Here is a 40,806-nt window from a genome sequence, read left to right on the forward strand (position 1 = left end):
TGGTGGTGCCGCGTCGTGGCGGGCCTGGCGGGAGCCGCGAGGAACGAGCGGCGGATGGTAGACGCGGCACCACCACCCACCCCGACCACCCAACGCGACCACACGCCGTCGGGCCCAAGAACCACGGCTCTACCTCGCGCGACCGGGGTTCTACCTCGCGCAACCAGGGCGCTACCTCGCGCGACCGGGGTTCTACCTCGGCGCGGTGGCGGCGTCGATCGCGGCGCGGAGACCGTCGGCGGTGACGCGGCCGCGGTAGCGGACGCCGTTGACGAACAGCGTCGGGGTGCCCTGGACGCCCGCGGCGAGGGCGTCGGCGTAGTCGCGCTGCACGGGCGCGGCGTGCTGCTGCGCGGCGTCCCCCACGACGGACGCGCCGTCGAGGCCGAGCTCCTCGGCGCGGTCGGCCAGGCCTGCCTCGCCGAACTGGTCCTGGTGCTCGAACAGCGCGGCCTGCATCTCCCAGAACCGCCCCTGCGCGGCGGCGGCCTCGACCGCGAGCGCCGCGGAGAGCGCGTGCGGGTGGATCTCGAAGAGCGGGAAGTGCCGGAACACGAGGCGCACCTGGCCGGCCGACGCCTCGACGACCTGCCGCAGCACGGGCGCGGCGGCGGCGCAGTACGGGCACTCGAGGTCGCCGAACTCGACGATCGTCGCGGGCGCGTCCGGGTTGCCGAGCACGTGCGCGTCGGCGGGGACGAGCTGCTCGGCCGGGATCGGTGGTGCGGTCTGCTCGGTCACGCCGCCCAGCATGGCACGGGGTCGGCGCGTCGCACCCGGCGAGCGGACGACGTCGTCCCCCGCGCCCGTGCAGACGTCGCGGGTGTCCGCGTGCGGGCCGTCGTCGACCGTGCGCGACCGGCCGTTCCCTCACGCGAGGACCAGCGGCCGGTCCTCCCGGGTGCCGCCGGGGATCGGCTCGACCAGGCGGTCCAGGCCCGGCCCGGCGCTCTCGCGCCACCACGTGACGTTCCGGGCGTGCCGCGCGTAGTCGGACTCGGGGTCGGCGGTGAGGTGCGCCGCCGTCTGGGCGAGGTACACGGCGTCGACGGTGTCGGGCGGGGTGGGCACGCCGGCGAGGACGCGCCGGTCGCCGCGGAAGCGTGGCCGCGGGTGCATGCGCTTGAGGAGGTTGAGCGCGCCGAAGAGCAGGCCGGGGCGGAACCGGCACACGAACTCGTCCTCGTGGTGGAGCTGGGCGAACAGCCGGTCCTCGTCGAACGACAGCCCGCGGGCGATGGCCTCGCCGACCATCCACAGCAGGGCGGTGTCGGAGAGCGCGCGTGCGCGCGCCCCGCCGCCGACGTCGCTGTGCCCGCCGGGGAACCAGACCTGCTTGACCCGAGCCGCCATGGAGACCGGGACGTCCCAGAGGCATGGCTCGAACGTGATGCGGCGGTCGTCGATCGCGAGGGCCTGGCGGGCGCACTCGACGTCGGTCGACAGGCGCAGGTCGTGGAACCGGCTGCGTCGGCGCGACAGGCCGGGGACCCCGAGCGCGCCGACGGTGTCGAAGACCCCGAGGAACGCCACGGGGACGTGGTCGTGGCAGTGCTCGACGCGGAACGCGGCGGCCTGCTCCGCCCGCTGGGCGGCGTCACGCAGGCGGTAGATCCGCTCGGCGTCGCACAGGTGGTCGCGCGCGAGGGAGTCCTGGGTGAGCAGCCCGACGGTCGCGACCATGCCGACGACGCTCCGGGCCGTGTACGCGCCGCGGCTGAACCCGAACACGTAGATCTCGTCACCGGGCTCGTAGTTGAGCGCGAGGTGGCGGTACCCGGCGACGACGTTGCGCGTCAGCCCGTACCCGAACGCCCCGCCGAGCAGCCGGTCGACGAGGTAGCCCTGCGCCCCGACGCCCTCGACGGAGAACACCATCTGCTGGACGCCGTCCGGCCCGATGCCGGTGCGGACCGAGCGCGCGATCTTCTCGATGTTCGACACGCTCGCGTTCACCGGTGAGTTCCACGTGCCGTCGCAGCACAGCACCAGCCGCTTCATGTCCCTCTCCCCACCTCGCCCCGGCACCGTCGCCGGGGACACCATCTGGGGAGGGCCCGGCGGGGTTCGTGATACTTCGGTGAGCGTCTCCGCGCTCACCCGCCGAACGGTCCGGAGGGCAGCCGCCGGTGGCGTAGGTTCTGGCGGTGTGACCGTCACGAACGCCCCCTCCTCCACCGGACCCTCGGGCTACCCGACCGGGCGGGAACGGCGGCACGCCCGGGGTACGCGCCGGCACCGCGGCGCGTGGATCGCGGTCGTCGTGACGCTGGCGCTCCTCCTCGGGGCTGCCGGGGGTGGGCTGGTCTGGTACCGGGGGTCGACGTACGACGAGCTGGACGGGCGGACGGCCGTGGCGCAGGAGCTGCTGGCGACGTCCGACGGGAAGGTCGCCGACCCCGCCGTCCGGGACGACCTCTCGGCCGAGGTCGACGACGCGCGCGCCCTGCTGGGTGCGTCGTTCCTCGATCGCATGACGACCGGCACGACGGGCGCGACCGAGTCGCTGGAGCAGGCGTCGCAGGCCGTGCACGCCTCGATGCTGGACCACGCGCGTGCCCAGGTCGAGGCGGCTCGGACGAGCCTCGCGCCCGTCCAGGAGCAGGGCGAGAAGATCTACGCCGCCACGGAGGGCCTGGGCGCCGACGAGGCGGTGCGCACCCGGCTCCGGGAGGCGCTCGACGCGGCCACGATGACGTCGGAGAGCGCCGGGAGCGGAGCGTCCGCCGACGACCTCGTCGCGCTGGAGCAGGCCGTCCTCGACCTGGAGGCGGGCCTGGCGACCGTCGCCACGTCGACGGAGGAGATGTCGACCGCGCAGGACGCCGTCTCCTGCCCCGCGCCGGACCAGGTGTGGGACCCGGACGGTGGGCGGGTGCCCGACTCCGCGCTCGCCCCGATCCCGTGGTCGCCGTCGGACCGCGTGCGTGCCGACGTGCTCGACGGGCTCGTCGCCCTCGACGCGGCCTACGTCGAGCGGTTCGGTGTGCACCTGACGATCAACTCCTCCTACCGCACGTACGAGGAGCAGGCGGGCCTCTACGACCCGTCGTCGCCGATCGCCGCACCGCCCGGCTGCTCGAACCACGGCCTGGGCTTCGCCGTCGACCTGGGCGGCGGGGTCCAGGCGTTCGGCACCCCGCAGTACGAGTGGCTCAAGCAGAACGCCGAGACCTACGGCTGGACGCACCCCGACTTCGCCGAGCCCGACGGGCGCGTGCCCGAGCCGTGGCACTGGGAGTCGGTGCTGGCCCGCGCGGACTCCTGAGCGGTCGCCGGTCCGGACGCTCGCGTCGGACGTCGTCCCGCGGGAGGCGGGTCGACCTCACCCCGCGCCCGGGTCGACGTCCACCCGGGTGACGTGCCCCGGCGTCGGGCCGTCGCGCAACCACGCCACGAGCCGGTCGACCGCGCTCCGGGGCCCGGTGGCGACCACCTCGACGGTGCCGTCAGGACGGTTCGTCGCGACCCCGTCGAGCCCCAGCGCGACGAGCCGCTCGCGCGTCGCCCAGCGGAAGCCGACGCCCTGCACCCGTCCGTGCACGACGGCCCGCAGGACGACCGGCGCGTCGGGAGCGTCCGTCACAGGTGCACGTGCGCCGGGATGCCCGTGGACGACTCGATGTCCGACTCGGCGTCGTCGAGCAGCCGGTCCGCGAGCCGCCGCAGCGCGCGCCCGACGGCGATCTCGTCGCCGATGAGCGGGACGTCCAGGTCGTGCGGGTCGCGGCGCGCGCGCCCGACGGTCCGCAGGTGCTCCGGCGTCTCCGCGACGAGCACCGCCTCCGCCGTCGTGCGGCCCTCCGACTCGACCACGCTGACCTGCACGCGCCACACCTTCGTCGTGTCGGTCCCGCCGCCGTTCTCCGCCCCGGGCACGTGCTCGACGTAGCTGTCCGACCCCGGGTAGACGAGCGTGCGCTCGCCCGTGTCCGCCCATTCCACGAGGTACGGGGGCGACCCGTCCTCGTGCCGCAGCTCGACCACCACCCCGTCGCGCACCGCTCCGCCGACGACCCCCGAGGCGGTGACGATCCTGTCCCCGACCGATGCCCTCATGGCTCCTCCTCGTGCCGCACCGCTCTTCCATCATGCGACCGCGTCGGGCCCGCTGCACGCCCGAGCCCGACCCGGCTATGCGTCGAGCTGGGTCCGCAGCGCGTCGGGGTCGTGCGCCGGGAGCCGGCACACGAAGTCGGCGCACAGGTAGGCGCCCGGGCCGCGGCCGTCGAGCAGGCCGACGCCGTCGACCGCGAGCGCCGCGGCGTCCCCGGGTGTCGCGCCGAGCAGCAGCCCGTTCGGGTGGTACCAGTCGCGCGCGGCCTCCCGGAACGCCTCGCGCAGGTCCGGGTCGGCCACGAGCACGAGCTGGTGGGGCGGCTCGGCGAGCCCGACGGCGACGCGGAGCACCCCGGCCGCGCCGAGCGGGTGCTCGCTCGCCGTCGGGGACGCGGCGACGTGCGCGCGTGCGGCGTCCCGGTAGCGTGGCTCGCCCGTCGCGAGGTGGGCCAGCAGCGCCGCCCGCGCGGCCGCCGTCGTGCCGAACGGGACGGCGCCCTCCGACGCGTCCGCGGCGGCACCCGCCTCGAGCCCGAGCTCCGTGAGCACGGGGTCGGTGCCCTGCGGGGGTCGCAGCTCGCCGTCCGCGCCGACGGTCGCGTCGACGAGGCGCAGGCCTTCGCGCACGTAGCGGGCCTCTCCCGTCAGGCCACCGAGCACGAGCAGCGCGGTCGCGAAGGAGCCGTGATCCTCGAGCGTCGCGACGGCGTTCGAGGCGACGCCGCCCTCCGACGCGCGCACGAGCGTCCCGTCGGCCCGCACGTGCGTGGTCAGCAGCCGGTCGGCGGCCGCACGCGCGGCGTCCGTGAGGTCGGGGAGGCCGAGGTGGTGCCCGGCCCGTGCGAGCGCCTCGATCGCGAGGCCGTTCCAGCCGGTGAGCACCTTGGTGTCGAGCCGGGGCGGCTCGTGGTGCGCGCGCTCGGCGGGCGGGAGCAGGTAGTAGCCGCCCTCGACGCGCTCGCCGCCGACGACGGACTCCGAGTCCTGCGCGCTCGCGAACGCACCGTCCGCCAGGCGCAGCACGCGCAGGAGGAAGCGCCCGACGTCGGCCGCGACCCGCGCGGCGCCCTCGCCCGGGTCCGGGGTCCCGGGGGCGGGCGAGGGCGTGCGGAGCGGGCCGTCCACCGGCCCGGTGCGCCGCAGCACGGCGAGCGTCGTCGCGGCCGAGAGGAGCTGGGCGTTGTCGTAGAGCATCCGCTCGTAGTGCGGCTCCGACCAGTCGGGCCGGGTCGCGTACCGGAAGAAGCCGCCGTCGACGTCGCGCAGGGGGCTCACCGCCATGGCGTCGACCGTGCGCCCGGCCAGGACGAGCGCGCGACGCGCGACCTCGGGGTCCACGACCGAGGACGCGGCCAGGTCGAGCAGGAGCTCGAGCGTCGGCGCGACGGGGAACTTCGGCGCGCCGCCGAACCCACCGTGCACGCGGTCCTCCGCCGCCTCCAGCCGGTCGACGACGGTCCGCGCGTGGTCGGCGAGCCGGCCGACCGGGCCGTCGTCGGTCGCGCCGGGGGCGCCCGGCGCCCCGGGGGCGGCGACCGCCGTCGCCGCCGCGGACGGGACGCCCGTCCGCCGACCCGCCGCCGCGTCCCGCAGCGCCGCGCGGATCGTCTCCCCGGTGTCGACCACCTGCTCGCGCCGCTGCTCCCAGGCCTGCGCGACCGCGTCGAGCACGTCCCGGAACGCGGGCCGCCCCGCCACGGGCACGGGCGGCCAGTACGTGCCGGCGTAGAACGGGGCGCCGTCCGGCGTCGTGAACACCGTGAGCGGCCAGCCGAGGTCGGGCGTGAACGCGCTCGCGGCGGCGAGCAGGCTCGCGTCGACGTCGGGGTGCTCCTCGCGGTCGACCTTGACCGCCACGAAGCCGCGCGCGAGCAGCGCGCCGATCTCCGGGTCGGAGAAGCTCTCGCGCGCCATCACGTGGCACCAGTGGCACGTCGCGTACCCGACTGACACCATGACCGGCACGTCGCGGTGCCGCGCCTCGGCGAACGCCTCGGCGCCCCACGGGTACCAGTCGACGGGGTTGTCGGCGTGCTGACGCAGGTACGGGCTCACGGCGTCGGCGAGGCGGTTGACCATGTCGTCCAGCCTGCCAGGTCGGCGCGACGCTCGCGGGGCGGGACGTCGGAGTTGTCTGCTACGTCCAGGAGCGGCGCGCTTGTAACGTTGCGCCCATGCCCGGCCCCGAGCAGTCCGCCCTCGCGGTGGCGACCGACGACGACACCCGCCTGACCACCCAGGCTCCCGCCGACCACGCCGGGCCGACGCCCGCCGCGCCCGACGTCTCCGTCCGACCTGCTGCCGCCCCCGACGCCGAGCCGGGCCCCACGCCGCTCCCCAGGCGGCCCGTCCGCCAGGTGCCGGCGAGCGGCGACCGCAAAGGCCCGTTCACCCTCGCCGAGGTGCTCGGGCACGGCGGGTTCGCGCACGTCTACCGCGCGACGGACGCGGACGGCGCGGAGGTCGCGGTGAAGGTGCTGACGGGCCTCCAGGAGGGTTCCCGCGAGCGCTTCACGCAGGAGGCGAGGCTGCTGGAGGCCGTGGACGGGCGCGGCTTCCCCGCGTTCGTGCGCTCGGGCCTCGACGACGACCAGCCGTGGTTCGCGATGGGGCTCGTGCCGGGCACCACGCTGCGCGACCAGGTCCGCGCGTCGGGCCCGCTGGACGGGCGGCAGGCGCTCCGCCTGGCCGCGCAGGTCGCGGAGGCGCTGCTCGTGCTCCAGGAGCAGCACTGCGTGCACCGCGACCTGAAGCCCGCCAACATCATGGTCGACGGCGACCGCGCGGTCCTCATCGACCTCGGCATCGCCAAGCTGTTCGACACCGCGACCTCCACGCAGCCGGTCGGGACGCTCGCGTACATGGCGCCGGAGCTGTTCGCCCGCCGCGTGCACCCCCGCTCGGACGTGTACGCGCTCGGCCTGCTGCTGATCTTCACCACCACGGGCGTCGTGCCGGCGGACCTCAACTTCCTCGGCCGCGACCTCGAGGCCGAGGACCTCGTCCGGGAGGTGCCGGACGACCTCGTCGGCGTGCCGGCGGGGATGGAGCTGGCCCCGTCCCCCGCCGAGCTGCCCGAGATCGACCCCCATCTCCAGGACCTCATCCTGTCGATGACCCGCTACCAGCCGAACCACCGCCCCGCGCTCGAGAGCGTCGTCGCGGTGCTGCGCGCGCGGCTCGCCGGGGAGGCCGCCGACGACACCCTGCTCCTCACGGAGCGGATCGTGGCCGACGGCGCCACCGCGGCCGAGCGGGCGCTCGGCCCCGTCGCCGGGCTGGGTGCCGAGACCGGCGCACCCGTCCGGGGCGTGCGGCCGGTCGATGCCGTCGCGGTCGGCCCGGACCTCGGCGGAGGCCTCGGCGCCGCCGCCGGCCGGGATGCCGCCCGCGCCCGGGAGCCGTGGCACGCCCTCGTGTACGACGCCACGCTCATGAGCGTGCTCTCCGAGGTGCACGGCGACGGGTTCGACGGCGCGGCCTCCGAGGTCATCGCCGACCACGTGGCGAGCATCGGGGCGCACGTCGCCGACGGCAGAACCCCCGCCGAGCTCAAGGACTGGCTGTGGCAGGCGATGCAGTGGCAGGCCGCCACCCCTCCCGCCGGGCACGCGGACACCCTGCGCGGATGGCGGGCGTACCGTCGCCCGCCGCACGTGACGCCGGGCGGGCTCAAGCCCGTGGTCCGCGTCGCCCGACTGCGCACGGACGAGCCCGACGCTCTCCCCGCGCGCGGCGCCGCGGGCGGACGCGCCTGGCCGGTGCCCGTGCGGCGCGTCTCCACGATGGGCAGGCCCGCGGCGACGTCGTCCGCGGCGGAACCGGCGGTCGAGCGTGGTTCCGCGGCCCCCGCGCGGACCCGGGTACTGGACTCTCCCGACCTCGTCGCCACCCAGGTCGGGCGACCGGTCCCGCCGTCGGTCCCGCCGCGACGGAGCCCCGTGCAGCACCTCGGGCCCACGCCGCGCTCGACCCGGCCGCGCGTCACCGGCGCTGCCGTCACGAGCACTCCCGTCCCCCCGCCCGCGAACGCCTCACAGGACACCCCCGCGTCGCCCACGGCCCCGGGACGGGCAGCGGCCCCCGCAGCCGCCGCGCCCTCCCGCTCCGCCGCGTCGTCGTCCGGGGGCCGGTCCCGGGTCGGGGGCGCGCTCCTGCGTGGGCTGCCGCGTCTGCTCGCCGTCCTGGCCGTGCTCCGCACGCTGTGGCTCGTGCCCGACGGCGCGGCCCGGCAGAGCGAGCCGTTCGTCGCTCTGCCGTCGCAGCTCCTGGAGACCCTGCGCGTCTCGGTGGACATGGCCCCGCTCGTCGACGGTCCGGTGCTCGCCCTGGCGGCGCTCGCGGTGGCCGTGGTGCTGCGCGTCGCCGGGCAGCGCACGTGGACGTGGCTGTACGCACTCGTCGCCACCGTGTCGGTCGCGGCCACGGTGGTGCTCGTCCTGCGCGGCTGACCGGCTCCCCGAGGGGGTCGGCGGCGGTCGGGGGCACCACCGCGTGGTGCCGCCCGACCGTGGCCTCAGAGCGGCCCGAGCACGTCCTCGCGACGCGCCCCGAGGTCGAGCGCGGCGAGGACGCCGCCGAGCGCACGCTCCTCGTACCGGAAGTGCGACTCCATGATCGCGCCCACGCCGTCGAGGTGGCGCCCGACGGCGTCCCGCGACGCCTCGGGGTCCGTCGCCCGGTCGAGCGCGTGCTCGAGGTCGGCGACGAGGTACGCGATCATCCCGTGGTCCTGGCGCAGGCGCCGCATGACGTCCGCCAGGTCCGGGTGACGCCGCTCGAGCTCGGGGAAGAGCACCGCGTCCTCGGCGGTGTGGTGCCGGGTCAGGGCGGTGCAGAAGCCCCGGCAGTACACCAGCAGGTCGGTGACCGGATCGCTGGGGTGCGGATCGTCGTCGTGCGCCGCGTCCCGCACCAGCTCCAGCGCGCGTCGCAGCCGGCCGTGCACCGCCTGCATCTCGTCGTACCAGGCCACGAGCCTGGTCTTCTCGCCCTCACTCACCGGTGAGGAACGAGGAAAGGGTCCGTGCTGTCACGGCTCCCCCTTCCGGGTTCGGCGCCTCCATGCCTGACGTGGTCCGCCACCGGCACGCGACGCTGGGCGCGACCCTACCAGCCGGTGCGCGGGGCCTTGCTGCGTCGCGCGCGTCGCTGACGAGAACGACACCACGCGCCGTCGAGCACGACCTGAGGGCCGCGAAGACGCTCAGGACGTCCCTCATGCCGTGTTCGGCGACCCCGGGGGCTTGGTCAGGCGTGGAGACGGCGGAGGAACGCGCGGGTGCGCTCTTGCTGCGGGTCGCCGAGCACCTGCTCGGGGGTGCCGCGCTCGTGGACGCGGCCCTCGTGGAGGAAGCAGACCTCGTCGGCGACGCGGCGCGCGAAGCCCATCTCGTGCGTCGCGACGAGCATCGTGCGGCCCTCCGCACGCAGCTCGGCGAGCAGGTCGAGCACCTCGCCGACGAGCTCCGGGTCGAGCGCGGACGTCACCTCGTCGAGCAGGAGCAGCTCGGGCCCGTTGACGAGGGCGCGCGCGATGGCCGCCCGCTGCTGCTCGCCGCCGGAGAGCTGGTCGGGGTACGCGGTCACCTTGTGGCCGAGCCCGACCCGGCCCAGCATCTCGACGGCCGCCGCCTCCGCCTCCGCACGCGCCCGCCGGTGCACGAGGCGCGGCGCGAGCGTCACGTTGTCGAGCACCGTCAGGTGCGGGAAGAGGTTGTACGCCTGGAAGACCATGCCCATGCGGGCGCGGACCCGGTTGGCGTCGAGCCGCGGGTCGGCGACGTCCTCGCCGTCGAGCAGGATCTGCCCGTCGTCGACCTCGTCGAGGAGGTTGACGACGCGCAGGAGCGTGGACTTGCCCGAGCCGGACGACCCGACGAGCACGACGCACCGGTGCGCGTCGACGTCGAGGTCGATGCCGTCGAGCACGACCCGCCGCCCACCCGGGGCACCCGGAGCGGGGAAGGTCTTGCGGACGCCACGCAGCGAGAGCAGGTGGTCCGCGCCGGTGCCCTGCGGGTTCGCGCCGGAGGGCAGGACGACCCCGCTCATCGGATGTCCCCCGCCCCGCTCACGGTCGCGAGCGACCGGCCCCAGCCGCGGCGCGCCTGGTACGCGTCGACCGCGCGCGTCAGCGGGAACGACACGAGGAAGAACAGGATCCCCGCGACGACGTACGGCGTGAAGTTGTAGCTCCCCGTCGTCGCGATCTGCGCGGCGCGGATCGCGTCGACCGCGCCGAGCACGGAGATGAGACCCGAGTCCTTCTGGAGCGAGACGAGGTTGTTCGCGAGCGGGGCCGTGACGTTCCGCACGGCCTGCGGCAGCACGACGCGGCGGGTCGTCTGGGCGCGTGTGAGCCCGAGCGAGCGCGCAGCGGCGACCTGGGACGGGTGCACCGACTCGATGCCCGCGCGGAACACCTCGGCCAGGTAGGCGGTGTACGTGAGCACGATCGCGAGCGCCCCGAGGAACGCGCCCGACGTCGGCAGCCACTCCAGGCGCAGCGCGGGCAGCCCGAAGCCGACGAGCAGCAGCACGAGCAGGAGCGGCACGCCACGGAACAGGTCGACGTAGGCGGTCGCGAACGCGCGCAGCGGGAAGAGCGCCGGGATGCGGCTCGTGCGCGCGATCGCCAGCCCGAGACCGAGCAGCGTGCCGACGACGCCCGCCACGACCCAGACGCGCAGGTTGAGCCACAGCCCCTCGAGGATCGCGGGCAGCGACTCCCACGCCATCGCGGGGTCGAAGAACGCGGTCCGCGCACGCTCCCAGCCGGGCGCGTTGACGACGACGAGCACGACGGCCGCGACGACGAGGACCGTGCTCACGAGCGCGACGAGGAGCGAGCGGCGACGCTGCGCGCGACGGAACGCGGCGCGGTCGAGCGCGAGCGGCGACGGCGACCACGCGGCCCCCGGGCCGCCGTCGGGCATCCCGCGCCCGGGCGGGCGCGCGTCGTCGGGCACGGTCACGGCCGGGTCACTCGAGGACGGGGATGTCGTCCGACTTGAGCCACGTCGTGCGCAGCTCGGCGAGCGTGCCGTCGGCCTCGAGCTCGTCGACGGCCTGGGTCACGCAGTTTGTCAGCGCGGAGTCCAGGTCGAGCACGAGCCCGTACTGCTCGACGACGCCCTGGTCGGGCAGCGTCCCGATGACGACGGAGTCGGGGAAGTACTCGGTCGACGCGGCGACGCCCTGGTCGACGTCCATGACCATCGCGTCGATCGTGCCGGACTGCAGCGCCTGCATGCCGTCGCCCGCCGCGTTGTACGGCGAGATGTCCGCGTCCTCGCCCCACGCACCCTCGGCGAGCGTGAGGCTCGTCTGCGCGGCCGTGACGCCGATGCGCGCGCCGTCGAGCTCGGCGAGCGTCGTCGCGCCCGCGTAGGGGCCGTCCTCCATGACGATGACGCCCTGGCGCGTCGTGAGGTACGGGCTCGAGAAGTCGACGGCCTGCTTGCGCTCGTCGGTGATCGAGGTCTGGTACGCGGCGACGTCGAACGGCTTCACGGCCGGGCTGATGATCTGCTCGAACGTCACGGTCTCCCAGACGACGTCGTCGGCCGCGTAGCCGAGGCGGTCCGCGACGGCGTAGATCAGCGCCGACTCGAAGCCCTCGCCCGAGTCGTGCTCGCCGACGTACCACGGCGAGTACGCCTCGCCCGCGCCGACGGTCAGCACGCCGTCGACGAGCGTCGGGAGCGCGCCGGGCTCGCACTGCGCGGCGTCGCCCGAGGCGCTGCCGCTCGGGCTCGCGGCGTCGCCACCGTCGGTGCCTCCTGACGAACAGGCCGCGAGCGAGAGCGCGGCGACCGCCGTGACGGCGGTGAGGACGGCGGGACGGGGACGCAGACGGCGCATGGTGACCTTCCGGGTGTCGGGCGCCCGCGGGAGTGGTGAGCGCCGGCCACTGACGATAACGCCGGGCCGTGGGCCGTGGCTTCCCTCGCCCGCACCTCGGCCGGGTGGGGCGCGTCACAGCGGACGTCCGGCTCCCGCACCACGACGCCACCGGGGCGGGCAACCCCGGACACGACGAAGGCCCTCGATCATCGGATCGAGGGCCTTCGCCTTCTGAGTAGCGGGGGCAGGATTTGAACCTGCGACCTCTGGGTTATGAGCCCAGCGAGCTACCGAGCTGCTCCACCCCGCGTCGGTGATCACTACTCTACGTGAGGTTCCGGACCAGGCCAAATCGGGTGGACGAGACGTGGGTCACGCCAGGACCTCGACCCCGAACGCGAACTCGCGCACGGCCCCGGGCTCGAGCCGCACGTCCGCGGCGCAGTCGGCGCGGTTGAAGGCGTCAGTCAGGGTCTCGACGGGCTCGATCGCGACGGCGGCCCGCTCGCGCCGCGCCAGGCCGTCGCCCGTGTAGACGTGGACGAGCCCGCGGTCCTGCCACACGGCGAGACCCTGCCCCGTCGCGGGGTCGCGCACGACCGTCCGCGCGCGGCCGTCGGCGTCGGTGCGCAGGTCGCCGAACGCGTGGTCGAGCCGCACGCCGGCGAGCAGCAGCGGCCCGACGCCGTCGATCGCCCCGAAGGCCTCCGCCCCCACGCGTGGGAGCAGTCCGGCGTCGGTCACGACGGCGTGCCGCGCCGGGACCGTGAGCTCGAGCCGGTCGATCGTGTCGTGGCCCGGGACGCGCAGGTACGGGTGCCAGCCCAGGGCGACCGGCGCGGCGGACGCGCCCACGTTGCGGGCCCGCAACGTGACGCCCAGCGAGCCCGCGTCGAGGACGTACTCGACCTCGAGGGCGAGCGCGAAGGGGTAGCCCGCGTGCGCGTCGGGGGCGACGGACGCGCCGAGCGTGACCGACACCGGTCGCGCCGACGCCTCGTCGGCGGGGCGCGCGGGGTCCTCGTCCCGGTCGACGACCGTCCAGTCGAGCGTGCGGGCGAACCCGTGCATGGTGAGGGGCTCCCACGGCAGGACGGGGGGCACCTGGTGCCGCACGCCGTCGAACACGTACTCCCCGCCGGAGAGGCGGTTGACGAAGGGAGCCATGAGCGCCGACCGCGCGGCGTCGTGCGCGGCGACCTCGGCCTCGTCGGCATACCCGTCCACGAGGTCCTCGACGCGCTCGACCCCGTCCGCCCCGATCCACGGCGCACGCCAGGCGAGCACGGCGGCACCGCGCAGCGCCACGACCAGCTCGGCCCCCGACGGGTGGTGCAGGCGCACCGCGGGGACGGCCGGGGTCGTGCCGCTCGCCACGCTGAAAGCGTTGCTGCAAACCGTTGCAGAAGTCACGAGGAGCGATCCTCCCGCCCGGCGAGCGAAAAGACAACTCTGGCACGACGCCCGACGGGCGGGGACACCCGCTGGTGTCCCCGCCCGTCGGCGGTGTGCGCTCGTCCTACCGCGGCCGTCAGCCGGCCGAGGACTCCGTGTCGAGCGACTGCTCCGCAGCGAGCGCCGCCTCGAGCGCCTGCTGGAGCCGGTCCTGCGCTTCGCCGTAGGCGGCGAAGTCGCCCTCGGCGAGTGCCGCCTGGCCGTCCTCGATCGCCTGCTGCGCCTGGCGCAGCGCCTGGTCGAGCTCGGCGCGGGCACCGCCGTCGACCGTGCCGCCGTCGGCCGGCGGCGCCGGCTCCTCGGTGGCCGGCGGCTCGGTGCCGGGGTCCGTCGTCCCGGGGTCGGTCGTCCCCGGGTCGGTGGTCTCGCCGTCGGCCGGCTGGTCCGGGACCTCGGTCTCGACCCCGCCGTCGGCGTCGCCCGCGTTCGCGCCCGAGTCGCCGCCGAACACCTGGTCGAGCGCCTCGTCGAGCGTGTCGGCGAAGCCGATCTCGTCGCCGAAGGACACGAGCACCTTGCGCAGCAGCGGGAACCGCGTGCCCTCCGTGGACTGCACGTAGACCGGCTGGACGTAGAGCAGCCCGCCGCCCACCGGGAGCGTGAGGAGGTTGCCGTTGATGACCGTCGAGTCACCACGACGCAGCGCGAGGAGGCCGTCCGCGGCGGTCGGGTCGGTGTTGAAGTTGTTCTGCACCTGGCCCGGTCCGGGGACCGTCGCGTTGCGCGGCAGCTCGAGGAGCCGCAGCGTGCCGTAGTCCTCCGACCGCACGCCCGCCTCGTTGCCCGGCTCCGCGTCGACCGCGAGGAACCCGGTGAGGATGTTGCGGTCCGAGCCACCGCCCGGGATGTACGTCGACATGAGCGAGAACGTCGGCGCCTCCTGGCTCGGCATCTGCAGCGTGAGGTAGTACGGCGGCTGCAGCGGCTTGACCTGCCCGCTCGCCGTCGGGTCCTCGGGGCTGCGCCAGAAGTCCTGACCCGAGAAGAACTCGTTCGCGTCGTCCACGTGGTAGCTCGCGAGCAGCGTGCGCTGCACCTTGAACAGGTCCTCGGGGTAGCGCAGGTGGCTCATGAGGTCGCCGGAGATCTCCGAGATCGGCTGGACCGAGCTCGGGAAGACCTGGCTCCACGCCTGGAGGACCGGGTCCTCGGTGTCCCACGCGTACAGATCGACGGAGCCGTCGTACGCGTCCACGGTCGCCTTGACCGAGTTGCGGATGTAGTTCACCTGCTGCGGCGCGAGCGCCTCGACGGAGTTCGCCGCGACGAGCGAGTCGCGCGTCGAGTCCTCGAGCGACTCGGACGTCGAGTACGGGTACGCGTTCGACGTCGTGTAGCCGTCCACGATCCACTTCACGCGACCGTCGACCACCGCCGGGTACACGCGCCCGTCGAGCGTCAGGTACGGCGCGACCTTCGCGACACGGTCGCGCGGGCTGCGGTCGTAGAGGATCTGCGACTCCTCGGTGACGCGGTCGGAGAAGAGGATCTGCTCGGAGCCGAACTTCAGCGCGTACAGCACCTTGTTCATGAACGACCCGACGCTCGGGCCGCCCTCGATCTCCTGCGTCGGGAACGTGTTGTTGACCTGGCCGCCCTCGTCGTCGACGGGGTAGTCGAGCTCCCACGCGTCACGCCCCTCGGGAGCGCCGACGATCGAGTACTGCGGCGCCTCCGGCGAGAAGTAGATGCGCGGCTCGTAGCCGCCCGCGTCGGTGAACGCGCCGGTCGACGGGATCGAGCCCTCGTAGAACGCGGGACGCCCGTCGGGCCCGATCTGGTTGCCGTACGCGGCGACGACGCCGAACCCGTGCGTGTAGACCGTGTGGTCGTTGACCCAGTTGCGCTGGTCGGCGCCCAGGCCGTCCTGGTTGAGCTCGCGCACCGCGATGACGGTGTCGCGGCTCTCGTCCTCGATCGTGTACCGGTCGACCGACAGCGACGGCGAGAACTGGTAGTACTGCTTGTTCTGCTGGAGCTGGCTGAACGACGGGCTGACGATCTCCGGGTCGAGCAGGCGGATCGAGGCCGTCGTGTCGGCGTCCTCGCGCAGCGCGCCGGCCTCCGCCTCCGTCTTCGCGTTGTAGGGCTCGGTCTGGACGTCGTCGATCCCGTAGGCGGCCTTCGTCGCGTCGATGTTGCGCTGGATGTACTCCTCCTCGAAGTCCTGCGCGTTCGGCGTGACCTGGAAGCGCTGGACGACGCTCGGGTAGATGCCGCCGATGGCGATGGCCGAGACGACCATGAGACCCACGCCGATCGCGGGGAGGCGCCAGTTGCCGCGCACCGCCGTGACGACGAAGAGCGCCGCGACGAACAGCGCGACGAGCGTGAGGATCGCCTTGGACGGGATGACGGCGTGCACGTCGGCGTAGGACGCGCCGTCGAACTTCGCGCCGCCCGAGGTGAGGATCGAGTACCGGTCGAGCCAGTAGTTGGCCCCGATGAGGACCAGGAGGAGCGCGGCGGTCACCGAGAGCTGGACGCGCGCGGCCGTCGTGGTGCGCGGGCCCGCGTCGGAGCCGCCGCCGATGCGCAGCCCGCCGTACAGGTAGTGCGTCGCGACCGCGGCGATGCCCGCGATGATGACGACGGCCATGAGGAAGCTCACGACGAACCGCAGCGCCGGCAGCGTGAAGACGTAGAACGACAGGTCGATGCCCCACTGCGGGTCCGTCGTGCCGAACGGCACCGAGTTCAGCGCCAGCAGGACGGTCTGCCACTGCGACGCCGCCGCCGCGCCGGCGAAGAAGCCGACGAGGGCGGGCGCCACGATCATGACGACCTTGCGCAGCGGCTCGATCGCCTCGCGGTACTGGTCGAGCGTCGCCTGCTCGGGCGTCGACGGCGCGTAGATCGGCCGTGACCGGTACGCGAGGGAGAACGACAGGAAGACGAGCCCGCCCATGACGAGGAACCCGCCGACGAACAGGGCGATGCGCGCGCCCCACTGCGTCCACAGGACGTTCGCGAAGTCGAGCTGCCGGAACCACAGCACCTCGGTCCAGAACTGGGCGAGCAGGAGCAGGAGGACCACGAGGGCGCCGACGACGGCGATCGCGATCCCGATCGGGCTCCGGCGCCGGGCGGGCCGCGCCCCGGAGGACGGCCGGCGGGGCGCTGCGGCGAATGACACGGTGGGTATACCTCTTCGGTCGTGGCTCGGGCGTGCACCGGGGTCAACGCCCGGTCCTCCCCCAAGGTTCCCACGGTCTGCGGCCTCGTGGGGGACGTCACGACCGGGTCACCGCCCGTCCACCGCCGGTCGGCGCGCGATGGGAGACCATGGGGGCATGCCCCAGCCTGACGACGCCGCCACCTCCACCCCCGCACCCGGCACCGACCCGGTCGCGCCCGGCGGCCCGACGCCGCAGCACGCGCTCGCGCTCGCCGTCCACGAGATCGAGGCGCACGCCGCGGACGCCGGCTGGGACGCCCCGCCGCGGCTCTTCGCGCTCGTCGCGACGGCCGGGGCGCTCGCCGCCGACCCGACGCTCGCGGACCGCCTGCCGCCCGACGTCGTCGCGGCGGCCACGGCGGACCCGCACCACCTGCTGTCGATCGAGCAGGAGGGCTTCGCCGTGGACGGCGACCTCGAGGACGGGCTCGCGCGCGTCGCCTGGCCCACGACGGTCGACGGCGCCGCGCTCGTGGTCGAGCGGATCGTCCTGCCCCCGGCTGCCGAGGAGGGCGTGCCCGACGACCCCGACGCGGCGCTCGACTACCTCACGTCCCACCCCGACCGGCAGGATGTGCGCCTCGCCGTCGGCGTGCTCCGCGACGGTCCCACCTGGTGCGCCGTCCGGTCGCGCGCGCACGACGCGGCCACCGACGTCGCGGGCGGCCCCGACCTCGTCCCCGGCCTCGTCACCGCGCTGCGCGCGACGCTCGAGGACTGACGCGAGCGGCCGTCGTCAGCGCGCCTCGCACGTCGCGAGCGAGTCGCCCTCGCCCGCGCCGATCGCCTCCATGGCTGCGCGGGCGTCGGCCAGCGTCGAGACCGCGGCGACGTGGAGGCCGTCCGGGACGTTGCCCACGACCTCCGGGCAGTTGGCCTGCGGCGCGAGGAACCACGTGGCCCCGTCGCGCAGGGCGCCGTACAGCTTCTGCTGGATGCCGCCGATCGGGCCGACGTCGCCCTCGACGCTCATGGTGCCCGTCCCCGCGATGACGACACCGTTCGCCTCGTCCTCGGGCGTGAGCTGGTCGACGATGCCGAGCGCGAACATCGTGCCCGCGCTCGGGCCACCGATGTCCTCGATCTGGATCGACACGTCGACCGGGAAGTCGAACGTCGGGTCGATGAACACCCCGAGCAGCGCGGTGTCGCCGCCGTCCGTCGTCGTCACCGTGAGGTCGGTCTCGGCGCCGTCCCGCAGGACGCCGAGCGTCACGTCGGCGCCGGGGTCGACCGCCTCGAGGCCGTCGATGAGGTCCTGGTACGTCGGGACCGGCGCGCCGTCGAGCGCGACGATGACGTCGCCCGGCTGGACGACACCGTCCGACCCGCTGTCCGGGACCGCGGCCTCCACCGTGAGCGTGGCCGGCACCTCGTACCCGAGCTCGGTGAGCGCCGCGACCGTGGCGTTCTCCTGCGAGGAGATCATCTCGGCCTGGCCCTGCTGCTCGGTCTCCTCCTTGGTGCGGCCGGTCGGGAACACCTCCTCGACGGGGCGCACGCTGCGCGAGCGGTCGAACCAGCCCTGCACGACCTGGGCGAGGTTGACGGGGTAGCCCGGGCCGCCCGCGACGGAGACGGTGGTCAGGCGCAGCTCGCCCGTCGAGTCGAAGGTCTCGGCGCCCGTGATGGAGATCAGCGGCGTGCCGCCCTGCTCGCCGAGCGTGTCCTCCGTCGGCCCCGGCGACCGCACCGCGTAGGGCGCGGGCAGGATCGCCAGGCCCGCGACGAGCAGCGTCGTCGCGAGCAGCGAGATGCCGAACGTCAGGGACCGGCGGGTCACGGGCGGCGGGTCGTGCTCGTCCTCGGCGAGGAGGGCGTCGAAGGAGGGGGCGTCGCTCACCGGGACATCATCCCCGAGGATGCTGGGATCTCCCTGCCGACCGCGCCCGCGTTCCCCGACCTGCCGGCGTCGGCCGACGGTCAGGGGCGTCGCGACCGCGCCTGCCGCCACACGGCCGCGGTCCCGAGCACCGCCACGGCCGCTCCCGCGGCACCGAGGGCCGCGGCGTCACGACCGCCGAACCGCAGTCCCGCGACGCCCACCCGGCCGCGCACCTCCGCGAGCAGCACCTCCAGCGCCGCGGCGCCCGACCACGTCGGCGACCACCCGGCGCCGTGCAGGCGCCCGGCCGAGACCGACCACGGGTGCACGACGAACGCCAGGTCGCTCGCCGGGGACGGCAGCACCCCGACCCGGTGCAGCCGCTCGGCCGCGCCGAACGCGGTCGCCGACGGGAGCTGGACCGTGCGCAGCCCGGCCGCCGCGGCCACCGTCTCGGAGTCGAGCGCGTCGGGCAGCGCGTCCCGCAGCGGACCGGCCGTCAGCCCGCCGACGAGGCCGCCGTCGAGCGCGACACGGACCGCCGCGACGACGTCCTCGACGTGCACGAGGTGCCACGTCCGCTCCCCGCCGCGGACCGTGAGCAGGCGCGGGGCCTCGAAGTGCCGCGTGAGGAGCGTGTCGATCCCGGGTCCGACGACGACCACCGGCCGCACGAGCCCGAGCGGCACCCCGTGGAGCGCCTCGCGCAGCGCGTCCTCGAACGCGGCCACGTCCCCCGCGAAGCCGGGTCCGTCGTCGACGGCGACCGGGTCGTCGTCCTCGATCACCGCGCGACCCGGCGTCGCCCCGTGCACGGCGGCACTGGTCACCGCGACGACGTGCTCGATCCCCGCGGCGACCGCGGCCTCGCCCGCGCGCCGGCCGAGGAGCGCGAGCCGCGCGCGCTGCTCGGCGTCGGTCTTCGCGCGCGGCGCCCCGAACTCCCCCGCCGGGGCGACCACGACGAGCCGGCGCGCGCCGTCGGGCCACCCGTCCGCGTCCACGGGCGACGCCTCCGCGGCGCCCAGCCCGCGACGCACGGCGGCCGCGACCTGGCCGACGCCGACGACCACGACGGGGTCGCCCGGCGGCGTGACCGGCTCGCTCGTCGGAGCGTCCCCCGGGTCGGTCGTCGGGGCGTCCCCCGGGTCGGTCGTCGGGGCGTCCCCCGGGTCGCCCAGGGGCGGACCCCCGACGGCGACCGCGTCGCTGCGCCGTGAGCGAACCCGGCCCTCGGACATGGCCCAGCCCCCGTTCTCGGCGGTCGATCGTGGTTACGGTGATCACCGACGCTACCGTGAGGAGTCGCCATGAGCAGCCTTCCCCCCGACCGCACGCCCGGACCGGACGACGACACGCCCTTCGACCCGCGGTTCGAGGAGCTGCTCCGCTCGATGCTCGGACCCGACGCGGACGAGGCGCTGCGCGAGCTCCGTGCCCGCGGCCTCGACCCCCAGGCGCTCGCCGCCGGGGGCGCGGCGGACCCCCAGCTCTTCCAGCACGTCCTCGCGCAGGTCCAACGGCTGCTGTCGACGCCGAGCGACGGCCCGGTGAACACGGACGTCTCGCACGACGTCGCGCGCCAGGTCGCGGTCGCCGAGGGCGATCCCTCCGTCACGACGGCACAGCAGCGGGCCGTGACCGAGGCGCTGTCCGTCGCCGAGCTGTGGCTCGACGCCGTCACCGACCTCCCGCCGTCGGGCGGGCGCGCCCAGGCCTGGAGCCGGTCCGAGTGGGTCGAGCACACGCTCCCCGCGTGGAACGAGCTCGTCGCGCCCGTCGCGGCGTCCGTCGCCGACGCGCTCGCGACCGTCCTGCGTGACCAGCTCCCGGAGGGCCTCGGCGACGACCCGTCGGCGCTGCCCGGGGTCGGGTTCACGCTCCCGGGCCAGGTCCCCGGGATCCCCGCCGGCGCGCTCGGGCTGCCGGGCGACCCCGCGGCGCTCGTGCGGCGCCTCGGCGCGGCCGTCTTCGGCATGCAGGTGGGCCAGGCGGCAGGCACGCTGTCGCGCGAGGTCTTCGGGGCCACCGACGTGGGGCTGCCGCTGCTGGACCAGCCCGGGACGGTCCTCCTGCCCACGAACGTCGAGGCGTTCGCCGAGGGTCTGGACGCCCCCGCCGACGAGGTCCGCCTGTTCCTCGCGCTCCGCGAGGCGGCCCACGCGCGCCTCTTCACGCACGTGGCGTGGCTGCGCGGCCACCTGCGCGGCCTCGTCGACGCGTACGCACGCGGCATCACCATCGACCTGTCGGCGCTCGAGTCGCAGCTCTCCGACGTCGACCTCACCGACACGGACGCCCTCCAGCGCGCCCTGTCCGGCGGCGTCTTCGGGCTCCAGAACACTCCTGAGCAGCAGGCCACGCTCCTGCGGCTCGAGACGACGCTCGCGCTCGTCGAGGGGTGGGTCGACGAGGTGACGGCCACCGCCGCCCTCCCCCACCTGCCCCACGCGGTCCCGCTGCGCGAGATGCTGCGGCGCCGGCGCGCCGCGGGCGGCCCCGCCGAGCACACCTTCGCCACCCTGGTCGGCCTGGAGCTGCGTCCCCGGCGCTCGCGCGACGCGGCGGCGCTGTGGGCGCTCATCGCCGCCCAGTCCGGCGCGAGCGCGCGCGACGGCGTCTGGGACCACCCCGACCTCCTGCCCGACGCGACGGACCTCGACGACCCCGCGGGCTACGAGAGCCGGCGGGCCGTGACCCGCATCGGGGAGGCCGACGTCGACCGCGCGCTCGAGGAGATCTTCCGCGCCGCCGAGGGGACGGGGAGCGCGGAGCCCCCGACCGGGACGACGGACGACGCGACCGACGACGGGCCGACGGACGCGGGCGGCACCGCGCGCTGAGCCCTGGGCGTCCTGCCGCTCAGGGCGCTCCCGACGTCGCGTCGGCCGCGAGCCCGGCGTCCTCCACGGGGGCGCCGGGCTCGTCGCCGTCGGGCTCGAGGTCAGCGTCGCGCGCGAACGAGACGCCCTCCAGGAAGCCGCGCGCCCGGTCCGTCCGCGGGTAGGACTCGAGCAGCTTCCAGAACCCCGGGCCGTGGCCGGCGTGGAGCAGGTGGGCGAGCTCGTGGAGCAGCACGTAGTCGAGCACCCACGGCGGCATCCCCCGCACCCGGGTCGAGATGCGGATCGTCCCGTCGATGAGGGTGCACGACCCCCACCGCCGGTCCTGGTTCCCGGACCAGCGCACGCTCGTCGGGTGCGCGCGGCCGTCGAGGTACTTCTCGGACAGCTCGACCGCGCGACGCTCGAGCTCGTCGTCGGAGGGGCGTCGCCGCCGCTCGGAGTCGGCCAGGCGGTCGAGCATGCGCTGGACCCACTCGCGCTCCTGGGCGCGGGTGAAGCGCGCCGGGATCGCCACGACGGTGCGCTCGCCGTCGCGGTAGGCGCTCACCGTGCTCTTGCGTCGGCGGCTGCGCCGAACCTCCACGATCGTCTCCCGGACCACGCTCAGACCGTAGTGGTTCTGGCCACGAAAAGGCAGGGCCCCACGCCGCGTGCTGGGGAGTTCCGCGCCACCCGGTCGAGCGGACGTCGCAAGGAGCTGTGCTCTCGGTCAAGGAACCGCCCTCGAACCGTCGTCGAGGTCTGCCTGTGGACAACTCGGGTCGGGGGCCGTCGCCCTGTCACGCTGATCGTGGGCGTCCGACCGCGCCGCCCGCCCCGCGACCCCGGAGGACACGTGCAGCGACGACGCGTGCTGCGACCCGAGGCCCCGCTGCTGCGGCGCGCCCCGGGCGAAGTGCAGGTCGGCACCGACCCGCGCTGGTCGGTCCGGCTCACCGGGCTCGAGCCGGGTGAGGAGGAGTGGCTGCGCGCGCTCGCCGCGCCGTCGGCCCGGCGCGGCGAGGGCGTCGAGACCGGGACGCCGTCGCCCGGTCGCCGGGCGGCGCTCGTCCGGCTCCTCGAGGACGCGCACCTGCTCGTCCCCGCCCGCCGACGGCGCCCGGTGACGCCGGCCCCGGGGCACGGCGAGGCGGACGTGGGCGTGCTCTCGGCGCTGCGGCCCGACGGCGCCGGGCACCGCGTGCTCGCGACCCGCGCCCGGGCGACCGTCGCCGTCGTCGGGCTGGGGCGGGTCGGGGCCTCTCTCGCCGTGCACCTCGCGACGGCCGGGGTGGGCACGGTCGTCCTGGAGGACCGTGGCACGGTCCTCGCCACGGATGTCGGGGTGGGCGCGTACCGGCTGCGCGACGTCGGCACGCCCCGCGAGGCCGCGGTCCGTCGGCTCGTCGAGGAGGTGACCCCCGGCGTGGTCGTCACCGCGGGCGCGGACGCGCGCCCGTCGGCCGACGTCGCTGCGGCAGTGGGGCCGGCGAGCCTGCTGCCGGACGTCGTGGTCGTGGTCGAGCACGGCGCGGCGGACCCGGGACGGGTCGGGAGGATCGTGGGAGAGGGAGTGGCGCACCTGTCGGTCGTGGTGCGCGAGGCCGACGTCGTCGTCGGGCCGTTCGTCCGGCCGGGCATCGACCCGTGCCTGACGTGCGTGGACCTGCACCACGCGGACGCCGACCCGTGCTGGCCTCAGCTCGCGCGGCAGCTGCGCGCCCGTGCCGTGCGCGGGGTCGAGGAGTCGTCGCTCGCGGCGTCCGCGGCCGCGGTCGCGCTCGGTCAGGTCCTGGCAGCCCTGGACGGGCTGGTGCCCCGCGCAGCCACGGCCCGCATCGAGATTCCTGCTCCCGGTGCGGTGCCGCGGCTGCGCGAGACGGGTCGCCACCCGCGCTGCGGGTGCGACGAGCTGGCGCGCACGCCCCCGGACGGGGCGCCGCTCACCATGTCAGGCCGCCGTCGAGGCGCCGACTGACGCCCCGGCCTCGACGCGCCCGGCCTCCTGCGCCTGGCGCTCGGCCTCGCGGGCGAGCACCTCGGCCTTGCTCGGACGGCCGCGGCCGCGCTTGCGCGCGACGACGACACCGTCCACGAAGACCTCGCCGCCCCAGACGCCCCAGGGCTCGCGACGCTCGATCGCGCCGGCGAGGCAGCCCTCGACGAGGGGGCACGTGCGGCACAGGGCCTTGGCCTCCTCGACCTCGGCGGACCGCTCGGCGAACCAGAGCTCCGGGTCGTTGGTGCGGCAGGGCAGCAGACCCGCGAGGAGACGGTCGAACTCCGCGGAGTCCTTCTCGCCGAGGGGCGTGGCCAGCGGTTGGTGGGGGACCCAGGGGCCGGATCCGCCCTGGGCAGTGATGTTGTCGAGCAGCGCGGTGAGCCGCACGATGTCCTCCAGTGATGTCCTGTCGTGGGTGTGAACGTCGTCGTCACAGGACCCGAGGACAGCGGTCCCCGTCGTAGGAGAGACGGGAGAGACCGGTGATCCTCATCGGCGGACGTGCTCTGGAGAACACGAAGGCCACGGGTCCGAGACGGACTCCGCGGCCTGGAAGGTTCTGGTCGGTCAGACCAGACGCGTCCTGGAGGCGGAGTCGGGAGCGGGGCGGGTGACGAAGGTGCCGCCGCGGTGCGCGGTTGCACGCGGACGGAGTCCTCCTGGCGTGCCCGTGTAGACGGACGCGTTATCCAGCAGGTTCGCCATGGCGATCTGGTTCTTCATCAGCTTTCCCACCCCCTCTCTCCGTTCGAGGCCCGCCTCCCGGCGCGCCCCTCTCCAACAGGACTCGTCGACCATATGTCGCGCGTCACGGGACGCACAACTTATTTACGGGATTTTCTTCGACGAGTTTCTCCGCCCCTCCTCGGAAGCCGGAAACGGCTCCCCGTCACCGCTCCGCGCGACCCACGATGTCCAGGATCGTCGCGCCGTACCGCTCGATCTTCGCAGGCCCGAGCCCGTCGATGCGGGCCAGCGCGGCCGTGCTGGTGGGCCGCGTCTCCGCGATCGCCGCGAGCGTCGTGTCCACGAGCACCGTGAACGCGGGCTTGTCGGTCTCCTGCGCGACCTGACGCCGCCACTCGCGCAGGCTCTCGAACAGCTCGCGGTCGTACTCCCCCGTCAGCCGCGGCCTCGCCTGCCTGGCGCGCGGACGACGCGTCCGCTGGGCTCCCTGCTCGTCGGGCCACAGCCCGTCGAGGAAGCGGGTCCGGCGGCGTGTCGCACGACCACCCGGGTTGCGCGACCGTGCGAACGACAGCTCGAGGTGCTCGCGAGCGCGCGTGATGCCCACGTAGAGCAGCCGCCGTTCCTCCGCGACCGCCTCGTCCGTCTCGGCGAGGGAGATCGGCATGAGCCCCTCGCTCGTGCCCGCGAGGAACACGGCGTCCCACTCGAGGCCCTTGGCCGCGTGCAGCGACGCGAGCGTCACGCCCTCCACCGTCGGTGCGTGCTGCGCGGCGGCGCGCTCGTCGAGCTCGGCCACGAACGTCGCGACCGTCGGCGCCGGCCCCTCGGCCGCCTGCGCGAGCGCCGCGACGTCGTCGGCGAGCGCGACGAGCGCCTGCGTGGACTCCCACCGCTCGCGCGCCGCCCCACGCGCGGCGGGAGGCTCCGGGGACCACCCGGCGGCGGCGAGGACGTCGCGCACCGTCTCCGGCATCGCGACGTCCGGGTCGGCAGACCGGGCGGCGCCGCGCAGGAGCACGATCGCGTCGCGCACCTCCTTGCGCTGGAAGAAGCGCTCGCCGCCCCGGACGAGGTAGCCGATGCCCGCGTCCGCGAGCGCCGACTCGAACGCCTCCGACTGCGCGTTGGTCCGGTACAGGACCGCGATCTCGCTCGCGCGGGTCCCCGCCGCGAGGAGACGCGAGATCCGCTGGGCGACGCCGATGGCCTCCGCCTCGTCGTCGTCGTACGCGGTGAACGCGACCGGCGGGCCGGCGGGCCGCTGGGCGACGAGCTCGAGCGCCTGGTGGGCACCGCCCGCGCGCCCGGCGCGCGCGAGGAGCTGGTTCGCGAGGTTCACGACCTGCGGCGTCGAGCGGTAGTCGCGCACGAGCCGGATGACCTGGGCGCCCGGGTGCGTGCGCGAGAACGTGAGGAGGTGGTGCGGCGTCGCGCCCGTGAACGAGTAGATCGTCTGCGACGGGTCCCCGACGACGCACAGCTCCTCACGCCCCCCGAGCCACTGGTCGAGGACGAACTGCTGGAGCGGGGAGACGTCCTGGTACTCGTCGACGACGAAGTGGCGGTACTGGCGCCGCACCTCGTCCGCGACCCCGCCCTGCGTCGAGAGCATGTCGCCCAGCATGAGGAGCACGTCCTCGAAGTCGATGACCGACCTCTCGGTCTTCACGTCCTCGTACGCCGTGATGAGGCGGGCGACCGTCTGGTGGTCGTAGCCGGCGGGAGGCTCGCGGTCGATCGCCTCGCACGCCCGGACGTAGTCGTCCGCCGTGACGAGGGAGACCTTGGCCCACTCGACCTCGGACGACAGGTCACGCACCGCGACACGGTCGACGCCGACCCCGAGGCGGCGTGCCGACTCGGCGACCACCGGGGCCTTGTGCTCGAGGATGCGCGGCGGCGCCCCGCCGACCACCTTGGGCCAGAAGTAGCCGAGCTGCCGCAGCGCCGCGGCGTGGAAAGTGCGCGCCTGGACACCCGTCGCGCCGAGCTCGCGCAGGCGGGTGCGCATCTCGCCCGCGGCCCGCGCCGTGAAGGTCACGGCGAGCACGCTCGTGGGGGCGTACACACCGGTGCGGACGCCGTAGGCGATGCGGTGCGTGATCGCGCGCGTCTTGCCCGTCCCCGCACCGGCGAGCACGCACACCGGACCGCGCAGCGCGACCGCGACGTCGCGCTGGTCGGGGTCGAGCGCGTCGAGGATCTCGTCGGCGGTGCGCAGGGACGGCGGACGTGAGACCGGTGGCGTGGACATCACCCGCGATTCTCGCAGGCGCCGGTGACACGCGGGTGCTCGCTGTCCCGGACGCGTCCGGAACAGCAGGCCTCGGCACGGAGGTTGCGCGGGAGGTGGCGCGGGAGGTGCGCGGGAGGTGCGCGGGCCGGGAGCCCCGGCGGGAACAGCGCGCCGGCCGCCGGTGTTACCGTCACGACCGATTGCCCGCGGCACGCGCCGCCCGGACCAGCACCTGGAGAGCCCTCGATGAGCACCGCCCCGACCCTTCCCGACGCCGGCTCGATCGTCATGTACTCGACGAGCTGGTGCGGGTACTGCCGCCGCCTCAAGACGCAGCTCGACTCCGAGGGCATCGGCTACACCGAGGTGAACATCGAGGAGACGCCCGGGACCGCGGAGTTCGTGGAGTCGGTCAACGGCGGCAACCAGACGGTCCCGACCGTCGTCTTCCCCGACGGCTCCGCCGCGACCAACCCGTCGCTCGCCGAGGTCAAGCAGCGCCTCGCCGCCTGATCCCGCCCCGTTCTGGGCATGAGATGGGCCTGGTCCGGACGTCCGAACCGGGCCCATCTCATGCCCACAACGTCTGGGCCGCTCAGGCGTCGGGGAGGCGGTCGCCGAACCAGTCCTCGACGAGCGAGCGGGCGATGGACGCACGGCCCGGGAGCAGCACGTCGCCGACGCGGACCGCGGCGGCGAGCTCGGGGCGCGTGAACCAGCGCGCGTCGGTGAGCTCGACGCCGTCGACGTGCAGCTCGGTCGTCAGCGCCCGCGCGGCGAACCCGAGCATGAGCGACGCCGGGAAGGGCCACGGCTGGCTCCCGCGGTAGGCGACCTCGCCGACGACGACGCCCGCCTCCTCCGCCACCTCGCGCCGGACCGCGCTCTCGAGCGACTCGCCCGGCTCGACGTACCCGGCGAGCGTCGAGAAGCGCCGCTCGGGCCAGTGCGCCGCGTGGCCGAGCAGCAGCCGCTCGTCGTCGCCCTCGCCGTGCACGACCGTCATGATCACCGCCGGGTCCGTGCGCGGGTACAGCTCCACGCCCTGCGCGACGCAGCGCCGCGTCCAGCCCCCGTTCTCGACCGTCGTGCGGCCCCCGCAGCGCGGGCACCGGGTGTGGCTCGCGTGCCACGCCGCGAGGGCGACGGCCTCGGTCGCGAGCCCCGCCAGCGGACCCTCGAGCCCGGTGACCAGCTCGCGCAGCCCCGACCACGACCGCTCGCGCGCGAGCACGGCGAACGGGTCGGAGGCGTCGACGCCCTCGATGTCGACCTCCTCCGCGTCGGCGTCGTCGGGCAGGACGAGCGCCACGTACGCGACACCGTCCCCCTCGCCGAGGAAGAGCCAGCGCGCCTGGTCCTCGTCGGCGGCGGCGCCGACGTCGGCCAGGGCCGCCGGGTCGAGCAGCGCGACACCGTCCGTCGGACCCGGCCCGGCGAGCGCGAGGCGTCCGCGGTGGACGAGGACGACGCGGGTCGTGGCCTCGCCGCGCAGCGTCCGCACGAGGTCGGGCTCGCCGCGGCGATGCGCCGCGCGGTCCAGGACCGCCGCGTCGAGCGGCAGCGGGAGGTCGCGGAGGGTGGTCCTGGGGAGCGTGCCCGACGACGGTCGGGCGGCGGGGGTGGTCACCCTCCGACCGTAGGCCACGCGACCGGCGTGGGTGCCCCGGGCGGCGGGCGGGGAGCGACTACCGTGGTCGGGTGCCTCGCTCACCGCTGACCCTCGCCGCGCTCGCGACCGCCGCCGTGCCGGGTCTCGACGCCCGCAGCGCGCTCGCCGTCGAGGACCCGGGCGACTACGACACCGCCGTCGTGACCGACGCCGACGGCGCCCGGTGGACGGTGCGTGCCCCGCGCAGCCTCCAGGCGGGGGCGGCGCTCGAGGCCGAGGCCGAGCTCCTGACGTCTCTCCAGCTCTACGCCGACACCGGCGTGCTGTCCTTCGCGGTGCCCCGCATCAGCGGCACCGCGCTCCTGCCCGAGGGCGGGCGCGCGGTCGTGCACCCGGCGCTCGACGGCACGACGCTCGACGTCGACGTGCTGCGCCCGGGGCCCGGGCTCGCCGCCGACCTCGGCCGCGTGCTCGCGTCGATCCACGAGCTGCCCCGCACGATCGTCGACGACGCCGGGCTGCCCGGGTACGACGTCGAGGAGTACCGCGCCCGGCGGATGGCGGAGCTCGACGAGGCCGCGGCGACCGGGAAGGTGCCGACGGCCCTCCTGCGCCGCTGGGAGACCGCGCTCGAGGACGTGTCCCTGTGGCGGTTCCAGCCGGTCGTCGTGCACGGTGACCTCGGCCCGGAGCAGGTCCTCGTCGCGCGCGGCCGCATCGTCGCGGTGACGGACTGGGCCAGCGCGCGCGTCGCGGACCCCGCGGACGACCTCGCGTGGCTGCTCGTCTCCGCGCCGCCCGAGGCGATCGACTCGATCATGGAGGCGTACCAGCTGCGCCGCACCGAGCTCACCGACAAGCACCTCGTGGACCGCGCGCTCCTCGTCGGCGAGCTCGCGCTCGCGCGCTGGCTCCTGCACGGTGTGCGGCACGGGCTCGACGACGTCGTCGCCGACGCGCTCGACATGCTCGCCGACCTCGACGACGCCACGCAGGACGCCGACGACTGACCCGCCCGACGCGGCCGGTCCCGGGCCGTCCGCGCGCGGGTCCGGTCCGCGGGTCAGCCCGCGAGCAGCGCCTCGATCTCCTCCTCGCCGAGGAGCCGGCGTGGGCGCACGGTCTCGTCGGACGCGACGTAGTAGAACGCGGCGTTCACCTTCTCGAGCGGCAGCCCTGTCCACCGCGACCACGCGAGCCGGTAGACCGCGAGCTGCACCTCGCGCACGCCGCGCGCGGCGGCGTCCGACGGCGCCCGTCCCGTCTTCCAGTCGACGACCACGACGGCGTCGCGCGCCCCTCCGGCGTGCTCCGGTCGCTCGGGGAACACCGCGTCGATGCGCGAGCGCAGCACCGTGTCGCCGACCGGGGTCTCGACGTCGACCTCGACCGCGACCGGGGTCCTGGTCGCCCACTGCGACGCGAGGAACGTCCGCTGCAGGGTCTCGAGATCTGCGTCCGGGTCGAGGTCGTCGTCGTCCGCACCGGGGAGGTCCTCGACGTCCAGGAGCGAGGACGTCGTGAAGTAGCGCTCGGCCCACAGGTGGAACCGCGTGCCCCGGCGCGCGTGCACGGTGGGCTCGACCGGGACGGGGCGCCGCAGGTGCAGCGCGTACTCGTCGCGGTCGGCCGCGAGCCGCACCAGGCTCGACGCCGACACGTGCGCCGGGAGCTCGACCTCTCGGCCGGAGCGCTCGGCCCGCTCCGCGAGCAGGACCCGGGCGAGCGCGACGAGGTCGCGCCCCTCGGCGTCGACGAGCACGCCCGTGGGGGCGGTGAGCCCGACAGGGCCCCTCTCGGCCTCGTCGGCGGCCGGGCCCGACGCGGAGCCAGGAGCGGGCGTGCCCGGCGCCGGGCCGAACGCACCGAGATCGGGCTCGGAGCCACCGCACGGCTCGCCGACGGGACGTCGGGCGCGCACCTCGCGGGCGCGCTCGACGGCTGCCGCGGTCCGGCGCAGGACCGCGCGCGCCGACCCGACGGGGGCGTCGTCAGGCACCGGCCACTCGCCGGTCACCTCGACGTCCTCGAGCGGGTTGGTGTCGTCGGGACCGGGTGGTGCCGACCAGCCGTCCGCCGCCACGACCCCGGACTCCACGAGCTCGAGGAGGAACGGCGAGAGCACGCGCGGGCGCGAGCCGGTCTGCCACCACGACGCCGTGAGGTACAGCTCGCGGCGCGCCCGGGTGAACGCGACGTAGGCGAGCCGGCGCTCCTCCGCGAGCTGGTGCTCGCCGCTCGCCGCGCGGAACTCGTCGCGTCGCGCGACGAGCTCCTTGGTGTCGGACGCGAGGTCGAACCGGAACTCCGGCAGGTCGGCCGCGTCGCCCCGCAGCGGGTACGGCAGCTGGCTCACGTCGGTGAGCCACCCGCTGTCCGCGCGCACCCCGGAGGACGACTGCGCCGTCGTCGGGAACACGCCGTCGACGAGCCCGGGGACGACGACGACGTCCCACTCGAGCCCCTTCGCGGCGTGCGCGGTGATGACCTGCACGGCGTCCGGGTCCGGCTCGCGCACCGGCAGGTCCAGCCCGTTCTCGCGCGTCGAGGCGACCCCGAGCCACGCGAGGAACGCACCGAGGGTCACGACGTCCGCCGTCTGGGTGAACGTCGCGGCCACGTCGCGGAAGGCGTCGAGGTGCTCGCGCGCCCGGTCGCTCACGGCCTCGGGGTCCACGAGCCGGCGCGACGCGAGCAGCGCCTCGTTCGTCACGGCCTCGACGTCGAGACCGAGCGCTCGCTCCGCCTCGACGACGAGCTCCGGCAGCGACAGGTAGGTGAGCCCGCGCAGCGCCCGCAGGGTGCGCGACAGCGCCGCGAGGCGCGCGCGCCCCGGCGCCGTGAGCGTGCGGCCGTCGCCGGCGGGCTCGCCCGGGTCCGGCAGGTCGTCCAGGGCGTCGACGATCGAGCGGTGGTCGGCGACGTCGCCCTCCACGACCACGAGGTCGGCGCCGTCGCCGCCTGCCGGCCCCCCCGCGCGCCGGCGCGACCCGAGCGCGCCCTCGTGCCGCGCGAGGTCCGCGGCGCGGCTCCCGAGGGCGTGCAGGTCCGCCGACCCGAGGTTGAGCCGGGGCCCCGTGAGGAGGCGGACGAGCGCGTCGCCGCGCGACGGGTCGTGCACGGCCTCGAGGAGCGCGACGACGTCGACGACCTCCGGCGTCGTGAGCAGACCGCCGAGGCCGACGACCTCGACGGGCAGTCCCCGGCGCCGCAGCGCGACCTCGACCGCGGCGAACTGGCTGCGCTTGCGGCACAGGACCGCCGCGGTGACGCGCCCGCCCGGGGCGCCCGCGGGCCGCCAGCGTGCCGCGACGAGCTCGGCGACGGCGGCGGCCTCCTCCTCGGCGGTCGCCGCCACGTGCGCGGACACCGTGCCTGGGCCGGCGCCCGGGCGCAGCGCGAGCGCCGGGACCTCGACCCGGTCACCTCCCGCCCCCGTCGCCCTGCGCAGCGGGCCCGCGGTGACGTTCGCCGCCGCGAGCACCGCGGCGTCGTTGCGCCACGACGTCGACAGGAAGCGCACCGCCGACCGGTCGCCCGTCGCCCGCGGGAACCGCTCGGGGAACCGCGCGAGGCCGCCCGCGCTCGCGCCGCGCCAGCCGTAGATCGACTGGTGCGGGTCGCCGACGGCCGTCACCGGGTGCCCCCCGCCGAACAAGCCCGCGAGGAGCTCGACCTGCGCGTGCGACGTGTCCTGGTACTCGTCGAGCAGGACGACGCGGAACCGCGCTCGCTCCGTCTCCCCCACGACCGGGACCTCGCGCGCGAGGCGGGCCGCGAGCGCCACCTGGTCGCCGAAGTCGAGGGAGTCCGTGGCACGCTTGCGCCGCCGGTACTCCGCGACGACGTCGAGCAGCCGGACGCGCTCCGCGACGTCGCCGACGAGCTTCTCGACCTCCTTGGTCCGGGCCTTCTGCCGCGGCCCGAGCGGGAGCGCGTCGAGCTGCTCCACGATGTCGGCGAGCCGGTCCCGGGCCTCGCCCGGCTCGAGGAGGTGCTCGTCGAGCGCGCCCGACAGGCCGAGGACGGCCGCGACGACCGTGCTGAGCGCGCGGTCGGTGCCGAGGTCGTCGTCCCACCCCTCCACGACCTCCGACGCGAGCTGCCACTGCTGCGCCTCGCCGAGGAGCCGTGCCCCGGGCTCGACGCCCACGCGCAGGCCGTGGTCGCCGACGAGAGAGGCGGCGTACGCGTTGTAGGTCGCGACCGTGGGCCGGTCGAGCAGCGAGAGGGCGGACGACGCGCCGCCACGGGCGCGCGCGAGCTGCGCGAGCCGCACCTGGACGCGCTCGGACAGCTCGCCCGCCGCCTTGCGCGTGAAGGTCAGGCCGAGCACCGCGTCCGGCGCGACGAGCTCGTTCGCGATGAGCCAGACGACGCGCGCCGCCATGGTCTCCGTCTTGCCCGAGCCCGCCCCGGCGACGACGAGCGTCGGCTCGAGCGGTGCCTCGATCACCTCGACCTGCTCCGGCGTCGGACGGGGCCGCCCCAGCAGGTCCGCGATCCGCGTCGCGGACAGCGTCGGGCGTGGCGGCTCAACCACGGGTGTCGTGGCCTCGGGCGCGACCACCACACCGTCGGCGGCGACCAGCCGGACCGACGGCGTCGGCTCCGGGAGCTCGAACAGCTCGCTGCTCACGCGACCACCCTCCTGCCCTCGGGCTGCACCGGGCACGCGCGCCGCACCGGGCACATCTCGCACAGCCCGTTCTGGCGGGCCGTGAACGTGGCCGCCGACATCGTCCCGGCGGCCTCCTCGACGAGGTCGCGCGCCCAGCTCGAGCCGTCGGGCGCCGGGTCGAGGGCGGGCTGCGGGACGACGGCAGGGCCGACGTGCGTGCTCCCCACGTAGACGAGCTGCGCCCCCGCGCTCCGCGTCCCCTCGGGCACGTCGAGCGCGCCCGCCTCGACCGCGAGCTGGTACGCGCCGAGCTGCGGGTGCTCGGCGCCCTCCGCCTTGGTCGCGGTACGCCGTCCCGTCTTGAGGTCGACGACGCGGACCTTGCCCTCCCCCGCGGCCTCGACCCGGTCGATCGTCCCGCGCAGGCGCGCCCGCCCCACGGTCACGTCGAACGTCGGCTCGACGAGGAGCGGCTCGCCCGCCTGGGCCACGTAGGCCGCGAGCTTCTCGATCATGCGCTCCGCACGACGGCGGAGCTGGCGCGTCGGCCAGCCTTCCGGCAGCGCGAGCTCCGCCCAGCGGCGGTCGAGCTCCGCGCGCAGCTCGGCGAGCGAGCCCGACGGGTGGGTCTCCGCGATCGAGTGCACGAGCGTGCCGAGGCTCTGGTGCGTCGCGTCCGGCGCCGTGCCGCCCGCGGCCTCGAGCGACCACCGCAGCGGGCAGGTGGAGACGGTCTCGACCTTCGACGGCGACACCGTGACGATCTCCTCCGCACCGCGCAGGGGTGCGGCGCTCGACACGCCCGCCACGCCGTACCAGGTCTCCGGCCGGGCCTCCGCGACACCGAGCTCGCCCAGGTCGGCCAGGAGGGTCGCCGCGGCGACGGCACGCGCGTCGCTCTCCCCCGCCGCACCGGTGGACGCACGGGCCTCGAGCGCCGCCGCCTCGACGAGCACGCCGCGTGCGGCGGCGACGAGGCCCCGCAGGTCGAGCGGGGCACCGACGCGCACGTGCCGGCGCGCGTCCGGGTCCGCGCCGGGGGCCTGGGCGGCCCCCGGACCACCCGTCGCCGTCGGCCGCGGGGACCCGTCGTCGGGCCCGTCGGTGCCGTCCGGGCCCTCCTCCGGCCTCTCGGGCGCGGCGGGCGGGACGACGAGGTCGCAGAACACCGACGGCGCCTCCTCCGCGTCCTGGACCGCCGTCACCACGAGCCGCCGGGTCGCGCGCGACGTCGCGACGACGAACGCCCGCAGCTCGTCGGCCAGCACCTGGGCGCGCGCCTGCGACCCGACGCCGTGCGCGTCGTGCGCACGCCCCGCGAGGAGCTCGACGAGCGCCTGCGACCCGAGCAGCGAGTCGCGCAGGCGCAGGTCGGGCCAGACGCCGTCCTGCACTCCCGCGACCACGACGACGTCCCACTCGCGCCCCGCGGCGCCCGCCGGGGTCAGCGCCGCCACGGCGTCCGCGCCGCTCGCGCTCGCCGCGAGCGAGTCGGCGGGCAGGTCCTGCGACGCGAGGTACTCGACGAACGCCTCGGCGGGCGCGCCGGGCATGCGGTCCACGAACGTCTCCGCCGCGCGGAAGAGCGCGAGCACCGCGTCGAGGTCACGGTCCGCGCGCGCCCCGGCCGGTCCGCCGTCGAGCGCCGCCGACCGCCACCGCTCCGCGAGCCCGGTCGCCGCCCACACCGCCCACAGCACGGTCTGTGCCGTCGCCCCGGGCTCGGTCGCCGCCGCCCGGCCCGCCGCGAGAGCCCGCGCGACGGCGACCGGCCCGCGGCGCACGGTCGGGGGCAGCGTCGCCGCGCGTGCCGGGTCCAGCAGCAGCTCGACGAGCAGCGCGTCCGACGAGCGCCCGCCCCCGCCCTCGAGCTCCTCGGCCCGCAGCGCGCGCCGCAGCCGGCGGAGCGCGACGACGTCCAGGGCGCCGACCGGCGACGTGAGCAGCGCCGCAGCGGTGAACGGGTCCAGGGCCTCGACGTCGTCCGCGTCCGCGACGCACACGCGGACCGCGGCGAGCAGCGGCGCGACCGCCGGCTCGTCGCGCAGCGGGACGTCGGAGCCGAGCAGCGTGACCGGCACCGAGGCGGCCACGAGCTCGCGGCGCAGCGCCGCGAGGCGGGTCCCGGTGCGGGAGACGAGCGCCATCCGGTGCCACGGGGTGCCGTGCAGCAGGTGCTCGGCCCGCAGCTCGCGCGCCACGAACGCGGCCTCCTGCGCGACGGCCGAGAGCACGACGACCTGGACGGGCGCGGCGGTCCCGGGCTCGGCGCCCGGGCCGGCCCCCGACGGCACGCCGGGCGGACCGGCCGCGTCGCCCGCGCCGACCGGGACGCCCCGGGGGGCAGCGCCGCGGTGCACCGCGCCGGCGACGGTACCGACCTGCGCGGCGACCCGGCGCGTCACGTCCCGCAGCGCGGCGTCCTGCCGCCACGCCGTGCCGAGCACGGCGACGCGCGCGCCGAGCTCGCCCCGCCGGGCCCCGTCCCGGCGCGCGGGCGCCGAGGCGCGGCCGACGAGTCCCGGGCTCGCGCCGCGGAACGTCTGCACCGCCGAGTCGGGGTCGCCGAGCAGCACGAGCCGCGCGCCGTCGTCGTGCAGCACGTGCAGGAGGCGCGCCGTCGCGACCGTGGCCTCCTGGTAGTCGTCGACGACGACGAGGTCCCAGCGCGGCCGGGCGGCGTCAGGCACCTCGTCGTCCCACGCGAGGAGGGCCTCGGCCGCCTCGTCGACCACGATCGCCGGGTCGAACCGGGCGCCCGCGTCCGGCGTCCCCGAGCGCAGCGCGGTCACGTCGAGGTACTCCGCGAAGAGCTGGGCGCCCAGCGACCACTCGGGTCGCTCGTAGCGGTCGCCCAGCGCGGCGAGGTCCGCGGGCGTCAGGCCGCGCTCGGCGGCACGCATGAGGAGGTCGCGGAGCTCCTGGCGCAGGCCCCGGAGCCCGAGCGCCTCCTCCGGCAGGCCGGGCGGCAGGACCAGCGGCGAGCCCAGGTGCGCGAGGTCGCCCTCGAGGTGGCCCTCCAGCAGCTCGGAGAGCACGAGGTCCTGCTCCGGTCCGGAGATGAGCGTCGGGACGGGCTCCCCCAGCGCGGCCGCACGCTCTCGCAGCACGGCGAAGGCCGCCGACGCCGCGGTGCGCACCATCGGTGCCCCGACGGTGCGCCGCGCGCGGGCCGACAGGCGGTCGCGGAGCGCCGCCGCCGCGCGGCGCGACGAGGCGAGGAGCAGGACGCGCTCGGGGGCGAGGCCGGCGGCGAGCGCCGCGAGCACGACCTCCTGCGCGACGAGCGTCTTCCCGGTGCCGGGCGCCCCGACGACGAGCGTGGCCCCCGGGCCCGCGGCCGCGGCGAGCGCCGCCCGCTGGGAGTCGTCGAGCGTGACGTCGGCCTCGTGGTCGCGAGGCCGCGCGACGAGGCGAGGGGCGGTCGTCCGGGGCACGGACCCGATCCCATCACGTGCCACCCACACCGCGGGCATCGCCGACGGCGCGGCGAGGCCGCCGCTACGGCACGGGCCACCCGTTGGTCAGGCACCCCTGCGCCGAGATCGACTGCTGCACCATCACCGGCGCGACAGCGCCCGGGGCCGGGCAGTCCTCGTGGCCGTGCCCGAGCACGTGACCCACCTCGTGGTTCACCAGGTACTGGCGGTACGTCGCGACGTCGTCACCGAAGTCGGGGGCGCCGAGCACCCAGCGCTCGAAGTTGAGCACCGCGACCCCGGTCACGGAGTTGCCGCACGAGTACTTCCCCTCCGTCGCGAGCGGCGCGCACATCCGGTCGGTCGTCGCGGGGCTCGCGAGCACGACGCGGATCGACGCGTCGTCGGCCGCCGTCCGGGAGAACGTCACGCCGTCGGGGCCCGACCACCCGCGCGGGTCGTTGAGCGTGGCGAGCACCGCCGTCGCGAGGACCTCGCCGTCCAGGGGCAGGCCCCGCTCGAATTCGACCCGCACGGACCGCACGGTGCCCGCGCCGGGCGCCGGGGCCTCGCCCGGGACGACGTCGAGCGTGCCCCCCAGGTCGGGCTCGACGACGACGTCGCCCAGGAGACCCGAGCCGGGCTCGGCGACCGGCGCGGCGGGCGTCGTCGGCGTGGGTTCCGGCACCGGCTCCTCGGTGGCGGCCGCCGGAGGCGGGTCCGCGGGAGCGAGCGGGACGACCACGTCCGGACGCGGGGCGACGCGCTCGTGGAGCTCCGGCCCCTGCACGACGTCGCCCGCGCGCTCCGCGCCGGACCGGCTGACCGCGTCGGCCTCGTCGCGCGCCGGAGCGGGCGGGTCCTCGCGGTCCGCCGAGACGGGCGCGGTCGCGCGCGGGACGTCCCACACCTCTGCCGTGGCGGCGCCGCCGCCGAACCCGACCACGAGGCAGGCCGCGACCGCGGCGCCGTGCCGCACGCCCCGGGAGCGCTTCACGCGAGCTGTCGACGGTCGGTTCGGGGGGGTATGTCTGTCGGGCACCCGCCCATCGTCCCACTCCTCGCGACGCCCGGTCGACACCGGCCGCCGTTTCCGTATCCTCCCCCCATGACCGGAGCCAGCGAGGGACGCACGCGCGGCACGGCCGGGCCGCCCGTCGTCGCGCGCACCCGGATGCCCCGGGACGAGCGGCGGACGCAGCTCCTGACGATCGCCGAGGAGCTCTTCGCCTCCCACGGCTACCACCACATCTCGATGGACGACATCGCGGACCGCGCCGGGGTCGGCAAGCCCGTGCTCTACCGGCACTTCCCCTCGAAGCTCGACCTCTACCTCGCGCTCATCGACGACCAGGGCGACCGCCTCGTCCGCGCCGTCCACGTCACGCTCGACCCGTTCCGCGAGCCGGCGCCCGGGATCTCCGCGGGCGACCTCGACGCCCTCGCGGTCGACGGGCTCGCCGTCATCGAGGGTATCGTCCGGGCCTACGTCGCCTACGCGCGCACGGCCGGCAGGTCCGCGGCGCTGCTCTTCGAGTCCGACGTCATGCGCGACCCGGTGGTGCGGGCGCGCGTCCTCGCGCCCGACGCCCGCATCGCGGGGGCGTTCGCCGACGTGCTCGTCCGGATCACCGACCTCGACGCCGACGAGGCGCTCGTCGTGTCGCGGACGTGCACGGCCGTGGGTCGGGCGGCGGCGACCGAGGCCGTCCGTCCGGACGGGACCGCGTCGGCCGACGACGTCACCCGGCTCGTCCCGCGCCTCGTCTGGCGCGGCGTGCACGGGATGCTGCGCCGTCCTCGGGCCGTGGCCCCGGACGCCGCGGGGGTGCCGACCGCCGACGTCGCCCCCGGCCCGGACGCCTCGCTCGACGGCTCGACCGCGGGAATCTGACTACTATCGAACGCGTTGTCGCCGGTGGGACGCCCACCGGCGGACCGAGGCCCGTCGTCGCTGCGCCTGGCGCAGCCGCTGTGAGGAGATGTGAGTGGAAGTCACGATCGGTGTGCAGAACCTGGCCCGTGAGCTCGTCGTCGACACGGACCTGTCCGCCGAGGCCGTGGCGACCGCGGTCGCCGACGCGCTCGGCGGCGCCCCCGCCCTCGAGCTGACCGACTCGCGCGGTCGCCGAGTGATCATCCCGACGGCGTCGCTCGGCTACGTCGAGATCGGCACCGAGGAGCAGCGCAAGGTCGGTTTCGGCTCTCTCTGACCGCCACGACCTGACGGTCACCTGCCGCCGTCGCGCCCGGGCGCGGCGGCGGCTTCGTCATGCCGCCAGGCCCAGGCGGTCCATGCGCCGGGAGTGCTCCGCCGTGAGGCGCGAGAAGACCCACGACTGGGTCGCGAGCGCCGGACCGTTGGACGCGGCCTCGGCCGTCGCGTCGATCCCCGCGGCGACGAGGCGCGCGAGCGCGGGCCGCTGGGCGAGGACGACGCCGACGACGCCCAGCGCCTCGCCGACGAGGCGTCGGCCCCACAGCGCGAGCCGGGACGCGAGCACGGGGTCCGCGGCGGCGGCGTCCGCGATGACCGGCGCGTAGCGCTGCGACGGCGTGTCCTGCGTGAGCGCCTCCACGACGACGTCGCGCGACCGCTCGTCGAGGCCCTGCGCGGCGAGCAGGCAGAAGTCGTCGGCGACGCCCTGGCCCACGTACCCCTTGAGGATCCCCTCCCACCACGTGCTGGGGCGGGTACGGGCGTCGAAGTCGTCGAACAGGCCGTCGAAGGCGGTCATGCAGTCGGCAGGGTCCCCGCCGAGCTCGTCCACGCGGACGAGGACACGCTCCTGCCGGTCGAGCATGGCCGCGGCGAGCCGCGAGAGCGCCTGCCGCTGACGCAGAGTCGGCGCGTGCGCGGCGTCGCCCGCGAGGCGCCCGAAGCTCGCGAGCTCGGTGTACGCGACGAGCCCGAGCAGCTCCACCGCGTCGGCGTGGTCCGCCGTGGACAGGGTCGTGGGGCTCGCGTGCTCGGCGTCGCTCATCGGGCCAGGATAGTTCTCCGATATCATGGCGGGCGTACATCGGTTGCCCGGTCGTCCAGACCTCACGCTCGTCACGCGAACGACGACGGCACGGCACGGTCCGCAGCGCGGACCGGGCCACGACATTCACGATCGGCTGCCGGCCACGAGGCGCGTACGACCGCGACCGGGACCCCCTCCCGGTGCCGGGCCCACGACGGGCCCGCGGACGGTCGCGCGTGCCCGAACGAGACAGAGGCACCAGTGACCACCACAGACGCGACCAGCACCGACGCGACTCCTGACGTGAGCGCGGACGCGACCACCGTCGCCGCGAGCGTCCACGCGGACAACACCACCTTCGCCGACTTCGGCGTGCGCCAGGAGATCGTCGACGCGCTCTCCGACGCGGGGATCGTCCAGCCCTTCCCCATCCAGGCGATGACGCTGCCCGTCGCGATGTCGGGGCACGACATCATCGGCCAGGCCAAGACCGGTACCGGCAAGACGTTCGGCTTCGGCGTGCCGCTGCTGCACCGCGTGGTCGCCCCGGGCGAGCCCGGGTTCGACGAGCTCCCCTCCCCCGGCAAGCCCCAGGCCCTCGTCGTCGTCCCGACGCGCGAGCTCGCGGTCCAGGTCGCGAACGACCTCGGCACCGCCTCGAAGCGTCGCTCCGTGCGCATCGTGCAGCTCTACGGCGGCCGCGCGTACGAGCCGCAGGTCGAGGCCCTGACGCGCGGCGTCGAGGTCGTGGTCGGCACCCCGGGCCGCATGATCGACCTCATGAACCAGGGCCACCTCAACCTCACGCGGGCCGCGATCGTGGTCCTCGACGAGGCGGACGAGATGCTCGACCTGGGCTTCCTGCCCGACGTCGAGAAGATCCTGGCCCGCACGCCCGCGCAGCGCCACACCATGCTGTTCTCGGCGACCATGCCGGGCGCCGTCGTCTCGATGGCGCGCCGCTACATGAAGCAGCCGACGCACATCCGCGCGAACGACCCCGACGACGGTGGCCAGACGGTCAAGAACATCGAGCAGGTCGTCTACCGCGCGCACGCGCTGGACAAGGTCGAGATGCTCGCGCGCATCCTCCAGGCCGACGGCCGCGGCCGCACGATCGTGTTCGCGCGGACCAAGCGCACCGCGGCGAAGGTCGCCGACGAGCTCGTCGACCGCGGCTTCGCGGCCGGCTCGATCCACGGCGACCTGGGTCAGGGCGCGCGCGAGCAGGCGCTGCGCGCGTTCCGCAACGGCAAGATCGACGTGCTCGTCGCGACGGACGTCGCGGCCCGCGGCATCGACGTCGAGGACGTCACGCACGTCGTGAACTACCAGTGCCCCGAGGACGAGAAGACGTACCTGCACCGCACGGGCCGCACCGGCCGCGCGGGCAACAAGGGCACCGCAGTCACGTTCGTCGACTGGGACGACATCCCCCGCTGGTCGCTGATCGACAAGGCGCTCGGCCTCGGCATCCCCGAGCCGGTCGAGACGTACTCGAGCTCGCCGCACCTGTACACGGACCTGCACATCCCCGAGGGCACCAAGGGTCGTCTCCCGAAGGACCGGCGCACCCTCGCCGGGCTCGACGCGGAGGAGATCGAGGACCTCGGCGAGACCGGCAAGCGGCACACGCCGGCCGGCGGTTCGCGCGGTCGCCAGGGTGGCCGGTCCGACGGTCGGTCCGACGGTGGGCACCGCCGCTCCGAGGGCGAGCGCGGCCGGTCCGGCGGCCAGGGCCGCTCCGGCGGGCGTCGCGCGGAGGGCGACCCCTCCGGCGGTCGTGCCGAGGGCGAGCAGGCCGACGCCACCGCGGGCGCGCCGTCCGGGAGCGCGCCGTCCGAGGGCGGCGAGCGCCGTCGTCGGTCCCGGAGCCGTCGCCGCACGCGCGGTGGTCGCCCCGTCGAGCAGCAGGGCGGCGCCGACGCGACCGCCCAGCCCGCGGAGTAGCGCGGAGCGTTCCGCAGCCCGACGACGAACCCCGGGTCGCGGCCCCCCCCCCCCCCCCCCGGGGGGGCGGCCCCGGGGGGGGGGGGTTAAACAAATAAGAGCCCCCCAGACCACCCGAGC

The 40,806-nt window shown here is 75.8% G+C and carries 32 protein-coding genes and 1 tRNA gene; 10 read left to right on the plus strand and 23 right to left on the minus strand.

The window, feature by feature from the left end; genetic code table 11:
- Positions 1 to 192 precede the first annotated feature (192 nt).
- Both ACFVN3_RS19340 and ACFVN3_RS19345 read right to left on the minus strand, forming a co-directional pair.
- On the minus strand, positions 193 to 741 hold the full coding sequence (locus ACFVN3_RS19340; RefSeq protein WP_378234614.1) for a DsbA family protein: 549 nt from the start codon (positions 739 to 741) through the stop codon (positions 193 to 195).
- Positions 742 to 870: 129 nt separating this feature from the next.
- Positions 871 to 2,001: a DUF2235 domain-containing protein gene (locus ACFVN3_RS19345; RefSeq protein ID WP_378234615.1), complete on the minus strand. Its 1,131-nt coding sequence runs from the start codon at positions 1,999 to 2,001 to the stop codon at positions 871 to 873.
- Positions 2,002 to 2,149: 148 nt separating this feature from the next.
- Between ACFVN3_RS19345 and ACFVN3_RS19350 the strand changes: the two genes are divergently transcribed.
- On the plus strand, positions 2,150 to 3,268 hold the full coding sequence (locus tag ACFVN3_RS19350; RefSeq protein WP_378234617.1) for a D-alanyl-D-alanine carboxypeptidase family protein: 1,119 nt from the start codon (positions 2,150 to 2,152) through the stop codon (positions 3,266 to 3,268).
- Positions 3,269 to 3,325: 57 nt separating this feature from the next.
- Here the strand turns inward: ACFVN3_RS19350 and ACFVN3_RS19355 are convergent, their stop codons facing one another.
- The 3 genes from ACFVN3_RS19355 to ACFVN3_RS19365 form a co-directional block, all read right to left on the minus strand.
- Positions 3,326 to 3,586 carry an acylphosphatase gene (locus ACFVN3_RS19355; protein ID WP_378234618.1) on the minus strand — a complete coding sequence of 87 codons (261 nt, stop codon included), beginning with the start codon at positions 3,584 to 3,586 and terminating at the stop codon, positions 3,326 to 3,328.
- Entirely contained in the window at positions 3,583 to 4,059 is a 477-nt protein-coding gene (locus tag ACFVN3_RS19360) for a dsRBD fold-containing protein (RefSeq protein WP_378234619.1), read from the minus strand. The genes ACFVN3_RS19355 and ACFVN3_RS19360 overlap by 4 nt, the downstream gene beginning before the upstream one ends.
- 75 nt (positions 4,060 to 4,134) lie before the next feature.
- Complete coding sequence (locus ACFVN3_RS19365) at positions 4,135 to 6,138, minus strand: thioredoxin domain-containing protein (RefSeq protein ID WP_378234620.1); 2,004 nt, start codon at positions 6,136 to 6,138, stop codon at positions 4,135 to 4,137.
- Positions 6,139 to 6,233: 95 nt separating this feature from the next.
- Here ACFVN3_RS19365 and ACFVN3_RS19370 point away from each other — a divergent pair, with 95 nt between their 5' ends.
- Positions 6,234 to 8,510 carry a serine/threonine-protein kinase gene (locus ACFVN3_RS19370; RefSeq protein WP_378234621.1) on the plus strand — a complete coding sequence of 759 codons (2,277 nt, stop codon included), beginning with the start codon at positions 6,234 to 6,236 and terminating at the stop codon, positions 8,508 to 8,510.
- A 65-nt stretch (positions 8,511 to 8,575) separates the two neighbouring features.
- On the opposite strand, the gene ACFVN3_RS19375 is transcribed toward ACFVN3_RS19370, so the two are convergent.
- From ACFVN3_RS19375 to ACFVN3_RS19405, 7 genes are all read right to left on the minus strand, one after another.
- The gene (locus ACFVN3_RS19375; protein WP_378234622.1) at positions 8,576 to 9,034 is read right to left on the minus strand and encodes a hemerythrin domain-containing protein; all 459 of its coding nucleotides are present in this window, start codon (positions 9,032 to 9,034) and stop codon (positions 8,576 to 8,578) included.
- Positions 9,035 to 9,309: 275 nt separating this feature from the next.
- Positions 9,310 to 10,113 carry an amino acid ABC transporter ATP-binding protein gene (locus ACFVN3_RS19380; RefSeq protein WP_378234623.1) on the minus strand — a complete coding sequence of 268 codons (804 nt, stop codon included), beginning with the start codon at positions 10,111 to 10,113 and terminating at the stop codon, positions 9,310 to 9,312.
- On the minus strand, positions 10,110 to 11,036 hold the full coding sequence (locus ACFVN3_RS19385; protein WP_378234624.1) for an amino acid ABC transporter permease: 927 nt from the start codon (positions 11,034 to 11,036) through the stop codon (positions 10,110 to 10,112). The genes ACFVN3_RS19380 and ACFVN3_RS19385 overlap by 4 nt, the downstream gene beginning before the upstream one ends.
- A 7-nt stretch (positions 11,037 to 11,043) precedes the next feature.
- A complete protein-coding gene (locus tag ACFVN3_RS19390) occupies positions 11,044 to 11,925 on the minus strand; it encodes an ABC transporter substrate-binding protein (RefSeq protein ID WP_378234625.1) in 882 nt (293 codons plus the stop codon).
- 218 nt (positions 11,926 to 12,143) lie between these two features.
- Positions 12,144 to 12,217, minus strand: a tRNA-Met gene (locus ACFVN3_RS19395).
- Positions 12,218 to 12,279: 62 nt separating this feature from the next.
- Positions 12,280 to 13,284: an aldose 1-epimerase gene (locus ACFVN3_RS19400; RefSeq protein WP_378234626.1), complete on the minus strand. Its 1,005-nt coding sequence runs from the start codon at positions 13,282 to 13,284 to the stop codon at positions 12,280 to 12,282.
- A gap of 154 nt (positions 13,285 to 13,438) precedes the next feature.
- Positions 13,439 to 16,498 (minus strand): UPF0182 family protein, encoded by a 3,060-nt coding sequence (locus ACFVN3_RS19405; RefSeq protein WP_378234627.1) that lies wholly within the window; start codon positions 16,496 to 16,498, stop codon positions 13,439 to 13,441.
- 157 nt (positions 16,499 to 16,655) lie between these two features.
- Between ACFVN3_RS19405 and ACFVN3_RS19410 the strand changes: the two genes are divergently transcribed.
- The gene (locus tag ACFVN3_RS19410) at positions 16,656 to 17,261 is read left to right on the plus strand and encodes a PPA1309 family protein (RefSeq protein ID WP_378234628.1); all 606 of its coding nucleotides are present in this window, start codon (positions 16,656 to 16,658) and stop codon (positions 17,259 to 17,261) included.
- Between the two features lie 15 nt (positions 17,262 to 17,276).
- On the opposite strand, the gene ACFVN3_RS19415 is transcribed toward ACFVN3_RS19410, so the two are convergent.
- Together ACFVN3_RS19415 and ACFVN3_RS19420 are read right to left on the minus strand one after the other, a co-directional pair.
- A complete protein-coding gene (locus tag ACFVN3_RS19415; protein ID WP_378234629.1) occupies positions 17,277 to 18,383 on the minus strand; it encodes a PDZ domain-containing protein in 1,107 nt (368 codons plus the stop codon).
- Positions 18,384 to 18,463: 80 nt separating this feature from the next.
- Positions 18,464 to 19,606, minus strand: coding sequence for an NAD-dependent epimerase/dehydratase family protein (locus ACFVN3_RS19420; protein WP_378234630.1), 1,143 nt, complete (start codon positions 19,604 to 19,606; stop codon positions 18,464 to 18,466).
- Positions 19,607 to 19,675: 69 nt separating this feature from the next.
- Here ACFVN3_RS19420 and ACFVN3_RS19425 point away from each other — a divergent pair, with 69 nt between their 5' ends.
- Positions 19,676 to 21,208, plus strand: a complete 1,533-nt coding sequence (locus ACFVN3_RS19425) for a zinc-dependent metalloprotease (RefSeq protein ID WP_378234631.1) — start codon at positions 19,676 to 19,678, stop codon at positions 21,206 to 21,208.
- Positions 21,209 to 21,227: 19 nt separating this feature from the next.
- On the opposite strand, the gene ACFVN3_RS19430 is transcribed toward ACFVN3_RS19425, so the two are convergent.
- A complete protein-coding gene (locus ACFVN3_RS19430) occupies positions 21,228 to 21,818 on the minus strand; it encodes a M48 family metallopeptidase (protein ID WP_378234643.1) in 591 nt (196 codons plus the stop codon).
- 243 nt (positions 21,819 to 22,061) lie between these two features.
- Here ACFVN3_RS19430 and ACFVN3_RS19435 point away from each other — a divergent pair, with 243 nt between their 5' ends.
- Positions 22,062 to 23,168, plus strand: a complete 1,107-nt coding sequence (locus ACFVN3_RS19435) for a ThiF family adenylyltransferase (RefSeq protein WP_378234632.1) — start codon at positions 22,062 to 22,064, stop codon at positions 23,166 to 23,168.
- Here ACFVN3_RS19435 and ACFVN3_RS19440 read toward each other — a convergent pair.
- The 3 genes from ACFVN3_RS19440 to ACFVN3_RS19450 form a co-directional block, all read right to left on the minus strand.
- Positions 23,142 to 23,579 (minus strand): WhiB family transcriptional regulator, encoded by a 438-nt coding sequence (locus ACFVN3_RS19440; RefSeq protein ID WP_082918948.1) that lies wholly within the window; start codon positions 23,577 to 23,579, stop codon positions 23,142 to 23,144. The two genes, ACFVN3_RS19435 and ACFVN3_RS19440, sit on opposite strands and share 27 nt — an antisense overlap.
- A 180-nt stretch (positions 23,580 to 23,759) precedes the next feature.
- Positions 23,760 to 23,915, minus strand: coding sequence for a hypothetical protein (locus tag ACFVN3_RS19445; protein WP_156532979.1), 156 nt, complete (start codon positions 23,913 to 23,915; stop codon positions 23,760 to 23,762).
- A 166-nt stretch (positions 23,916 to 24,081) separates the two neighbouring features.
- On the minus strand, positions 24,082 to 26,136 hold the full coding sequence (locus ACFVN3_RS19450) for an ATP-dependent DNA helicase UvrD2 (protein ID WP_378234634.1): 2,055 nt from the start codon (positions 26,134 to 26,136) through the stop codon (positions 24,082 to 24,084).
- A 228-nt stretch (positions 26,137 to 26,364) separates the two neighbouring features.
- Between ACFVN3_RS19450 and ACFVN3_RS19455 the strand changes: the two genes are divergently transcribed.
- Positions 26,365 to 26,631, plus strand: coding sequence for a mycoredoxin (locus ACFVN3_RS19455; protein ID WP_053369708.1), 267 nt, complete (start codon positions 26,365 to 26,367; stop codon positions 26,629 to 26,631).
- Between the two features lie 82 nt (positions 26,632 to 26,713).
- Here ACFVN3_RS19455 and nudC read toward each other — a convergent pair whose 3' ends face one another.
- Positions 26,714 to 27,748, minus strand: a complete 1,035-nt coding sequence (nudC, locus tag ACFVN3_RS19460; protein WP_378234635.1) for an NAD(+) diphosphatase — start codon at positions 27,746 to 27,748, stop codon at positions 26,714 to 26,716.
- Positions 27,749 to 27,819: 71 nt separating this feature from the next.
- Here nudC and ACFVN3_RS19465 point away from each other — a divergent pair, with 71 nt between their 5' ends.
- Entirely contained in the window at positions 27,820 to 28,740 is a 921-nt protein-coding gene (locus ACFVN3_RS19465; RefSeq protein WP_378234636.1) for a phosphotransferase, read from the plus strand.
- Between the two features lie 53 nt (positions 28,741 to 28,793).
- Here ACFVN3_RS19465 and ACFVN3_RS19470 read toward each other — a convergent pair whose 3' ends face one another.
- The 3 genes from ACFVN3_RS19470 to ACFVN3_RS19480 form a co-directional block, all read right to left on the minus strand.
- On the minus strand, positions 28,794 to 32,369 hold the full coding sequence (locus ACFVN3_RS19470) for a UvrD-helicase domain-containing protein (protein ID WP_378234637.1): 3,576 nt from the start codon (positions 32,367 to 32,369) through the stop codon (positions 28,794 to 28,796).
- Positions 32,366 to 35,788: a PD-(D/E)XK nuclease family protein gene (locus tag ACFVN3_RS19475; protein WP_378234638.1), complete on the minus strand. Its 3,423-nt coding sequence runs from the start codon at positions 35,786 to 35,788 to the stop codon at positions 32,366 to 32,368. Before ACFVN3_RS19475 ends, ACFVN3_RS19470 begins: the two co-directional genes overlap by 4 nt.
- Before the next feature lie 64 nt (positions 35,789 to 35,852).
- On the minus strand, positions 35,853 to 36,767 hold the full coding sequence (locus ACFVN3_RS19480; RefSeq protein ID WP_378234639.1) for a DUF3152 domain-containing protein: 915 nt from the start codon (positions 36,765 to 36,767) through the stop codon (positions 35,853 to 35,855).
- Between the two features lie 111 nt (positions 36,768 to 36,878).
- Here ACFVN3_RS19480 and ACFVN3_RS19485 point away from each other — a divergent pair, with 111 nt between their 5' ends.
- Positions 36,879 to 37,664, plus strand: coding sequence for a TetR/AcrR family transcriptional regulator (locus tag ACFVN3_RS19485; protein ID WP_378234640.1), 786 nt, complete (start codon positions 36,879 to 36,881; stop codon positions 37,662 to 37,664).
- Between the two features lie 94 nt (positions 37,665 to 37,758).
- Complete coding sequence (locus ACFVN3_RS19490) at positions 37,759 to 37,983, plus strand: DUF3107 domain-containing protein (protein WP_047234756.1); 225 nt, start codon at positions 37,759 to 37,761, stop codon at positions 37,981 to 37,983.
- A 57-nt stretch (positions 37,984 to 38,040) separates the two neighbouring features.
- Here ACFVN3_RS19490 and ACFVN3_RS19495 read toward each other — a convergent pair whose 3' ends face one another.
- Entirely contained in the window at positions 38,041 to 38,754 is a 714-nt protein-coding gene (locus tag ACFVN3_RS19495) for a ferritin-like fold-containing protein (RefSeq protein WP_378234641.1), read from the minus strand.
- Positions 38,755 to 38,997: 243 nt separating this feature from the next.
- Between ACFVN3_RS19495 and ACFVN3_RS19500 the strand changes: the two genes are divergently transcribed.
- Complete coding sequence (locus ACFVN3_RS19500; protein WP_378234642.1) at positions 38,998 to 40,686, plus strand: DEAD/DEAH box helicase; 1,689 nt, start codon at positions 38,998 to 39,000, stop codon at positions 40,684 to 40,686.
- Positions 40,687 to 40,806 lie beyond the last annotated feature (120 nt).

This window comes from Cellulosimicrobium sp. NPDC057862 (genome assembly GCF_042797035.1).
Taxonomy (GTDB): domain Bacteria; phylum Actinomycetota; class Actinomycetes; order Actinomycetales; family Cellulomonadaceae; genus Cellulosimicrobium.

Excerpts from the sequence above, each read along its gene's own strand:
- ACFVN3_RS19345 (WP_378234615.1), bottom strand. The coding sequence starts at position 2,001 with ATGAAGCGGCTGGTGCTGTGCTGCGACGGCACGTGGAACTCACCGGTG.
- ACFVN3_RS19360 (WP_378234619.1), bottom strand. The coding sequence starts at position 4,059 with ATGAGGGCATCGGTCGGGGACAGGATCGTCACCGCCTCGGGGGTCGTC.
- ACFVN3_RS19365 (WP_378234620.1), bottom strand. The coding sequence starts at position 6,138 with ATGGTCAACCGCCTCGCCGACGCCGTGAGCCCGTACCTGCGTCAGCAC.
- ACFVN3_RS19370 (WP_378234621.1), top strand. The coding sequence starts at position 6,234 with ATGCCCGGCCCCGAGCAGTCCGCCCTCGCGGTGGCGACCGACGACGAC.
- ACFVN3_RS19380 (WP_378234623.1), bottom strand. The coding sequence starts at position 10,113 with ATGAGCGGGGTCGTCCTGCCCTCCGGCGCGAACCCGCAGGGCACCGGC.
- ACFVN3_RS19390 (WP_378234625.1), bottom strand. The coding sequence starts at position 11,925 with ATGCGCCGTCTGCGTCCCCGTCCCGCCGTCCTCACCGCCGTCACGGCG.
- ACFVN3_RS19410 (WP_378234628.1), top strand. The coding sequence starts at position 16,656 with ATGCCCCAGCCTGACGACGCCGCCACCTCCACCCCCGCACCCGGCACC.
- ACFVN3_RS19420 (WP_378234630.1), bottom strand. The coding sequence starts at position 19,606 with ATGTCCGAGGGCCGGGTTCGCTCACGGCGCAGCGACGCGGTCGCCGTC.
- ACFVN3_RS19425 (WP_378234631.1), top strand. The coding sequence starts at position 19,676 with ATGAGCAGCCTTCCCCCCGACCGCACGCCCGGACCGGACGACGACACG.
- ACFVN3_RS19445 (WP_156532979.1), bottom strand. The coding sequence starts at position 23,915 with ATGAAGAACCAGATCGCCATGGCGAACCTGCTGGATAACGCGTCCGTC.
- ACFVN3_RS19450 (WP_378234634.1), bottom strand. The coding sequence starts at position 26,136 with ATGTCCACGCCACCGGTCTCACGTCCGCCGTCCCTGCGCACCGCCGAC.
- ACFVN3_RS19455 (WP_053369708.1), top strand. The coding sequence starts at position 26,365 with ATGAGCACCGCCCCGACCCTTCCCGACGCCGGCTCGATCGTCATGTAC.
- ACFVN3_RS19485 (WP_378234640.1), top strand. The coding sequence starts at position 36,879 with ATGACCGGAGCCAGCGAGGGACGCACGCGCGGCACGGCCGGGCCGCCC.
- ACFVN3_RS19495 (WP_378234641.1), bottom strand. The coding sequence starts at position 38,754 with ATGAGCGACGCCGAGCACGCGAGCCCCACGACCCTGTCCACGGCGGAC.